Source organism: Bacillus sp. AC266, assembly GCF_979253805.1.
Window position 1 is genome coordinate 1,034,208 of the sequence record NZ_CEEDEC010000002.1, and the last position, 57,671, is coordinate 1,091,878.

A 57,671-nucleotide genomic window follows, 5' to 3' on the forward strand; every position below is an offset into this window, starting at 1 on the left:
GCTTGTACAATGGCGATCGGTGCAAACTACGCTGGTGTTCGTACATTAACAGCATCTGCTGGTCCTGGTCTTTCTTTAATGATGGAAGCAATTGGTTTAGCAGGTATTACTGAAACACCGCTAGTTATCATTGATACACAACGCGGTGGTCCAAGTACGGGCTTACCAACAAAACAAGAGCAGTCTGACTTAATGGCTATGATTTACGGAACACATGGTGAAATTCCAAAAATCGTAATGGCGCCAAGTACAGTTGAAGAAGCTTTCTATGATATTGTAGAAGCGTTTAACTTAGCAGAAGAATATCAAGTGCCTGTTATTTTCTTAACAGATTTACAGCTTTCTTTAGGAAAGCAAACAGTAGAACCACTTAAGTTAGATAAAGTGGAAATTCGTCGTGGTAAGCTTGATTTAGAAGTAGAATTACCAGAACGTGAAAATAAAGCATACTTCAAGCGTTATGAAGTAACAGAAGATGGAATTTCACCACGTGTTTTACCTGGTATGAAAAATGGTATTCACCATGTTACAGGTGTAGAACATGATGAAACGGGTAAACCATCTGAATCAGCGTTAAATCGTAAAGATCAAATGGACAAACGTTTCCGTAAAATGGCGAATTTACAGTTTAATACCCCTATTTACAAAAATGCTAAGCATGATGACGCAGACGTATTGTTAGTAGGCTTTAACTCAACTCGTGGTGCAATCGAAGAGGCAATGCAGCGTTTAGAACAAGAAGGAATGAAAGTAAACCATGCCCATGTACGTTTAATTCATCCGTTCCCAACAGCTGAAATCGATCCACTTGTGAAAAAAGCGAAGCGTGTTGTAGTAGTAGAAAACAATGCAACTGGTCAGCTTGCTAACATTATGAAAATGAATCTTGGCAATGGCGAGAAAATTTCTAGTCTTTTAAAATACGATGGAAATCCATTCTTGCCGAAAGAGATTTACAACGAATGTAAAAAAGGGGTTGTATTAAATGGCAACATTTAAGGACTTTCGTAACAGTGTAAAACCAAACTGGTGCCCAGGTTGCGGAGACTTCTCGGTGCAGGCTGCGATTCAGCGTGCGGCAGCTAACGTTGGTTTAAATCCAGATGAGCTAGCTGTTATTTCTGGTATCGGCTGTTCCGGTCGTATTTCAGGGTATATTAATTCATATGGTTTGCATAGTATTCATGGACGTGCTCTTCCAATTGCACAAGGTGTGAAAATGGCAAATCGTGATTTAACAGTTATTGCATCCGGTGGTGACGGTGATGGTTTTGCGATTGGTATGGGACATACAATCCATTCTATTCGTCGTAACATTGATATTACGTACATCGTAATGGATAACCAAATTTACGGATTAACAAAAGGGCAAACTTCACCACGTAGTGAAGCTGGATTTAAAACGAAAAGTACACCACAAGGTTCAATTGAACCATCACTAAATGTTATGGAAATGGCTTTAACAGCTGGTGCGACATTTGTGGCGCAAAGCTTTTCAAGTGATTTAAAAGAATTAACGCAAATTATTGAAGCTGGTATTAACCATAAAGGCTTTTCATTAATTAATGTATTTAGTCCATGTGTTACTTATAATAAAGTAAATACTTATGATTGGTTTAAAGAGAATTTAACGAAACTAAGTACAGTAGAAGGATATGATCCATCTAACCGCATGATGGCTATGCAAACATTAATGGAAAAGAACGGGTTAGTAACAGGTTTAATTTATCAAAACACAAAGCAGCCTTCTTACCAAGAGCTTGTAAAAGACTATAGTGAAAAACCTTTAGTGCAAGCTGATTTGAATATGGATCAGAAAATGTTTGATGAGCTTGTTGCTGAATTTATGTAATAATCGGAGAGAAGGTTGCCGCTTGGTAACCTTCTTTTTGAGTGAATAAAAATAATTAATAGATTTGTTTACTTAGAAAATTCAGAATGATAAAATAATATATAAATCGTTGTATAAAAATAGCATGTTCAATAACTGTGAAATGAAATATAGGATAAGAAGCCTTCTTCGTTAAAGTTGGCTAAAGGCTCTATACTATGATAATGTGTATAGGGATAAAGCAATATACTTTTGGGTAGGACAAGATGAAATAAAAAAAGGGAATGTCTATTTGTGTGGGGAAGACTTCATTCTTACGGATGATTAGATCGATTACTCAAGTTTCAAAGGGCAAGTTATCTCTCATGCTATCTAACATCATTGAGATGGGTCTAAGCGCATTAAAATGGACTACAGAGTGTGTGTATAGTTAAGGGTGAAAGGAGATTACCGATGAACGAGCAACAACGATTAGCAAGTCGACAAGCAAATTCCTCTACGAAAAAAGAAGAGAAAGATTATAGTAAATACTTTGAAAGTGTATACCAACCACCTTCCTTGAAATTGGCGAAAAAGCGTGGGAAAGAAGAAGTTAAAATTGAAAGAGATTTTGGCCTACCTAAAGAGTTTCGCGATTTTGGCGCAGGAAGAAAGTTTTACATTCGTACATATGGCTGTCAAATGAATGAGCATGATACAGAAGTAATGGCTGGGATTTTTACAACACTGGGATATGAGCCAACCTTTTCAACTGAAGAGGCAGATGTGATTTTATTAAATACTTGTGCAATTCGTGAAAATGCTGAAAATAAAGTGTTCGGTGAACTTGGTCATTTAAAATCATTAAAGCGAAGAAATCCGGATCTTATAATTGGTGTATGTGGTTGTATGTCTCAAGAGGAATCTGTTGTAAATAAAATTATGCAAAAAAATCAGCATGTAGATATGGTGTTTGGTACACACAATATTCATAGATTACCGTATATCTTAAAGGACGCAATGTTCTCAAAAGAGACGGTAGTTGAAGTTTGGTCAAAAGAAGGGGATGTAATTGAAAACCTTCCGAAAGTACGTCGTGGTGATATTAAAGCTTGGGTAAATATTATGTATGGCTGTGATAAGTTTTGTACATATTGTATTGTACCGTATACACGCGGAAAAGAGCGTAGCAGACGTCCAGAAGATATTATTAAAGAAATTCGCCATCTAGCTGCGAACGGTTATAGAGAAATTACGTTACTTGGACAAAACGTAAACGCATACGGTAAAGACTTTGAAGATATACAATATGGTCTTGGCGATTTAATGGATGAACTTCGTAAAATCGATATCGCGCGTATTCGTTTTACAACGAGTCATCCACGTGATTTTGATGATCATTTAATTGATGTTCTTGGAAAAGGTGGTAACCTAGTAGAACATATCCACTTACCGGTTCAATCTGGTAGTACAGATATGCTTAAAATTATGGCGCGTAAATATTCGCGAGAACACTATTTAGAGCTTGTACGAAAAATTAAAGAAACCATTCCGAATGCAGTGCTAACGACTGATATTATCGTTGGTTTCCCAAATGAAACGGATGAGCAGTTTGAAGAGACGATGTCGTTATATCGTGAAGTAGGATTTGATACGGCATTTACATTTATTTATTCTCCGCGTGAAGGTACACCAGCTGCAAAAATGCAAGATAATGTTCCGATGGAAGTGAAGAAAGAGCGATTGCAACGCTTAAATACACTAGTGAATGAATATGCAGTTAATAAGAATAAGCGTTATATAGGTCAAATTGTAGAAGTATTAGTTGAGGGAGAAAGTAAGAATAATCCTGAAGTACTTGCGGGATATACACGTACGAATAAACTTGTAAACTTTGTTGCTTCAAAATCTTTAATTGGTCAGCTTGTGAAAGTAAAAATAACGGAAGCAAAAACTTGGTCTCTTAACGGGGAATTGGTTAAGGAGCCGATTGAGGTGAAATAATAGATGAAAGTATATACGAAAGATGAAATTGTTGAGCAAGCGAAAGAATTAGCGAAAATGATCTCTGAAACAGAAGAAGTCGATTTCTTTAAGCGAGCAGAAGCACAAATTCATAAAAATGAAAATGTAAAGCGAGCAATTGATGAAATAAAAGCTTTGCAAAAGCAAGCAGTAAACTTGCAACATTATGGGAAATGGGAAGCTTTGAAAAAAGTAGAAGCTGAAATTGATGCACTTCAAGATAAGTTAGATAATATCCCAGTTGTACAGGAGTTTAAATCTTCACAAACGTATGTAAATGACTTACTACAGCTAGTTGCTAGTACCATTTCTAACAATGTAACAGATGAAATATTAGTTTCAACTGGCGGCGATGTGTTGAAGGGTGAAACTGGTGCAGCAGTAGAAAGTAAAAAAGGAAATTGTGGTTGTTAAAGAGATGTCTTATTGACATCTCTTTTTTTTAGTGGGTTATATCGGAAATTCTTCTCAAAAAAAAGAATGACACATTCCGCTATTGTCACGCATATGATTAAGTGAATAGTGATTGAGGAGGGTTACGAATGTCCGAATTTAGAGAGATTATTACAAAAGCAGTGGTTGGAAAAGGACGTAAGTATACAAAGTCAACGCATACATGTGAATCGAATAATGAGCCAACAAGTATTTTAGGGTGCTGGGTAATTAACCATTCGTACGAAGCGAGAAAGAATGGAAAACATGTGGAAATTGAAGGTTTCTATGATGTAAACACTTGGTATTCATTTGATGGAAACACAAAGACTGAAGTTGTAACAGAACGTGTTAACTACAATGATGAAGTAAGTATTGGGTATCGTGATAAAAACTTCTCTGGTGACGATTTAGAAATTATCGCTCGTGTAATTCAGCCGCCAAATTGTTTAGAAGCTCTTGTATCGCCAAATGGTAATAAAATTGTTGTGACGGTAGAACGTGAATTTGTAACAGAAGTAGTTGGGGAAACGAAAATTTGTGTAAGTGTAAATCCTGAAGGTTGCGTAGAATCAGACGAGGATTTCCAAGTCGATGATGATGAGTTTGAAGAATTAGATCCGAACTTTATCGTCGATGCAGAAGAAGAGTAAGAGAAAGCTAGGGAGAAGTTCTTCCTAGCTTTTTACAGTACATAAGTGGTTCTGCATGAACATGATTCCTTATGAAATGTGCTATAATGAGGAAAGACTCCTGGAATAGGAGATATGGATGTCCGTGAAGTGTGACATATATGAATATAGATTATTATGTAAGAATTATGGAGGAAAGACATGACGCAATATACGCCTATGATACAGCAATACTTAAAGGTTAAGGCAGACTATCAAGATGCCTTTTTATTTTTCCGATTAGGTGATTTTTATGAAATGTTCTTTGAAGATGCGGTTAAAGCAGCTCATGAACTTGAAATTACATTAACGAGCCGAGATGGTGGTAGTAGTGAACGTATACCGATGTGTGGTGTACCGCATCATGCAGCTAAAAATTATATTGAACAACTTGTTGAAAAAGGATATAAAGTAGCTGTTTGTGAGCAAGTGGAAGACCCAAAAACAGCTAAAGGTGTAGTACGTCGTGAAGTAGTACAACTAATTACGCCAGGAACGATGATGGAAGGGCGTACAATAGACGAGAAGGAGAATAACTTCTTAGCAGCATTAACACATTTCGAAGATGGATCTTATGCGCTAGCTTGTAATGACTTAACGACTGGACAAAATACAGTGACGTTATTAACTGGTTCAGTAGAAGATATTTTATTAGAAGTGTATGCGACTGGTTCAAAAGAAATTGTTGTAGATTCTACATTTTCAAAAGATGAATTAAATAAGTTAACTGAAACATTAAAAATGACGATTTCGTATGAAGATACAATAACTATTCCAGAAGGATTAGAACATCTTGTGAAAAGTGTTTCCCAAGCAAAATTAATTAAAGCAATTGGACGCTTATTTAACTATGTGATAAGAACACAAAAACGTTCGTTAGATCACTTGCAACCAGTAGAAATTTATTACACGAATCAATTTATGAAAATTGATGTGCATTCAAAGCGAAATTTAGAGCTGACAGAAACACTTCGAACGAAAGAAAAAACAGGATCATTATTATGGCTATTAGACAAAACAAAAACGGCTATGGGTGGTCGTATGTTAAAACAGTGGATGGAACGTCCGCTAATCCAAAAAGAAAAAGTAGAAGAGCGTTTAGAAATGGTTGAAACATTTGTAAATGATTACTTCTTACGTGAAGATTTAAAAGAAAAATTAAAAGAAGTATATGATTTAGAGCGTTTAGCAGGGAAAGTTGCATTTGGTAATGTAAATGCACGGGACTTATTACAATTAAGACGTTCTTTACTGCAAGTACCAGCTATTTTAGAAGCGATTAGTCTGTTAGATAATGCTTATGCTGCAAGGTTAATTCAAGGTGCGGATCCATGTGAGAGCTTAACTGAATTACTAGGAAGAAGTATTCAAGAAAACCCACCGCTTTCTATTAAAGATGGAGATATTATTAAAGACGGTTATAATGACAAGCTTGATCAATATCGTTACGTTAGTAAAAACGGGAAAACGTGGATCGCTGAGCTTGAAAAACGAGAGCGTGATATTACAGGAGTTAAATCGTTAAAAATCGGGTACAACCGTATTTTCGGTTACTACATTGAAGTAACGAAAGCGAATCTTGGAGCACTTCCAGAAGGGCGCTATGAGCGTAAACAAACGCTTGCTAATGCTGAACGTTTCATAACAGATGAATTAAAAGAAAAAGAAACATTAATCTTAGAAGCAGAAGAGAAAATTGTACAATTAGAATACGATTTATTTACAGCGCTTCGCGAAGAAGTCAAAGTATTCATTCCGAAATTACAGCATTTAGCGAAAGTAATTAGTGAACTAGACGTACTGCAAAGCTTTGCGACAGTTAGTGAAGAAGAGCAGTTTGTAAAACCTGTTTTAACAAATAAGCGCGAAATCTTTATTAAAGATGGTCGTCATCCTGTCGTTGAAAAAGTATTGAACGGGAAATTGTATGTACCGAATGATTGTATTATGCCGGAGAAGATGGATGTCTTTTTAATTACAGGACCGAACATGTCTGGTAAAAGTACGTATATGAGACAATTAGCACTTGTTACTGTTATGTCACAAATTGGTTGTTTTGTACCAGCGACAGAAGCAGTATTACCTGTCTTCGATCAAATCTTTACGAGAATTGGTGCAGCGGATGATTTAATCTCAGGTCAAAGTACATTTATGGTTGAAATGTTAGAAGCGAAAAATGCAATTGCAAATGCATCAGAGAGAAGTTTAATTTTATTCGATGAAATTGGACGCGGTACATCTACGTATGATGGTATGGCACTTGCGCAAGCAATCATTGAACATATTCATGACCAAATTGGTGCGAAAACATTATTCTCTACACATTATCATGAATTAACAGTGTTAGAAGAAAGTTTAGACCAACTAAAGAATGTACATGTTTCAGCAATTGAAGAGAATGGAAAAGTAGTTTTCCTTCATAAAATTCAAGATGGAGCGGCTGATAAAAGTTACGGAATTCACGTTGCTCAACTTGCCGAGCTTCCAGAGAGCTTAATCGCTCGCGCGAAAGAAGTGTTAGCACAACTAGAAGGACAGGAAGAAATTGTTATTCCGAAACGAGTAGAAGTGAAAGTGCCAGAAGTCGCTCCAGAACCAGTTGTTGTAAAAGAAGAACCAGCAGAAATACAAGAGACGAAAGTAGAGACTGAGGAAGAATCGCAATTATCATTCTTTGGTGGAGAACAGTCTTCGAAAAAACAAGACAAGTCAGTTCTAGATGCAAAAGAAACGGCAGTACTTGCACAAATTAAAAAGATTGATTTACTCGATATGACGCCTTTAGAAGCGATGAATGAACTGTATCGTTTACAGAAAAAGTTAAAGAAAGGATGAGTAAGTAGATGGGGAAAATTCGCAAACTCGATGATCAACTCTCTAACTTAATTGCGGCAGGGGAAGTAGTAGAGCGCCCTGCCTCAGTTGTAAAAGAACTCGTGGAAAATTCCATCGATGCGAATAGTACATCTATTGAAATCCACTTAGAAGAAGCTGGATTATCGAAGATTCGCATCATCGATAATGGAGATGGTATTGCTGAAGAAGATTGTATCGTTGCATTTGAACGACACGCAACGAGTAAAATTAAAGATGAAAATGATTTATTTCGTATAAGAACGCTCGGTTTCCGCGGAGAGGCCCTGCCGAGTATTGCCTCAGTGAGTGAATTAGAGTTAATTACGAGCACAGGTGATGCGCCTGGTACACACCTTAGTATTAAAGGTGGAGACATTATAAAACAAGAGAAAACGGCAAGCCGAAAAGGAACAGATATTACTGTACAAAACTTATTTTTTAATACACCAGCGCGCCTTAAATATATGAAAACGATTCATACAGAGCTTGGGAACATTACAGATATCGTGTATCGTATTGCAATGTCACATCCAGAAGTATCGTTAAAACTGTTTCATAATGAAAAGAAATTGCTTCATACATCAGGAAACGGTGATGTAAGACAAGTACTTGCATCGATTTACAGCATTCAAGTTGCGAAGAAGCTTATTCCGATTGAAGCTGAGTCTCTAGACTTTACAATTAAAGGTTATGTAACATTACCAGAAGTAACGAGAGCGTCGCGTAACTATATGTCAACGATTGTAAATGGCCGTTACGTTCGAAATTTTGTATTAATGAAAGCAATTCAGCAAGGATATCATACGTTATTGCCAATCGGAAGATACCCAATCGGCTTCTTATCAATTGAAATGGATCCAATGCTTGTTGATGTCAACGTACATCCAGCAAAATTAGAAGTACGCTTTAGTAAAGAACAAGAATTGCTAAAGCTTATCGAAGAAACATTGCAATCGGCATTCAAAAAAATACAACTCATTCCAGATGCTGGTGTAACAACGAAGAAAAAAGAAAAAGATGAAAGTGTGCAAGAACAGTTTAAGTTTGAGCATACAAAACCGAGAGAATCATCTATGCCTAACATCGTTTTACCAACAGGAATGGATGAGAAACAAGAAGAAACAACGACTGTAAAACAACCAGCACAACTGTGGCAACCGCCGAAGCAAGAATGGCAACCACCACAGTCACTCGTAAGAGAAGAGCAAAGCTGGCAGCCATCCTCTAAGCCGGAAACGGTTCGGGAGGAAAAGGAATGGACTAGCAACGATGACGATTTTGAATTAGAGGAATTGGAAGAAGAAGTCGGGGAGATAGAAGAGATTGAAATGAACGGTAATGACTTACCGCCGCTTTATCCAATTGGACAGATGCACGGAACATATATTTTCGCTCAAAATGATAATGGGTTATATATGATTGATCAGCACGCAGCGCAGGAACGTATCAATTATGAATATTTCCGTGATAAAGTAGGAAGAGTAGCGCAAGAAGTACAAGAACTACTTGTACCGTACCGTATTGACTTATCTCTTACTGAATTTTTACGTGTCGAAGAGCAGCTGGAAGAACTAAAAAAAGTCGGACTATTTTTAGAGCAATTCGGCCATCAATCCTTTATTGTCCGTTCGCATCCAACGTGGTTCCCAAAAGGACAAGAAACAGAAATCATTGATGAAATGATGGAGCAAGTCGTAAAACTGAAAAAAGTAGACATAAAAAAACTACGCGAAGAAGCAGCGATTATGATGAGCTGTAAAGCTTCAATTAAAGCAAATCAATATTTAACGAACGATCAAATATTCGCTTTACTCGAAGAACTACGTACAACAACAAATCCATACACATGTCCGCATGGAAGACCGATTCTGGTGCATCATTCTACTTATGAGTTGGAGAAGATGTTTAAGAGGGTTATGTAGGATTAATGTCCAAAGAGAAAAAGTTCGTTCCTAGTTATTTGAAACGGTTTGAAAGTGCCTAGTATTATTTATATGTGTTAAAATAAATATGTAATAGCAATGTTCTCTACAGTTATTTTAATAAAATATTGAGAGAAATAAAAAGGAGCGATAGTAACAAGTCGCTCCTTTTTAATATAATTCTTTTGCAACTATATTTTAAAAATTCATTTATAAACTAGAGATAACCTATTTGTAATTTATATGTGCTTCCTCATTTTTTTGTAAGGAAAGGGGTTTTAATTTACAGATTTATCAGAATTATGTAAAGTGTATATAAAACCATAAAATGGGGTGTTCTTTATGTGTACTAGTTTGACATTACAGACAAAAAACGGTCAGCACCTTTTTGCAAGAACGATGGATTTTACATTAGATTTGAATCAAGAAGTAATAATCATTCCTCGACATTACCAGTGGAATAATATAACTGGTGAAATCATTAATACGAAACATGCTACGGTCGGAATGGGGATTAATCATCAAGGAAGGGTCATTATGGCGGACGGAGTAAATGAAGCAGGTATGACATGTGCAACACTCTATTTTCCAGGATTCGCTACTTATAGTAAAAGTATAGATAATAACAAAACGAATTTGGCTCCATTTGATTTTGTGACTTGGAGTCTCACACAATTCAATTCTGTCAAAGAGTTAAAGAAATCTGTAGATAGCATTACCTTTTTGGATATACCATTACCGGATTTAGGACTTACGCCGCCACTCCATTGGATTTTAGCGGATAAATGGGGAGATTGCATTGTACTGGAGCCAACAAATGAAGGATTAAAAATGTATGACAACCCACTAGGAGTGATGACGAATAGTCCGGAGTTTAGTTGGCATTTACAAAATTTAAGACAATATATTGGCCTTAAATCGCAGCCATTCGCGCCAACAGAGTGGAGTAATGTACCATTAAGTGCTTTTGGTCAGGGCTCAGGTTCAATGGGACTTCCAGGGGATTTCACCCCGCCATCAAGGTTTGTGCGAGCAGCATATGGCAAACAAAACATTCAAGGTATAGATAGTGAAGAAGAGGGAGTATCGGCCCTTTTTCATATCTTATCAAATTGCGAGGTTCCTAAAGGCGGAGTAATAACAGAAGAAGGTGCATTAGATAATACCATTTATACAAGCGTAATGTGTATGGAGTCCGGAACATATTATTATCATACTTACGATTGTAGACAAATTATAGCCATTCATTTATTTCATGAAAATTTAGATACAGATGAGATTAAAGCCTATCCGTTCCAACGGAAACAAAAAATATTTTATGAAAACTAAGTAGCTTTGAAACAACGCTTAGTAAATTTTCAAATATATATAATAGAGCAATAATGACCTATAAAAAGTAGGAATCGGAAGGAATATAATTGATAATCTAATAAGTAACCCGAATAAATACCCCTTAAGAAAAAATAGACGCAAAATATTCAAGGTATTATATAAATTCAATCCAATGACTCCTACCAGTAAAATTCTGCTGGTAGGGGCAGGGGCATTGGCTAAGAAACTTATTTTTTCATTAAACTAGCTTTTATTTCTTCTAGAAGGCCCATTAAAGTGCTATTAGGTAAAATAAACATGGACGTACTACTCCATTTATAAATAGCAAAGCACAAAAAAGGTGTGGAAAATATCCATACCTTTTTTGTGCTTCTATTATCTATGTATAAAAAAGCGCCGTATATCAGCACTTTTTAAAGGTACGTAAATTGTATAATAAGGATTTCTACATTATTAAACACATAACTATGCATGGCCAAATATAGATTCTTATTTATTTTTATTATTATTAATTTTTTCAGTATATAAAACCTGCTCTTTATAATGCTTTTTAATTGGGAAGTTATGTGTACCAGAGCCGTTTTTGAAAGTTTTATTGATGGGGTTTTTTAGAGGGACTGTTGTAGTTTCAGTAAATTCATATGGGTAATTTATTTTAGATTTATCTTCAAACATGAAAATGCCTCCTTTTTAGGATTTCCTGAATTCTTTACTATAACATGATATGCATATAGATTTTTTTTGGACTAGTTATTTATATAGGTTAATGGAATTTAATTACGTAACTACTGAAATATTTCAAAGGAAAACAATGTGAGAAATATATTATAATGATTTCTTTTATTTATTAGCGAAGGGAATCTTGCATATATATTCGTTATAGATTGTTTTTATAATGTAATATATATATAGTTTTCCTGATAATATAATGTGGAATATTATAGTGTTATTAGGTTATTAGGAACATTTAATGTTGTTTCACAACTGAAAGGGAATTGAAAAAAAACTGAAACTTTTCTCATAAAAATTCAATCTTACTTGAAAAATGAAAGGAAAATGAAATTTTTCAAAAGGAATTCTTTGTTAAGATAAAAAGCATACATACAAAAAAGTATTGACATATCTCAAAAATGTATTTTCGAGATATAGTGGGGGAAAAGATGAGATTAGAAAAACAATTAATAAAAAAGATGTATTATGAAACATTCCTAATGGAGAATGAAACACACCCACCTCTTCAAGTACTTGGAGAAGCTTATGTAAACGAAGAAAAAAATGAGATTTCTGATGGATCTTATATTCGTTTTGCACAAGGTGAATTTTATTATCACCATCAAGATTTTGAAGCAGCTATTTTTAAATGGGAGAAAGTTAGTAATGAATTAGCGCCATGGGCACAAAAAAATATTGCGGATGCTTACTTCGAACTTAACCAATTATCAGTTGCTGAAAACGTGTATACTTCCATTACTACTGATAATAAAATACTTATGACTGAAATTGTACTGCAATTACTGTCTCTTTACATCGAGCAAAATAATTTTGATTCAGCTTTCGCTGTTATAAAAGAAGCGGTTTCTTTAAATCCCGATTATCCAAACGTCACAACAATTGCCCGTTCCTTTTATGAAGAACAGCAAGATTTTGATAGTGCAGTAGAGCTTGCTGTGAACGAGTTAATTCGAACAGAATCTTATCCGTGGTTTGAGGTTCTAAAAGAATATATCGATAAAGGATTTACTAAAAATATTTCACCAGACTATTTTTATAAAGTATTAGTTACATTAAATAATGTAGATCAAGTACAATTTACGCAAATTGTTTCATCACTTTGGCACAGCTATAAAGATGAACAAAATTACTTATTATGGCTCAACACAATAAATGAATTTTTCATACATATCGAAATACATTCGTCCGATATATGGGACGAAATTTCTTCTCTTTACGAAGAAACATACTTTGAATTAATTCAAGGTCAATATATGCTTAGACAATTACACGATATCATTCCAAACCTGTTAACAAATTGGTTAAAGGTAGTCAATCCATCTCATGCTGTATTTCCATCTGCAGCAGTATTGGCATGGGATGAGATTTTTCCTTCTAAAATAGATTCAGCGGATATAAAAGATGCAGAAGACCTACTGTCATATTCTATTAATCATGTGAATGGCTTAGAGTATAGTTTACATCTTTTTGAATCTATTACACACTGGGCACAAGAACATGATTTAGAAATGGGTAACCGATTTAGCTGGTTAGTTGGTGAGCTTGCAGATTTAAGAACAAATCGCCTATTAGTAACTGGAACTTCAGGGAACGGAAAAGCTTCATTTATTAACTCTATTTTAGGAGAAAATATATTAGAAAACTCAATCTCAAATGTAGTTGTTTTTAAAAATGACGCTTATACAGAAATTAACGCTATAACAGATTCGGAAATTACAACAACTGAGAATTTCTCTGATTTCCATAACATGATGGCAGTGCATCGTCAAACATATAGAGATAGAGCGTGTGTTGAATTTAAATTACCATGCAGGTTTTTAAGTAAAAATAAACTTACATTCGTTGTTACACCTAGCTTTAATAGGAACAATGACGCGAGAGATGAGGTGTTTGAATATTTAAACTCTGTAGATGAATTATTATTCGTATTGAATACGGATTCACCTTTTACTGACAAAGAACGTGACATTCTATTAAGTATCCAAGAACATACACCAAATCTACAAGTTCATTTCTTATTAAATAAAATCGATAACATTTACAATGAAGCAGAAGCAAAAAGAGTTATACAAGATACGCAAGTGAGAATAAATACATATTTCCCTAATGCAAGAGTTTTCCCTTATTCTTCGTTATATACAAATAGTAAACAACTAAACGATTTAACTGAGTTTATTCATTTTAACTTTAACCATAAAAATATCGATGCAGAACGTACTGAAAAGCTATTGTTTTTCATTCGAAAAACAATTACATATCTTTTGGATAAACGCGTCGAGAGGGAAAATAATCTAGTGGATTCTATTAATTGGAATGAAGATATGTTAGTTAAACTAAATGCTTGTATTAATAACCTTACTGCTTTTGAGAAGGAAAAAATTCATTTAATTACAGAAACATATCGTACAATGAAAAACGAAATTACTAATGATCTTACAGAACATATTCCGAAATTATTGCAGAGTTGTTCCGATTTAATTAGTGAAGAAAGTGATTTTGGGCACATTGATATTGAACTAAATACAGCGATGAATGAAAGGGTGCAACAATATCTAGAACAAACTGTATTACCTAATCTTGCTCGCTCGATGCAAAATTGGATTGCGACTTCTAATAACGAGCTCCTTCAAAGTCAATTGTACTTAGCAGAAACCAGTGAAGGACTTAATTCTTTATTTGGAGAAAATCGAATACAGTTAGAATGTGACTTTAAAGTAATTGATGACTGGCGAAGAGATACTGATAGAATGACAACTAGAATACAAATGGAAGAAGTAAATATTTTACGCCGATTTACGCCAGCACAATTTTTACTGAAAAGTGCCGGTAAATTATTTGGAGTTCTTCCTAAAAATAAAGCTATGCTATATAACAAATACAAACAGTATTTAGAAAATGAAGATTATACCGATGTAACGGCTTCTATTATGAAGAAATTTTTCTTGCAGTTTGAGCTATTTGAAAACACACAAGAGCGGGATATTAATATGTTCTTTAGAAATCCATTTGGCTCGTTGGAACAAGCTGTAAAAAACACTCATTTAGAAATAAAAGAAAAACAAGATAAACTGCATAAAATGAAATCAAACCCTGAAGTTTATCATGATCCTATAACGCTCTTTGAATTGAGATTACGTCAATGTGAAGTAATCTTAAATATAGGTGAGGATAATGCCTATACAGATTTAACTTTAGAAACAAGCGTAGAATAAAAGTAAAACATATCAAGTTTTTTATATGAAATTGCATCATGTGTTATAAGAGGGGAAAAGGGAGCAACCGTAATGAGTTGCTCCCTTTCTTTATATAGATTACTTTTCAGTTTCTTTAATTTTAGTTTTTACTTCTCCAGTTTTAATTTTATTACTTTCTGAGAAACGTAATAAATCGCCTTCAATAATTTTGTCAGACATTCGTAATTCATTTTGTGCACGGTTAATCATTTCTTGAGCTTCTTTTTTTGGTAAATCTACAACCTCACCTGTTTCTCGATTATAAAAAGTATGATTTGTATATGCATACTTGTCTGTAATAAAGCTACCATCACGTAAAACAACAAAACCGGTATATTCATCTGAAAACATATCATGGCCAAAACGGATATCGTTAGTAGTATCAATCCCTAATAAATTTAGAATAGTAGGTTTCATATCGATTTGTCCCGTAGGCTTTGAGATAGTTTGACCTTCTGTTTGGCCAGGGATATGAATATATAAAGGTGTGCGTTGTAAATTTAAAGTATCAAATTCTGTTATTTGATCTTTTTCTAAAAACTGTGCCATTGCGCGATTATGTTTTTCAGAAATGCCGTAATGATCACCGTATAACACAATAATAGAATCATCATACATTCCCTCGGCTTTTAAACGCTCAATAAATTTTTTAATTGATTCGTCTAAGTAACGTGCTGTTACGATGTAACGATCAAATACGCCATTACCAGAGTTGTATGGTTCAATGAATTTTGTATCTTCATCATACGTAAATGGATAATGGTTTGTTAAAGTAAGGAAACGAGCGTAAAATGGTTGATCAACAGTTTTTAATATATCTACTGATTGATCAAAGTATTCGATATCTTTTAATCCCCAATTTAAATTTGTTTCTGGCGTAATTTTGTAATCAAGTTCATTATAGTAACGATCATAACCAAGAGCGGAGTACATAATATTACGATTCCAAAATGTTGCGTTATTCGCATGGAATACAGAAGTGAAATAGCCTTGCTGACGTAAAATTTCTGGAGTCGCAGTATAATCGTTGTTACCGTGCGTGAAAAATACAGCTCCTCGATTTAATGGATACAACGATGTATCTATTAGAAATTCAGAATCTGATGTTTTTCCTTGACCAGTTTGGTGGAAAAAGTTATCAAAGTAATAGCTTTCATTTATGAATTCATTCAAGAATGGCGTAACTTCTTGACCATTGACGGATGCACCTATTAAAAAGGTTTGCAAGGATTCAAGAGTAACGACAATTACGTTTTTTCCTTTAGCTGCACCAAACATGTTAGGATTCGGCTCGCTATGGTTTGCCTTTACGTAGTTTTCAGTTTCTTGTAATTTACTACTATCTGCGAGTGCCTTTTGGGATCCAGCTTTTACTTGTAGTGTTAAATCATATACTTGATGAGTATATAGTCCTAAATTTTTAACAAGCATTACTCGGTCGAAGGATCTCGTTAATAATTCAGGGCGCTCTTTTTCTGCAAGATGTAGATTCGCAAAAAATACAGCAATCGTTAAGAGAAAATATAACAAGCGTGCAGAATGAGTTACACGTCCTGTTTTAAAGACTATCGATTTCTTCTTTAACAAAATAAAGAAGAAAATAATGTCTACGAATGCGAGTATAATTTTGTAGTTTAATATTTCTTTAATACTGCCGCCTAACTGTGTAAAGTTAGATGTTTGTCCAAGTACTGGTAACGTAACAAAATCGCTATAAAAATCATAGAACATTACATTTCCAACGAGAACTATAGTTAATAAGAAATTAATACATAGCGCTATATAATTTCTCTTTTCACCGGTTGCAAATAATGCTAATCCAACAAATGCTAATGATGCAGCTAGAGGGCTAATAAACAAAATAAGTTCTTGTGTGGAAGACTCAATTTTCAAATCAAAACTGAATCGCGTAATAAGATATGTTTTTAACCATACTGCTAAAGCAATTATTAAAACAAAGCTTATATTTTGCATTTGTAAATTTATTTTATTCTTCATTTTTACACCTTCTTTATAGAGTTTATTTAACTAAGGTTATATATTATGTTTTTATAACTATTAGAGTGTGGTGAACCATTTAGATTATATTTTTCTAAAGGTAATAATTTGAAGTATTCATATACATACAATGGAGAATTTTAAAGCGAAGTAACATACATCTAATTTTTTTTGAAACAGAGCAGAAAAAATCATAGTCGTAGTAAAAAATACTTATAGACATCCTAACATATTAAACACTACGGCGATGTTACAAAATATCGAACAAATGAAAGTGAAAATGAATAGATGATTTTTAAACTATTGACATTCAATCAGTTTAAATTTTCAGAAAAGTCAACTTGAAGAAAACGGTTATATTAATTAGTAGAAAACTACATTCTATATAGAATGTAGTTTTTCATGTGTTTTCAATATATCCCGTAAAATCCTGATTCTTTGTGGCTTAATCATCAGCGGGGGAGGGATAATAATTTCGTTAAAGCTATTATTAGATAAATAAAGTGTTGGTGAAACTTAAAACATTTGACTGGCATCTTAATTAAAAAGTTTAAATACCTGATAAATATTTTCCAACATACAGACCACTTGCAGCTGCTTGAGATAATGAGTGAGTGACGCCTGAACAATCTCCAATTAAAAATAGCCCATTCATACTTGTTTCAAAGTGGTTATTGATTTTTATTGTAGGAGCATAGAACTTTCCATCAATTCCATATAATAAAGTATCTTTATCGATAGGTTCTTGGATAAATTGTTCTAAACGTAATAAAAATTTTTTGAGTCCTTCAATATATAATTGAGGAATTTCTTCATTCAAATCTCCATAATCTCCGTGTAGTGTAGGCTGTATACGATTATGTTTCATGTTGTTCTCCGCTGTAGGTTGTTTCTTTATTAAGTCCTCTAAACGCTGTATAACAATCCGATCTCGTCCCTGGTTAATGCTTTTAATAATTGAACTTGCGTATACATTGGCTTCTTTGAGAGTTGGAAAATAGAGTGGGATAAATAAAGTGAAATTTAAGTTAGAAGTGCCAGTTCCTTGCTCTCGAAAATTTTGACCGTCAGGCATAACTAAACCTTCTTCGTACTTTCGAATAATGCGTCCTTTTGGATTCATACAGTAAGTAGTAGCCGTGAAATGTTCATGCTGATAAGAAAGTTTCGTCTCAAATGTATCTTTTAATATAGAACGTAATTGATGTTCTTTCATCTCTACCCTAATACCTAAATCTATACGGGTTTGTTCCTGTGCAATTTCAAGGGAAGAGCACATTTCTTTTAACCAATCAGCCCCGGAACGTCCTGTTGCAAATACGAGTTGCTTAGATTGAACTATCCCTTGATTTGTAGCTATTCTAAAATGATCTTTCTGCCTTATGATATGCTCTACATCTATATGAAATCGGATATTTATTTTCGTAAGTAAAAATTCGTAGAGCTGCTGAAAAATGTTACTTGAAAGTGTAGTGCCAAGATGCCTTACTTCTGTTGTGAGCATTTGTAAACCACACGCTTCAGCTCTCTTAGTGAGATTTAGATTTTCTGTAGAATATTTTGAAACGGAACTTCCACCAAACTGACATAGAATTTCATCTACTTCGGCCATGAGTTGTATAAAAGCTTTTTTACCTACTTTTTGCTCAAGTTCCCCACCAAATCCATTTGTATAATTAAATTTCCCTTCGGATTTTCCTAAACCACCAAATCCGAAATATTTATCACATGTAGTACAATTACACACTTTTCCTTGGTCTAAAGGACAATGGCGATCTTTTAGCGCTTTACCTTTATCAAGAATTAAAATCTTTTTGTTACTTTGGGCTAATGAATAAGCCATAAAGATGCTACTTACTCCAGCTCCGATAATTGTAACATCATACATATTCTTTCACCTGCTAACGAATAGTTTGTTTTTTATTTTCTTAGTGTATAACACTTTTATGAAGTTAAGAAATAGCTTTTATTAATAAAGAGGGAGTTTTTGAACTTGATGCTTTTTTAATTTCTCCGAGTGGTGGAGTAAATACAAATGTTTTTATTTGAAAGAAGAAATAGTTTTAAATGATCACTATGTCATATGATTAATAAAATCTTACATATAAAAAACAGACCTTTTAAGTGAAGAGGTCTGCTAATCATTTGAAATAGTTGTTAAGTGCATAAATTTGAAGAGAATTATAGTTTTATTTAGCGAAGACGTGGTTACCGATTACCGCTACTGTTTGACGTGTCGTAATCCATTTGTTTGTTGAAGTTTTTGGATTGTAAAAATAAAGCCAATCAGAATGTATTCCATTTGTAGAGATAGCCTCTTCTACTGCCATTTTTGCTTCTGCGCTTGCAGGCTGATTAATTCTACCATCGGTAACAGGAGTAAATGCATATCCGCGTTTAATAGGTTCATAAATAACACCTGTTATTGTATTTGGAAAACCATTTGCATTTACACGATTCAAGATAACTTTCGCCACCGCTACTTTTCCTTTATATGATTCGCCACCTGCCTCAGCAGTAACTAAGCGTGCCATTAAGTCTTTTTCTTTTTCTGAAATACTTGAATTGATTTTTAAATGTTGTCCTGTATAAAGCTTGTTTCCGACTGTATTGTTAATTTGTTTTATAGATTGAACGGTAACATTGTAACGCTTTGCTATAATTTCTAATGAATCTCCCGGCTGTACTTGATAAATAATTTGTCCAGAGATGTTCTTAGGTTTGTCGTTTTGATGAACAGTGACCTCATTTGATTTCATGGATCCTGGAATATGTAACTGTTCACCAATAAAAGTTTGATCTTTTCCTTTATTATTTGCTTGTTTAATAGATTGTATTGAAACTCCATATTGTTTACTGATACCCCAAAGTGTATCATTCTTTTTTACTGTATGAATGGTGGAAGCCTCAGCTACACCTTGATTACATACGAATGTAATTGCTGCCGCAGATAAAGGAATTATATGTTTTATTTTTAATAATTTCATTGTAAATCCTCCCAATAAAAAATTAAGTTTTAACTGTTGAGTAATGTAGTTCAGAGTATATAAGGTATGTATTTACATTTTAATATAATTATATTAGCACGTATGGAATAAATAATCATTATAAGTTTTTTATTTATATCATGTAGGACCCAAATATGAAATATTGCATATGAAAGCCCATTGAAGTCCGAGTTGTTGATTACTATAATTTATCTAGTGAAAAGGGATATTAAATTTTTTTAATGCATTGAGATGAGAATATGTGGATGTTTTTAAATTTTACTTATATGCAATATTCCATATTTATGAAATGTTATTTATTAAGTAGCTTATGTTATATTCAATAAGTGTGATATAAAACGGAAAGAGAGAGGAATAAAAATGAGCAATAAGAAGTTTATTTTGAAATTATTCATATGTAGTACTATACTTAGCACATTTGTATTTGCTTTCAATGATAAGCAAGCAGTTGCTGCTAGCGCTGGTAATGGGCTTGAAAACTGGTCAAAATGGATGCAACCTATACCCGATAACGTACCGTTAGCACGAATTTCAATTCCAGGAACACATGATAGTGGAACGTTCAAGTTGCAAAATCCGATAAAGCAAGTATGGGGAATGACGCAAGAATATAATTTTCGTTACCAAATGGATCACGGAGCTAGAATTTTTGATATTAGAGGGCGTTTAACAGATGATAATACGATAGTTCTTCATCATGGGCCATTATATCTTTATGTAACATTGCATGAATTTATAAATGAAGCGAAACAATTTTTAAAAGATAATCCAAGTGAAACGATTATTATGTCTTTAAAAAAAGAGTATGAGGATATGAAAGGGGCAGAAGATTCATTTAGTAGTACGTTTGAAAAAAATTATTTTCTTGATCCTATCTTTTTAAAAACAGAAGGGAATATAAGACTTGGAGATGCTCGAGGGAAAATTGTGCTACTCAAAAGATACAGTGGTAGTAATGAATCTGGAGGATATAATAATTTTTATTGGGCAGATAATGACACGTTTACGACAACTGTAAATCAAAATGTAAATGTAACAGTACAAGATAAATATAAAGTGAGTTATGATGAGAAAGTAACATCTATTAAAGATACTATAAATGAAACGATTAACAACAGTGAAGAGTGTAATCATCTATATATTAATTTTACAAGCTTGTCTTCTGGTGGTACAGCATGGAATAGTCCATATTATTATGCGTCCTACATAAATCCTGAAATTGCAAGCTATATGAAGCAAAAGAATCCTACGAGAGTGGGCTGGGTAATTCAAGATTATATAAATGAAAAATGGTCCCCAATACTTTATCAAGAAGTTATAAGAGCGAATAAGTCACTTGTAAAAGAGTAAAGATTGTCATAGTAAGAAGCGATGAAATACGTCGCTTCTTTTTTGTTTTCTAAAAATTAACATCAAATATAGTTTTACATATCGTATGTTCATGATAGAAAAAAATCGAAACTTAAGCTATAATTACTACATATAAAATTTGTACCTATAAATTTTATATGTAGTAATGAATTTGATTTGTTGTAATGAAACGGAGGTATATATTATGAAGTTTCCACATGATTTTTTATTCGGAGCTGCTTCAGCTTCTTATCAAGTAGAAGGTGCATGGAATGAGGATGGAAAAGGTGTTACGAATTGGGATGAGTTTTCAAAAATTCCTGGCAAAACATACGATGGAACAAATGGTGATGTAGCGGTTGATCATTATCATCGATATAAGGAAGATGTTCGTTTAATGGCTGAGATGGGATTGGAATCGTATCGTTTTTCGATTTCTTGGGCGAGAATATTGCCGACTGGAGATGGAGAGGTAAATGAAAAAGGAATTGAATTTTATAATAATTTAATTGATGAATGTTTAAAGTACGGGATTGTACCGTTTGCCACTTTATATCATTGGGATCTACCATTACCGTTAGAAAAAGATGGTGGGTGGACGAATAAACGAACAGCAGAGGCTTTTGTAAAGTATGCAGAAATTTGCTTTAAGGCATTTGGTGATAGAGTGAAACATTGGATTACTTTTAATGAAACAGTGATGTTTTGTGGATTAGGCTATTTAAAAGGTGCACATCCACCAGGAATACAAAATGATGTTCCAAAGTATTTTCAAGCGACTCATTATGTATTTTATGCGCATGCGAAAACAGTTGCGGTGTACAAGCAGCTGAAACAGTATGGGGAGATAGGGATTACACATGTTTTCTTACCTGCTTATAGTGTGGATGATCAAAAAGAAAATATACTAGCAGCAAATCATGCGAATGAATATGAAACGTATTGGTACTACGATCCAGTTTTAAAAGGTGAGTATCCGTCTTATGTTGTACAACAATTAAAGGAAAATGGGTGGACTCCTAATTGGACGGTTGAAGAATTAGAAATCATTAAACAAAATGCCGAAAAAAATGATTTTATCGGCTTGAATTATTATCAGCCAATACGAGTAGAAAGATATGATATGGATATAAAGAGCGAGGAGCATTCTCGAGAAAACTCAACACTTGCTCCAGGTAATCCTTCTTTTGATGGTTTTTATCGAACAGTAAAAATGGATGATAAAACATATACCAAATGGGGTTGGGAAATATCTCCCGAAGGTTTCTTAGATGGATTGCATATGTTGAAAGCGCGTTACGGTGACATAAAGATGTATGTAACGGAAAATGGACTTGGTGATGAAGATCCAATCATTGACGGAGAAATTGTAGATGTTCCGCGAATTAAATTTATTGAAGAGCATTTAAAAGTAATGAAGTGTGCAATTCAAGAGGGAATTAATTTAAAAGGTTATTATGCATGGTCAGTTATTGATTTGTTAAGTTGGTTAAATGGATATAAAAAGCAATATGGCTTTATTTTTGTCGATCATAATGATAACTTAAAACGTAAGAAGAAACTTTCGTTTCATTGGTATAAACATGTGATCGAAACGAGAGGAGAAGAGTTATAACAGATAAAAGAGTATTTTAGGAGAAAGTGTATGAGTGCAAAGTATAAACAAATTGCAGATGTGTTAGAGCAAAACATTCGAGATGGGCTTTTTAATGAAACGAAAAAATTACCTACAGAAGAAGCGTTGATGAATCGATTTGAAGTAAGCCGTAATACGATACGTAAAGTAATTAGTCAACTTGTGAATAGAGGTTATATTTTTCAAGTGCAAGGTAGTGGTATGTTTTTACGTGAAACTTCTGTAACAGATTACATTAATTTAGGAAGTTTACGTGGATTAACGAAAAATCTCGTTTCACAAAATATTGAAACGAAAGTGCTAGAGATTGAAGTAATAGAGGCAAATGAAGAGATAGTAGAACGGATGCAATGTGAGATTGGAACTAGACTATATTTTTTGAAGCGTTTAAGAATTGTAGACGGTAAACCATTCTCTATTGAAGTAAGTTATTTCAAAAAAGATATCATTCCTTATTTGAATGAAGAAATAGCATTAAGTTCTGTATACAGTTATTTCATTGAGGATTTACGATTAAATATTGGCTTTGCCGATAAAGTTATTAGTTGTGAAAAAATAAATAAAGAAAATGCAAAGCTTTTAGAACTAAATGTAGGTGATCCAGCGCTTCTTATTGAAAATACAGTTTATCTTGTAAATGGAACAATTTTCGAGCTATCTCAATCAATGTTTCATTATGAAAAGACCAAACTTTTAAATCGAATTAATTTTAATTGAAAATGAATATAAGTAGCCTTGTAAAAAAGCAACTGGTCCTAAGTGAGCAGTTGCTTTTTATTTTTAAAGTGGATGAGCAAAAAAACACAAAAGTGGTTGGTCCGTTTTTTACAAACTTCTATTATGATAAGAGAAGAAAGGTAGTATTTTATTCATGCTTTAAAATAGACTGGCCTTAGAGAGGTGGAAGACAATGAGTTTTGCGATTTCACTAGTTGTTATTATTGTAGTTGTATCACTGTTTGGGACCGTACTAGTCGCACGAAATGTAGAGGAGAATTACGGTAAGTCTACAAAGAGGAATGTGAAAAACTTATCCGCTATCTATGTCATTCTTCTTTTAGTGCTTCTTGTAGGAGTTACTTGGTATGCGGTCGTTATTTTATAAAGTTTGTATATGATGAAGGAGTTAATATATTGATGAAAAATGAGCGCCACGTTTTAGTTGTTTTCCCGCATCCGGATGATGAGTCGTATTGCGTGGCTGGAACAATTTTGGCTTATACTGAGCAGAAAGTCCCTCTTACTTATGTTTGCTTAACACTTGGTGAAATGGGGAGAGCGATGGGGAATCCACCTTTTGCAACTCGTGAATCTTTATATACAATTAGAGAGAAAGAGTTAAAGCGAGCTACAAATATTTTAGGGATTGAAGATTTACGTATGATGGGATATCGTGATAAAACTCTTGAATTTGAAGAGCCTGGAAAATTAAGAAGCTTGATTCAAAACTGTATTGAAGAATTGGATCCTTCTGTAGTTATTTCTTTCTATCCTGGGTATGCAGTTCATCCGGATCACGATGCAACTGGGGAAGCAGTAGTAGAGGCCTTAGCTAATATTTCGGAAAGTAAACGACCAGCCTTTTATGCTGTAGCTTTTTCGAAAAATCATGAAGACGAAATAGGACCTCCAGATTTTAAAAATGAAGTGAAAAAATATGTTCCGAAAAAATTGGAAGCATTACGAGCACATGCATCACAATTTACAACTAAAGTGGATGAGCTGGAAAGGGAGTATGAAGACGGTATTTCAGGCACAGTTGAGTGGTTAGAAAGAGAACCGTTTTGGATATATTCATTCAAAGATAAAAATATGTGATGCTACATCTGAAGGTGATGAATATGTATTTTGAATATAAGAATCGAAAGATTTTTTACAATATAGAAGGATCGGGTCCTGTCATATTGTTTTTACACGGTCTTGGAGGAAATTCGAATAATTGGTTATATCAAAGAAAATACTTCAAGAAGACATGGACCGTAATCTCACTCGATTTACCTGGGCATGGGAAATCCGAAGGGATGGAAATTAGTTTTAAAGAATATTCAAATGTTTTATATGAGTTATGTAATCATTTAAAGCTAAAATCAGTAACAATTTGTGGTCTTTCAAAAGGAGCTAGAGTGGGTATCGATTTTGCTATTCAATATCCACGTTTTGTTTCTAGCTTAATTGTTGTAAATGCATTTCCCTATTTAGAACCGGCAGATCGTAAAGAACGACTTGAAGTATATGATTTACTTAGCTTGCAGGATAAAGGGAAAACTTGGGCTGATACGTTATTGAGAGCAATGGGAGTAGAAGATAATGATGCAATTGTCCGAGGATTTCATCAATCCCTACAAACGATTCATCCGACGCATATTCAAAGGCTATTCGCTGAATTAGTTGATTACGATCAAAGACCATACCTCTCTAACATTGCATGTCCTGCATTAATAATACGAGGAGAGAATGATTATTTTGTTCCGGAAAAGTATGTGAGAGAATTTGAAAAACACCTGAGAAACGTGACTTTCGTTGAGTTGAAAAATAGTGGGCACTTGCCTTATTTAGAACAGCCTACTAGCTTTAATGTGACGGTAGAGGCATTTTTAAATCATGCGCTTGATTAATACCATTTTTGCAGTGAATACTGTTATTAATGAGTTCAGGACACCAGCTTGGAGAGGAGGGAACTAAATGGAATGGCAACCGAATCGTGAAGATAAGATACCAGTTTATAAACAAATTGCTGATTACATTGAAAGAGGCATTTCTACCGGTGAATTCCCTTCTGATAGAAAATTACCTTCCGAGCGTATGTTAGCACAGAATTTACAAGTGAACCGGAGTACGGTCGTAGCTGCTTATGAGGAATTGAAATCACTTGGGGTAGTAGAACGGAAAAAAGGAAGCGGCACTCGGGTGAATACAGATATATGGGGTGTGTCACATAAACGAATACCGAACTGGGGTAGGTACGTTGAGGATGGATCGTTCTTACCTAATGTACCACTTGTTCAACAAATTCGAACGGAAACACAAAAAGATGATTTAATCAATTTAGCGAGTGGTGAATTGTCATCAGATTTAATTCCGAGTGATAGATTTCGAACAATTTTGTCGGAGAAAACATTTATGGGAAATCTCGGTTATGACCATCCGCTTGGAAATGAAATGTTGCGAAAAACCATTGCGGCACATGTCGAGCAATATAAACAAATAGAAGCAGATTCAAGCTCTATTCTTATTACATCTGGAGCTCAGCAAGCACTTAATCTTATCGTTCAATGTTTGTTAAAGCCTGGAGATGCGATTGCAATTGAGGATCCCTCCTATTGTTATTCACTTCCGATGTTTAAATCAGCAGGTTTAAAAATATTCCGTTTACCAGTTGATCAGCATGGTATGAATCCAGATGACTTAATCGATTTGCACAAAAAGCATCGCATTCGTATGGTGTTTTTAAATCCGGATTATCAAAATCCAACTGGAACGGTACTTTCATTGGCAAGACGTAAAAAGGTTTTAGAACTATCTTCTGAATTTGGTATACCGATTGTAGAAGATGATCCGTATAGTTTGACTTCTTTTACTGGAGAAGTGAATCCAACATTGAAATCGATGGATCAAAATGGGAATGTTCTTTATGTGAGCTCATTATCAAAAATTGTTGCATCAGGATTACGTATTGGTTGGGTAATTGGCCCCACGCGCGTAATTGAGAGATTGGCAGATGCGAAGCAGCAAGTTGATTTCGGTCATAGTGTATTTACACAGTGGGTAGCGAACCAATTTTTAGAATCTGAGGATTTTCATGCGCATATTACGATGCTCCGTGGACAACTGAAACAAAGAAGAGATGAGTTAATTAGAAAGCTTGAAGAAATATTAGGGGATCAGATTGAATTTTTTGTTCCTGAGGGCGGAATACATTTATGGTGCAAAGTGCAAGGAACGTTTGATGAATATCATTTACTAGGTGAATCTATACAAAATGGTGTAGCATTTGTCCCAGGAAGCGTCCTAGGTTCGAAAAGTGAATATATCCGATTTACTTTTGGCAGAGCGAATGTAGAACAAATTCAGCTTGGAGTTACAAGGTTTGCGGAAACATTAAATGAGATTTCATAATAGCGAAGCGTAATATGGAAATGAGGGAAAGAAATGAAGTACGTGACGCTTTTACTTCAAGTAGGCGTGCTATATGTGTTTAGCTTAGCTGGTACGTGGATTCAAGGAGTATTCCATCTGTCGATGCCAGGAAGTTTAATAGGGATGTTAATATTGTTTCTACTCCTTTCTACTCGTATTTTTCCATTAAAGTGGTTTGAGGTAGGGGCAGAAAAGTTAATAGTATTTTTACCGTTATTTCTAATTCCTTCGACAACAGGATTAATGGAATATGGATCTTTTCTTTTAAGTAAGGGGAGTGTTATATTCCTTTTAGTAATTGCAAGTACGGTAGTAACATTGATTGTTTCAGGGTATGTAAGTCAATTATTAGTAACATCAAAAAAATAAAATCGACAAGGTGCACGATTCAAATGGTCTTAATTATTATTACTGTAGTAATTTATTTATTGGCGACAAAGTTATATAAAAAATTTACGTTTCCATTTACGTTACCGGTATTAACAGTTACAGCAATTATGATTTGCTTATTTTTGATATTTGGTATTTCTCATCATGAGTATAAGGAAAATGGGGGAGACATTCTTTCAGGTTTTTTGAGTCCTGCAATTGTAGCGTTAGCCATACCTCTATTTAAAGAGCGAAAGATACTTATGAAAAACTTTTTAGCGATACTAATCGGCGTAGTGATAGGTATAGTGGCTTTAACGAGTATGAATATAGTGATTGGTGGAATTTTAAATATAGATAAGGAACTTATATTAACAACTTTACCACAATTAGCGACAATGCCTATTGCCATTTCATTAGCGGATCAAATTGGTGGCATTCCATCTATGACTTCTAGTTTTGTAGTTGTTGCAGGAATAACAGGTGCTATTATCGGACCGACAGTACTTAAGTTTTTCCGAATAACAAGTACGATTGGAAAAGGAGTGGGGATGGGCTGTGCATCACATATTATTGGTGTGAGCCGTCTAGTGAAAGAAGGAGAGAAAGAGGCAACTATCGGTTCGGTAACGATGATTGTAACAGGGATACTTATTAGTATATTAGTACCTTATGGAGTGAAATTTTTATTTTGAAAATTAATGAATCGTAATAAGGAGCATAACACTACTCATTTTAGAGCGTAATGGAGATGATTAAAATGACAACATGGTTTATAGTTACATTATTTATTTTTGGTGCTCTTAAAGTACTAGTTTCTAGTATGCCAACTTCTGTTGTAGAATCAATTATTAGTAGATTTGAGTTACACCAAAAACTTGATGAGGAAAATACTACTGTAACGGTAGATGGGGAAAGTATAGAAGGAGAAATGAAACTGCAAGTTATTCATGAATTTAACGAGGCTTTATTTTTAGATAAACATTATTTTCCGCCGCAAGGGAATGGTACACCGATAGTCATGGAGACGAAGAAAGGAAAAAGAGAGATTAGATTTTCTATATATAGCTACGAGGAACACGTTGATGTAGTAAAGCAATATAAGAAGAAAGTAGTTGCATATCGTTTGCGATCAAAAAGCCTTCAAAGTCGTTCAGTAGCAGTGACTGAAGATTATGCTTAAGGAGAGACCGTTATTATAACGGTCTCTTTATTTTTGCATCCAAGTATATAATTTCCAAATAAGAGAAAAGAAAATGATATATCCAAATAAAGAATAAGCATGATGCCAATTCCCGTTATGTACAAATAAACCTAACCTCTCAGCAACTTGTTCAAAAATACTAGCACAAAGCCCTATTAAAATAATAAATAGAGTTCTAGAAACTGCAGATAATGTTTTTGAAATTTGTATGAAAATGATTGTTAAAATTGGTAGCACAAACAACGTAAAGCCTATGTTAACTGAAAATATAGATGAGAAAGGTCTAACTGGAAAGGAATATATTTGTGTATGCACAAAGAAAGCATCTAAGCAAGTTCCAATAATAGAAGAAAGTAAGACTGTAACTAATAATGCTAAAAAATCATTCTTCTTCTCGAAGGAGGACATTTTTCTTTGCGAGAATTGCGAGTTCAATTTTTTCGAGTGTTTTGCAGTAGTCTTCTGTAATTTGTCCATTTATATTTTCCTCCTTATCAACTAAATAATTTACAACTTGCCAATCGTTAAACCAATCTTCATTTTCAACTTCTTCATGTTTCATATCCCGCCATGCATAGATGAGTGCAGGGCTGTATATACGATACGCGTCACTACGTAGCTGGCATTTCTTTATTCGGCGTTTATAAAACTCACGCGAAAAAGATTCATTTACACTAGAAAATAAATGAGGCCAGTAATCTTTTCTTGAGCCTGTATGTGGATGGTGATGGACCCAGTTTATTATTTGAGATAAAATATGTGTATCCCGAAATAACAATGAATACAACCGTTTTCCAAGTGAAATTCGTTCATGCAAAGAAGTGAAATGTTTCATTGTATCACCAAATAGTAATACTTTTTGCTTTTTATCATTTTCGTAAAATGGGAAAAGGATATGATTAAACTGAAAAAAATCAAAGAGTTTAAATCCAATACTATTTAATACAGTCTTTTTAAAGTGTGCATTTTGAATAACTCTTTTTTCTAAGTAGTTTTGTTCATTAACAATAGTTGCGATCGCTAATGTTTTTTTGTTACCTGTTTTCCAAAAATCGTTCCACATTGTTTCCATAAATGTAGAAACATTTAAGTGAGTGAGAAGGTGAAATAGCTTTTTTGATTTTTTTACACTTTGCTCATATAGTAAAAATTGAGGATATACATCTTGAAAAATGAGCCAATTTCCTCTTTCTAAAAAAGAGAAAAATGTAATTTGATCTTTCTCGGATAAAAGCCTCGTATATAAATCTCCCTTTAAATCTGTCATATTCCAGCCACCGTTACGTGATACGATATGCCCAAGTAGTGCCCAATGTATTTCTGGATATTGAATGTAAAATTGGTAGTATGCACGTGTTCTTGTGACGTTATTTTTATTTAGTTCTTTTGTCTGAGCTTTAATTTTATCGATGATAAGTTGCTCTTCTTTCGTTAATTTATATATGGTAACAGAAGAGATGAGATCGCTTTTTTGTTGTAACTCGTTTTTCACGTCGAATAGGGAGAGAGGGAGTGCTTTTGAGAATTCTTTAGATGTATTGTTTGAATTGCTTTGGTACATTCCATTACCTCCCTTTTCTATGAGTTTAAATGTGGTATTGGTTATGAATCATTCCATTTATCTCGCTATTAACGAGCAGTAAGACTCCCATCTCAAAAGTCGGCTAAAGCAAAGAAGTTAGGTGAGGGTGGGGCTGCTCGTAAAAGCCCGATTGATTCAACTAATAATCAGTGGGGGATGGACAAAATCCCCACTAATTAAAGTTTCACTTTATTTTATTACGAGTATAAGAAATAAATGAGCGGTGTTTTTTAAACCAGTAATATAGTTATCATTCAAACAGTATAAAGAAAATCTAATTGCTAAGAAGTGAAATGAAAAACAGAAACTATTAAAAAATAGTTTCTGTTTTTTTATTTTGTCAATTAAATGTAACAAACGACGATTATGATTTGAATCAATTGAAAATAATTCAATAACCTTAATAAATACAATTTGAATTGAAATGTATGGTAGGAGGAAAAGGAATGCTTAATAAAATAATTTTAATTACTGGTGGTACAGGTTCGTGGGGACACGAACTTATAAAACAACTATTAGAAAAATCACCGAAAGAAATTAGAGTTTTTTCAAGGAATGAAACGGTTCAGTTTGAAATGCAGCAACAGTTTATAAATGAAGAGAGATTGAAATTTATTATTGGAGATATTCGTGATAAAGAGCAACTAGTATATGCTTGCCAAGGTGTACATTATGTATTTCATCTTGCAGCTTTAAAGCATGTTCCAGTATGTGAATATTATCCTTATGAAGCTATAAAAACAAATATACATGGTACGCAAAATGTAATTGAAGCATCTATCCAGAATCAAGTTGAGAAAGTTATATATGTTTCAACTGATAAAGCGGCGGATCCATCAAATACGTATGGGATGACAAAAGCAATTGGTGAAAAATTAATGGTTCATGCGAATGTGCAAACGAAGAAAACAAAATTCATTTGTGTTCGTGGCGGAAATGTTCTAGGAACGAGTGGAAGTGTGGTACCGCTTTTTAAAAAGCAAATTAAGCAATCTTCAAAAGTAGGGATTACCGATGCAAATATGACTAGATTTTTCTTAACCATTGAAGATGCTGTTGGATTGTTATTTAAAGCAGCATCTGAAGGAAGAGGAGGAGAAATCTTTGTTATGAAAATGCCAGCATGTAAAATAACGGATTTAGCAAGAATATTGATTGAAGATTCGAAAAAAGAAAGCGTGAAGATAAAAGAGGTAGGGATAAGACCTGGTGAAAAATTAAGTGAAATGCTTTTATCTGAGGTAGAGAGTAAAACAAGTATTAGTTTTGATCAAAATTATTTTGTGGTACTACCGACTATTCCTATAGAAGGACTTCAAGAATATTATGCTAGTTATCCGCTTGTGGATGTGAAGAGTTTTAGTTCTCAACAAGACTTACTTACAAAACATGAGGTGAAACAAATGTTAGAAAAAGGAGGGTTTTTACGATGAAAAGAAATGCGAGCCTTTTAATAACTGGTGCAAATGGCTTCACAGGACGTCATGCTTGCCAATATTTTTTAGAGCAGGGCTTTCATGTAATTCCTATGTTTCAAAATCGTTCACATAGAGAAAAAATCGAAAATGGTATTACTTGTGATTTAACAAATAAGAGTGAAGTAATGAAGGTAATTAAACAAATAAAACCAGACTATGTATTGCATTTAGCAGGAAGAAACTCAGTTAATGAGTCTTGGACAGCTTCTCTGGAATATATAGAGATTAACGTAATAGGGACTTTATATTTATTAGAAGCCATTAAGCAGGAAGCCTCGCATTGTAAAACATTAGTTATAGGATCTGCATTGCAAGCAGATAGTATGAAAAACATAAAAGTTTCAAATCCATATAGTTTAAGTAAAACTATGCAAGTCATTATTGCGGAGGCTTGGGGCGGATTAATGGATTCAAATATTATCATTGCAAAGCCCTCAAATTTAATTGGTCCAGGAGTATCGAATGGTGTTTGTTCAATTCTCGCAAAAAAAATGATAGATATAGAATCGGGTAGAAGTAAAGCGATTATTGAAGTAAACAGTTTGAAAGATAGTAGAGACTTTCTAGATGTACGTGATGCAGTTAAAGCGTATCATGTGTTATTACGTGATGGTATAAATGGAAAACAATATAATATTGGATCAGGAGTAAAACACTCTTTATTAGATGTATTGGAACAATATAAAGGATTAACACAGTTGAATTTTACTATAAAAGAAACAGAGAATAGTGAGAGCGGCTCAAATGAAAGTTTAGTATTAGAGGATATAAAAAAGTTAGGTTGGGTTCCAGAAATCCCATTTCAGCAATCATTAAAAGATGTACTTGAGTATGCGAAGTGTAGTGACATCTGCATTTAATGAAAAATATAAAAGGATGTAAGAAATATATGAATTGTTATGAGACTATAAATAATCAAAATATGCTATCGCTTTCGATTGTTGATACGCTGGATTGGAAAGATGAAGAAGAACATGTTTTGAGCATCTATGAGGCGATAAATACATGTCGAGCATATGTGGAAAAGGTTAATCGAAAACCCAAAACAATATATACAGGAACTAGTCCTGTAATCCAAGTCTTTACTCAGTATGAATGTAGTGAGTATGGAAATGATTTTTATGAACTTATCAAAGATCTTTTGCAAGACATAGGTCTGGAGTTAAAGATTTATATAAATCATAGTAAGTTAATGTACATTTGAAAGATTACTATAAAGCTAGACTTTTAATGATAAAGGTGGGATATAAGCTATGAATAAAACGATTCTCTTTACTGGGGGCGGTACAGCCGGACACGTAATGATTAATATGGTATTGATTCCTAAATTTATGGAAAAAGGATGGGGAGTTGAGTATATTGGATCTCAAAATGGAATTGAAAAATTATTAGTTCAAAATGTTAAGTACAATAGTATTTCAACGGGGAAGCTCCGGAGATATTGGGATTGGGAGAACTTTAAAGATCCTTTTAAAATTATAAAAGGCTGCTTACAAAGTTATAAATTAATTAAGAAAATAAAGCCTGACGTTATCTTTTCGGCAGGAGGATTTGTTTCAGTTCCTGTAGTAATAGGGGCATGGTTAAATAGTGTACCTATCGTAATACGTGAACCAGATAGCACCTTAGGACTTGCAAATAAAATAGCATTACCTTTTGCTACAAAACTATGCACAACATTCCCTCATACAGGGAAGAATGTAAGTAATGAGAAAAAGGTTTATGTAGGACCAATTGTAAGGGAAGAAATTGAGAGAGGTAACGTATTACGAGGAAGAAGGTATTGTGAATTTCAGCAAGATAAACCGGTATTGTTAATAATGGGTGGGAGTCAAGGTGCTAAGTGGATAAATGATATGGTAAGGAAAAGTTTAGATACATTATTATTAAGTTTTAATATTGTTCATATGTGTGGTAAAGGGAAGGTGGATCCTTCTATCGGAATGGAAGGTTATATGCAATTTGAATATATAGGGGAAGAGTTGCCACATATACTGAATATGGCAAGTGTTGTAGTTTCCAGGGCTGGTTCTACTGCTATTTCTGAATTGTTATTTTTGAAGAAACCGATGTTGCTTATTCCGTTAACTAATGGTTCCAGTAGAGGGGATCAAGTTTTAAATGCTGACTATTTTTCTAGGCAAGGATATGCGGAAGTATTACTTCAAGATAGAATAAGCACCAGTACATTTACAGATGTGGTAAATAAGTTGTATGTAAATAAGGAGAGATATATTCAAAACATGAATGGATTTAAGAAAACAAATGAGGAGGGAATTCATCAATTAATAGATTTAATAAATGAAGTAGTTAAATAATAAAAAAAGGAAAGAAATTATTTTCTTTCCTTTTTACTATAGTTGTTCAAATTCATTATTACCTATAACGATTACATTCCGTATAGAGTTATATGCATTTTGATTTACTATGGACGAATACCGTTTTCTAACAGCTTAGTAAATGCATTGGCATAAATAGGTTTACTGTAATAGTAACCTTGAATAAACTGACATTTATTTTTTTGAAGGAAATTTACGTGTTCTTTCGTTTCTACGCCTTCAGCAATGACAGACATTCCTAATGTATTTGCTAATGTGATGATTGTTTTAATGATTTCCATTCCATCTTCACACGTTTCAGACATTGTAATAAATTCTCTTGGGATTTTTAACGTATCGATTGGATATAAAGGTAAGTAGGCTAGGGAAGAATAGCCTGTACCAAAGTCGTCGATTGAAATGTGAATCTCTAAACTTTTTAGTGTACGCAGTTTTATCAATGTTTCTCTCTCATCCATCATTGCAATTCGTTCTGTTAATTCTAGATCAAGGGAACTTGCTGGTAAGCCTGTAGTTGCTAAAGTAGAAGAAATAGATTTTACAAAGCCTTCTTGTTCAAATTCTTTAGCAGATAAATTTACCCCTATTTTCAAATGCGAATATCCGAGTGCGTGCCAACGTTTCATTTGCTCACAAGCCTGCTGTAATGTCCATTTTCCTATTGGAATAATTTGTAGTGTTTCTTCTGCAATCGGAATAAACTCGTATGGAGAAATAACACCTAATTCAGGATGATTCCACCTGATTAAAGCTTCTGCACCGATAATTTTATTAGATTCACTATCAACTTGAGGTTGATACAAAAGGAACAATTCTTCATTTTGTATTGCGTTTGGTAAATCTTTTTCTAATCGTAATCGTCTTTCGATTTTTTTAGCGATTACATCGTCATAAATAGAGACAGAGTTAAGCTCTTTTGCCTTTGCATCATACATTGCAACATTAGCGTTTTTCAGAAGTGTAGCGGTATCGATTCCGGAATGTGGATAAATGGAGATACCGATACTCAGTGATAAAGTTAATTTATGCTCATGTATGACAAACGGCTTTTCCATGCTTTCAAATAATTGGTTACATAACTCGAATAAGGAATCTTCGTCAGTATAGTTTTCAATTAAGATTGTAAACTCATCACCACCGATTCTTGACAGATGAGTATGTGATGGAAGACATGATTGGAAACGTTTTGCTACTTCTTCTAATATGTAATCACCTGACGAATGTCCAAGTGTATCGTTAATTACTTTAAAGCGATCTAAATCTAAATATAATAATGCAAACTCACTTTGTGTTGTTTGAGCATTTTTTATAAATTTTCTTAACTTCCTATGGAAAAAGGATCGGTTCCCAATTTTCGTTACAGTATCGTGGAATGCTAAATATTTTATTTCTTCTTGTTGTTTTTTTAGTGCGGTAATATCCTTTACCATAATATAGCTTCCTGAAATTTGTCCATCTATCATAATAGGAACGATGGTAACGTATAAAAAATAAGTAAAGCCATCTTTATATTGAGAACTAAGTTGTAAGGATGCTGATTCTTGTTGTTTAACTTTTTCTAATGCAGATATCAGTTTATGTTTATCTGCATCTAAAATAATAGAAAAACATGTCTCACCAAGTAACTCGTTCGTTGGTGCTCCAAGTAGTATGCTTCCTGCTTTATTTACATTTAAGAATATTCCATTTAAATCAATCGTAAAAATGGGATCAGGATGATATTCATATAATGATTTGAATTTTTGTTGTTTCTGAGATAGGGCCTCTGATTTATGGACTAAATCAGAAGTTCTTAAAGTAACTTTTTCTTCTAGTTGAGCATTAAATACTTGTAAACGTTTTGTTAGGGTGTCGTTTTGCATACGCACAATAGAATGGCGAATAAGTACGAAAACAAAAGCGATACAATTTCCTGTAATGAGAGTTGAAGACGATGTTTGTTCTTTTAATGTAAACCCGATTAGTATTGCAACAGCAAGATAGGGAAATACGACTAATACTTTTTTTCCTAGTATAGGGTTTACAATGAAATAATTTTTATGGCTATTATCATCTTCTGAAATAGACCCAGCTATTGCGATAAGCAATATAGGTATTCTATATAAAAGACGTAAAAATGTTATAGTGTCAGTTGATAAATGGGTATTTAAGTGAAAATAAATATAGTTAAAAGTTGCAGAACTAATCAATACAAAAATAAAGATATAAATTTTCCGCTTGGACTTAAAAATTGTTGGGCGGAAAAAGAGACTAACACCTAGTAGAAGAAATAATAGATCTGCAATTGGATATAGAAATGAAAGGAAAATATCTCCGAGTGAAAGTGAGAATATATTTAAATTTGGCTGATTAAATAAATACCATTCTAATGTGAATATGGAAGTAAGTACTATACATATATCACAAATAAAGAAAGCTCTTTCCCATTTATTGCATTCTTTTAAGATCTTATAGCAAAAAGCGATAAGGCAGAAGAATAGAAAAAACATGTAAAATACATCAGAAATAGTAAAATGATGTATTGGAAGTTCGAAAAAGGTATCTTGATACGTATATACTACTTTTCCTAATAAAAAACTACCAATTGCAATTGTAATACATATCCAAAAAGGATTTGAACTAACTTTTTTAGAGTATATAGAGTAAATTAGCGATATAAATGTAATGACTTCAACGATGAGTGAAGCGAAGCGTACATTGAAATTTGAAAAATTAGTAGGGAACAGAAAGAAAAACATAAAATAGATTGAATAGCATATTAATGTTGTGATTAATATACATAGCTGTAAATTTTTATTTAATTTCAAAAAAATCACCTTCTTTAAGTATGTACTATATTCGTAATATCTATACGTAATAATATTACTTAAGGATTGTATCAGATTTCCTTATAAAAAGCATGCTTATAAGGAAAAAAACAAGAGTGCAATAATTCTTGAAAATGAAAAAACACTACATTTAATGATTTTTAGTGTATCAAGATTTTAGATGGGAATTGTATATTTAGTCATCCAGTATATTTTAAAGGTTTTTTAGTGCTTTGCAAGTGGAGATGCAAATTTGCATATAAAATGATGGGATTTTCTTTCTAGGTGAGTTTTTGATTGTTATAGGCTAGTAAGTAACACCTTTGTATGTATCTATTTTCATACTAATGAGGGATTTCAAAAATGTTTTAAGAATATACTATAAAATATAGTCATTCATTACGTTTTTAGTATGGTAGGAAAAGCATGAAAAATTTGGTGAAGTTTCGAATAGCACGTCCAACAGATAAGTTTGAAGAGGTTATAGCATTCTATGAAAAAGGATTAGGTTTAAAGCGTATAGGTGAATTTTACGGTCATGAAGGTTACGATGGCGTCATGTTTGGACTACCAGATGAAGAATATCATTTAGAATTTACAAGATATATAGATGGGAGCCCATGTCCAGCTCCAACAAAAGATAACTTACTTGTATTTTACATGCGAGAAGATAGTGAAATGAAAAAAGTGAGTAAAAGGCTGCATACAATGGGGTATGGTGAAGTAGAACCAGAAAATCCGTATTGGAAAGAAAAGGGGATAACGATAGAAGATCCGGATGGTTGGAGAATTGTATTGATGAAAATAGAAGAATGAGGTGTGGCGAAACTAGAGGAGAAAGACGTTTCGAGTTTTGATAGTGTAAAAGAAAATATATATAAGCTTCCTTGAATGGGATAAAATCAAGGGGAAGCTTTTTTGTGAATTTATCTGAAGATTAACATTTGATAATTTGTTCTGGAAAGATATGAAATAAGAACGTATATTCTTATGGGTTGATAGTCATGTCTTTAAAGAGGGATATAGAAAAGGGAGGAATTATGAATACATATATCTATATGGTTAGGCATGGTGAATCGCCAAAATTAGAAGGAAATGAAAGAACACGTGGATTAACTGAGAAGGGAATTTTAGATGCTCAAAGAATAACTGAGATATTAGAAACAGAGGGAATTAATACTTTCATTTCAAGTCCGTATAAGAGGGCTATGTTAACGATAGAAGAGTCAGCGAATCTCCATGAAAAAGAAATGTTAGTATATGAAGATCTTAAAGAGTGTAAGTTTTCAAATGAAAATAAAATTATATCGGATAAGGAAGTGTACCCACTTGTAAAGGAGATGTTTTTTAATCCAGAATATGCACTGACAGATGGAGAGTCATATGCGGATTGTCAGCGAAGAGTAGTGAGAGTGTTAAAAGAAATATTAATGAATTTTCAAGGACATAAAATTGTAATTGGTACACATGGGCTTGTAATGACACTAATGATGAACTATTTTGATAATCAATATGGACTTGAATTTTTAATGAATACATCCAAACCGGATATATATAAGCTAGAATTTAAAGAAGAGCAATTAATGAATGTAGAGAGATTATGGAGAGAAGAATGAAATGGGGTATATGGAGTGTGTTTTAAAAATTACTTTTAAAACACACTCTTTTGCATTAAGTTGAGTTTTAAATATTTTCACTAATACGTTCTTTGTTTTTGTTATTTAAAGTATGTAAGAGTTTTTGAAATACCTTAAATGAATGCTGGAATATTGGACTTTGAATAAAAGTGTATAGAAAAGTTACGATAAAAACAGGACCTCCTAGCATGAATCCAATGACTAGTACAAAGCATTCTACAATAATTCGAGCACGGCTAATAGATAACCCAGTTTTGTCAGAAATGGTAAGCATGAATCCATCGCGTGGTCCAGCACCAATGCCAGCCGCGACGTACATGCCGCCCCCAATTCCTGTAATTGCAATACCAAAAAATAAAATGAGTAAGTTTATCCATAAATAATCACTAGCGTTTGGAAGGATTTTTGATTGTAAGAAAAAGTCCATAATAGGACCGATAAGTAGTGCATTTAAAAATGTGCCCACGTTTATATATTTTCGATCTACTAGTAAAGAGATAAGAACGAGACATAATCCACATATGACACTCCAAGTACCAATTGTCCACCCAAACCGTTGGTAGAGAGCCATATTTAAAACTTCCCAAGGATGTAAACCGAGGAATTTAACTTTGACTGCGAGAGCATTTCCAAGTCCAAAAAAAATTAATCCTAGGAAAAAAAGAAAATAGCGAAAGAGAGTTAGCCTCATCTTTAAAACCTCCCAATATATAATGATGTATATTACATGTTTGAATTTAAATGTACAAATGTTATGTCTTTTTATGATTTATTAAAAATGTAAATGGATATATATTTTCACAGTCAAAAAAGTTAAAATATTTCGTTATAAGGATTATAATAGAGAGAGAACTATAAAAGGAGTGAACGAATTTGAAACAAGAACTTATTGAAAGATTTACGAGATATGTAAAGATTGATACACAATCAAATGAAGAAAGTCATACAGTGCCTACAACACCAGGGCAAATTGAGTTTGGTAAGTTATTAGTGGAAGAGTTGAAAGAGATTGGGTTATCAGAAGTGACGATGGATGAAAAAGGTTACGTAATGGCAACACTGCCTGCTAATACAGATAAGGATGTTCCTGTAATCGGCTTTTTAGCTCATTTAGACACAGCAACAGATTTTACAGGGAAAAACGTAAAACCACAAATTCATGAAAATTTTGATGGTAATGCGATTACGTTAAATGAAGAATTAAATGTTGTGTTAACACCTGAACAGTTCCCGGAATTACCATCATATAAAGGACATACAATTATTACAACTGATGGTACAACACTTCTTGGAGCAGATGATAAAGCTGGTCTTACAGAAATCATGGTCGCAATGAATTATTTAATACATAATCCGCAAATTAAGCATGGAAAAATAAGAGTAGCATTTACACCGGATGAAGAAATTGGCCGTGGACCATCGCATTTTGATGTAGAAGCGTTTGGTGCATCGTTTGCTTATACAATGGACGGAGGTCCATTAGGTGGTTTAGAATATGAGAGTTTTAACGCTGCAAGTGCCAAATTAACTTTTAGAGGGACAAATACACATCCTGGAACAGCGAAAAACAAAATGCGTAACGCAAGTAAACTCGCTATGGAATTCGATAGACAGTTGCCAGTAGAAGAGGCGCCAGAATATACAGAGGGATATGAAGGGTTTTATCATTTACTCTCTTTAAATGGTGATGTCGAGCAAAGTAAAGCTTACTATATTATTCGAGATTTTGATCGTAATCATTTTGAAGCGCGTAAAAATAACATTAAAGATATTGTGAAAAACATGCAAGAGAAGTACGGCGAAGATGCAATCGTTTTAGAGATGAATGATCAGTATTATAATATGCTTGAAAAAATTGAACCGGTGAGAGAAATTGTTGATATTGCGTATGAGGCAATGAAAAGTTTAAATATTGAACCGAATATTCATCCAATTCGCGGTGGAACAGATGGATCGCAATTATCATATATGGGATTACCAACGCCAAATATTTTCACTGGTGGTGAAAACTATCACGGTAAATTTGAGTATGTTTCGGTAGATACTATGGAAAAAGCTGTTCAAGTAATTGTAGAAATCGCAAGACGATTTGAAGAACAAGCTTAAAAAGAGAACCAAGTAGTAATGAAGTGCTACTTGGTTCTTTTCTATAGTAAAAAATACAAAGTGAAACTTGTTACAAGACGTTTGTAAAAGGGGGAAATGTTATGAGTGAAAATCAGTTTCATGGTTATATAGGGACATATACCAAAGCAGAGAGTAAGGGGATTTATAAATTTATACTTGATACGAACATCGGAGAACTTAAAGGGATTGAATTAGCAACTCATATAGGAAGTCCGACATATGTAACGATTAGTCATAACAACGAGTACCTTTATTCTGTTGCGAAAGATAATGGGTTAGGTGGAATTGCTAGTTTTTCTATTCATAATAAATCCGGTAATCTAAATTCGATTAGCATGCAAGTTTTAGAAGGGGCATCGCCGTGCTATGTAAGTGTGAATAGGGAGAATAGTATAGTAGTAGCAGCTAATTATCATAAAGGAACAGTAGAGTCCTATTTAGTGAAAAAGGATAATGGAAGTTTAAATGCTGCTACGGTAATTGTAGAACATAAAGGGTCAGGACCAAATAAGGAAAGGCAAGAAAAGGCACATGCTCATTATATAGATTTTACTCCTGATGAAAAATATGTAGTAGCAGTTGATTTAGGAATAGACAAGGTGATTACATATAAAGAAAGTGATGGAGAACTAATAGAAGTTACACGGTTATCTGTAAAACATGGTAGTGGTCCAAGGCATCTTATATTTCATCCAAGTGCGCAGTATGCATATGTTATGACAGAATTAAGTTCAGAGATTATTGTACTTCAATATGATGCAAAGAGTGGCAGTTTTAAAGAAAAACAATACATTTCTACATTACCTGAAGATTTTAGAAAAGATAGTTACGGAAGTGCAATTCACATTTCTTCTGATGGCAAGTTTGTTTACGCAGCAAATAGGGGACATAATAGTATCGCGGTTTTCCGAGTGAATGAGCACAATGGAGAGCTCGCTTTTATTGAAACAGTATCGACAGAAGGTGATTGGCCACGTGATTTTTCTTTAGATCCTGATGAAAAATTTTTAATTGCAGCGAATGAAAGATCTAATACTTTGACTTTATTTGCTAGGGATGAAATGACAGGGGAGCTAACGCTTGTACAGACGGACGTAAATGTTCCAGAGCCAGTATGTGTGAAGTTTTTACATGTGAAAAAATAGATAGGTTTCCCTATCTATTTTTTATTAGGAAATTTTAATATAGCACCCGCCACAAATAAAAAGTCGCGTAAGACTCCCAATTTGTCCAATTTGATGCAAATTCTTTTATTTCATTTTTAGTCGGTTTCTTTTCGGCACCTGTTATAAATTTAATTGCATTATGCAAACCAACATCATCAATTGGAAAAGCTGAAGGGAATCGTAAACAACGCATCAAAACATAGTGAGCTGTCCATGGCCCTATACCGCGAATGCTAGTTAATTGTTTTTCAGCTTGCTTCACATCTTGTATTTGTAATAGAGATTCTTTTGATAATTTACCTTCTGTAATGAGCTGCGCGACGTCAATTAAGTATTCGCACTTTCTTGTAGTCATTTTTAATGTTGCGAGATCTTCTACATCTAAATTTGCTATTACTTCAGGTGATGGGAATATCCAATGTTTTCTACCGTTCCAATCTACATAATCGCCAAAATTTTCGACTAATCTTCTTTTTAGAGTATAGGCATATGTGAGGTTGATTTGTTGACCTAGAATCCCCCAGCATAGTGCTTCAAATAAATCCGGAATTCCCAAAGTACGAAGACCGTAAAATTCTTTAATGGGTTTTTGAAGGAGTGGGTCGTGTTTAGCTAATTTATAGAAGGGAGCTAAATCAGTAGTTAAATCAAACCACTCTTTTACATAGTTAGATACGGCATCGTGTGCCCATTTTTCAGAGACATATGATGCTCCTAAAAAACGTATTTGAATATTACTATTGGCATTCAAACCAATTTCAACTAATGGATTTATGTTTTGAACAGGAATGACTTTATAGATTTTATTGTTTTCAATATGAAACATACATTCATTTTTAGAACGCGATAGATAGCGTAAGTTTTCTTGAAAACTAAATTCTTTTGGAACGACTAAAGACAATATTTCATTACAATCCTCTGTCATATTTACTCCTCCCGAAGCGCTTCTAATTTGAGCAATTCTTTTTTCATTTCTAAACCACCTCTAAAACCGGTAAGTTTACCATTTTTCCCAATAACGCGGTGACAAGGAATAGTGATAAGCAGAGGATTTGCCCCAACGGCAGTCCCAACTGCACGTACAGCGTTAGGTTTTTGAATTCTTTCCGCAATCTCTGAATAAGAATGTGTATCCCCATAAGGAATTTCACGTACCGTATTCCAAACAGCTAATTGAAATGCAGTTCCGTAAACATCGATAGGAATTGTAAAGGTTTCTAGTTTGGTTTCCAAATACTCGATAAGTTCTTTTGTATATGTTTGCAGATAATCTGGATTTTGGATGAATGTATGTTGTGGCAGTTTTTTGCTAGCCCACGTATTTAGTTCTTCAAAAGTTTCATTTTGCGATCCGATGAAGCATAATCCATTTGAAGTAGCTGCAGTATGCATACGCCAATGTTTATGAATAAGCAATGTCCAATATATAGTTTTATTTTCATGTGGTTTCATTATTTCATACCTCTTTTATTCCGTTCTTTTTTCGATATTCAGTAGGGGTAAATCCTGTCTTCTTTTTAAATAAAGTCGCGAAATACTCCGGATTTTCTATCCCGACATCAGTACTAATTTCCATAATGGATTGATTTGTATGTGAAAGGTATTCTGCCGCTTTTTTAATTCTGAATTGCTGTATATATTCTATTGGACTAATCCCTACAATTTTCTTGAAAGTGCGTTGTAGATGATAAGGGCTACCATGGCATATTTCTGCGAGTAAGTCGAGGGTTAGCACGTCACAATAATGTTTTTGGATATATTCTTTAATTTGCTCTACCCATTCTTCATTAGGTAAAGTTAGCCCGTTTGGTTTACAACGTTTACACGGACGAAAATTTTCATGTAATGCTTGCTCTGCCTTAAGAAAAATACGTACATTGTTTTTATTCGGTATTCTCGATTTACATGATGGTCGGCAAAAAATACCGGTTGATTTTACAGCGTAAAAGAATTTGTCATCATATGTGGAGTCATTATGAATAATTGCTTGCCAATACTCATTTGTTACTGTGAACTCTTCATTATGCACAGAACATCACCTCTGGCATTAGTATAACCTGAATAAAGTACGTATGTACGTATTTACGAATGTAAGAGCAAGATTACAAAGATGAAACTATGATAGGGTATCTATTTTGTGTTAGCATGAAAATTGAAAATGCACATCAAGAGGAGGAACATAGATGAAGTTGATTTCATGGAATGTAAATGGTTTGCGAGCAGTTATTGCAAAAGGTGGATTTCTAGAATATCTAGAAGAATCTAATGCAGATATATTTTGTTTACAGGAAATTAAATTACAAAGTGGACAAATTGATTTAAATCCCGAGGGATATTATACATATTGGAATTATGCTGTGAAAAAAGGCTACTCAGGAACGGCTATTTTCACGAAAAAAGAACCGATTTCTGTTACATATGGTTTAGGGATTGAAGAGCATGATCAAGAAGGACGAGTTATTACGTTAGAATTTGATGATTTTTATATGATAACGCTGTATACACCAAATTCTAAACGAGGATTAGAACGTTTAGATTACAGAATGGAATGGGAAGATGATTTCAGGGCCTATATTAAGCGATTAGATGAAAAGAAACCAGTTGTTTTTTGCGGAGATTTAAACGTCGCACATAAAGAAATAGATTTAAAAAATCCAAAAAGTAACCGTAAAAACCCTGGATTCTCTGATGAGGAGAGGGAGAAGTTTACACGTACTTTAGAAGAAGGATTTGTTGATACGTATCGCTACCTTTATCCTGATCAGGAAGGAGCATATTCGTGGTGGTCGTATCGTATGGGAGCGAGAGCAAAAAATATTGGATGGCGTTTAGATTATTTTGTTGTCTCGGAAAGAATGAAAGACAAAATAACAGAGGCGAAAATTAACAGTGAAATAATGGGATCAGACCATTGTCCAGTTGAATTACATATAAATTTCTAAAAAAGGAAGTATCTCGCTAATAATAGGCGGATACTTCTTTTTAATTCAGTTTGTTAAAATTTTTCAAATCATTCTTGAAATAATTGCATATTAAATATATACTTAGTAACGATAATCATTATCACTGAAAAAGGTTATCGATGGATGAAGTGTAAAAGAATTATAGTTTAGGGGAAGTGAATGAGAATGAGTTCCGGATAAAATTATTAATCTAATGAAATATATGTTTGGGACAAGTTTCATGTAGTTAAGTTTTCATATAAAAATAATCTATTTACAAGTTTTGAGAGGAGATATATAAAGATGAACAAGAAGTTATTTACATTAGGGATGGTTACAGTTTTAAGTGTAGGTTTAGCAGCATGTAATAGTACGGATAAAACTTCAGGGGAACAAAAGCAACAGACAAAAGCTACGGAAACAAAAAAAGATGAAAAACGAAAAATTACATATTTAGGTAAAGAATACACAGTACCAGCAAAAGTAGATAAAATTGCAACAGCTAGTTTAGAGTCAATGGAAGATGCAGCAGTACTTGGAATTAAACCAGTCGGTGCAATTACTGTAGGTGGTAAATTACCAAAGTATCTTGAAAAAGAATTAGAGGGTGCAAAATCTGTGGGTGAAAAAATGCAACCTAATTTTGAAACATTACTTCAATTAAAACCGGATGTTATTACATCTAGTACGAAATTCCCAGCAGAAACAGCTGAAAAGTTTACGAAAGTAGCTCCGACGTTCCCGGTATCACACGTTTCAACAGATTGGGAAGATAACTTAAAGTTAATGGGAGAATTAACTGGTAAAAAAGATAAAGCAGAAAAAATTATTAAAGATTACAATGCGGACGCTGAAAAAGCAAAAGCAAAATTAGGAGATAAGTTAAAAGACAAAAAAGTACTTGTAATTAGACTAAGAGCAAATGAATTATTCCTATATCCAGAAGGAGTATACTTCAACCCTGTAATTTATAAAGATCTTGGACTAACTGCTCCAGAACAACTTAAAACTGTAAAAGCACAAGAGAAAATTTCATTTGAAAAACTTGCTGAACTTAACCCAGATTATGTTTTCTTACAATATGAGGCAAGTGAAAATAAAAACCCGAAAGTGCTAGAAGAAATTGAAAGCAATCCAATTTGGCAAAGTATGAATGCTGCGAAAGAAAAGAAAGTATTTGTAAACGTTGTAGATCCAATGGCCCAAGGTGGCACAGCTTGGAGTAAAACAGCATTCTTAAAAGAAGCAGTGAAAAATTTATCTAAATAATACAATAAGTAAGGTGCGTTGAATGATATGCAGAAAACGAATGCGGTACCAGTAACCATTTTATGTATAGCACCCATATTGATTTTATTTACAGTTATACTTTCTGTTTTATATGGGGCGAAAAACATTGATGCTGAAACAGTGTGGAATGCTTTATTTCATTTTGATTCAAGCGATGTAAATCATAATATTATTATTACTTCACGTTTACCAAGGGTAGTTGCAGCTCTTTTAGTCGGAGCATTTCTAGCCATATCAGGAGCACTTATGCAGGGGATGACAAGAAACTATCTTGCATCCCCTTCTATTATGGGTGTGACGGATGGTGCAGCCTTTGTTATTACACTTTGTATGATTTTTCTTCCAGGAATGTCATCGATTGGTATGGTTTTATGTTCAATGATTGGCTCTGCACTAGGAGCCGGTATAGTGTTTGGTTTTGGCTCACTCCTTCAAAATGGCTTATCCCCAGTTAGATTAGCAATTATAGGGACAGTTATTGGAACATTTTTAAGTAGTGTATCGGCTGCAATGGCTTCATATTTCCAAATTTCTCAAAATGTTAGTTTTTGGTTTAATGCAAAGTTAGATCAAGTGGACCCTAATATCATTAAAATCACGATACCATTTGGGATAATTGGTATAATTTTAGCACTGTTAATATCAAAATCTATTACCATTCTTTCTTTAGGAGAAGAAGTTTCTATTAATCTAGGGCAGCGTACAAAACTAGTTAAGGCGATGGCAATTTTATCAGTTATTTTTTTAACAGGAACAGCAGTTGCTTTAGTGGGGAAAGTTGGTTTTGTAGGTTTAATTATTCCACACATTACGCGCTTTATAATTGGAGTAGATTATAAGTGGATTTTGCCTTGCGCAGGCGTTATTGGTGGAGTTTTCTTAGCATTATGTGACATTTTAAGTAGATTTGTAAACTATCCATTTGAAACGCCAATTGGAGTCGTTACTTCCTTAATTGGAATTCCTTTCTTCCTTTATTTAATCCGTACAAGAGGAGGAGAGAGACATGCTTAACAGTTCAAGTCAACGTTTTGGAATGACAATGGGGATTAGTATATTTTTAATATTATGTGCTATTTATATTAGTTTAACGAATGGTACGTTTGATATTACGATTACAGATGTATTTAAAACACTCTTTAGAATAGATCCAGTACCAGACCATGATTTAGTTATTTTTGAGTTTCGCCTTCCGCGCATTGTAATTGCTGGATTAGTAGGATTAGGCCTCGGTGTTGCGGGTGCTGTAATTCAGGGGATTACGAGAAATGGATTGGCGGACCCAGGTATTTTAGGAGTGAATGCCGGAGCAGGTACAGCCATCGTAATTTTCATGTTCTTCTTTCAAGGGCAATTAAAGAGCACAGACTGGGTTTCTATTATGATGATGCCGATGTTTGGTTTAGTCGGTGGGCTAGGAGCCGCTATAATAATTTATCTGTTTTCTTGGAAAAACGGTAAGTTAGACTCGCAACGTCTTTTATTAACAGGGATTGCAATTGGATCTGGATTTGGAGCGTTTTCTATGTATTTATCGCTCAAAATGAAGTCAACTGATTTCGAGATGGCTGCAGTTTGGGTGTCTGGAAGCATATATAGTGCAAACTGGAAGTATATTGTTGCTATGTTGCCGTGGCTTATCATATTAATTCCGCTTATACAAAAGAAAGCTTATTTATTAGATTTATTTCAATTGGAAGAAACGAGTATTACAAGTCTAGGTGTTTCAGTAGAAAGAGAGAAATCTATTTTACTATTAAGTAGTATCGGACTTGTGAGCGCATGTGTTGCTGTTTCAGGAAGTATTGGTTTCATTGGACTAATGGCACCGCATATAGCGAAAAGACTTGTCGGTATTCAGCATAAGCATATAATTCCTACGTGCGGAGTAATCGGAATGTTCCTTGTAATTGCTTCAGACTTTATTGCAAAAACAGTTTTCACACCTGTAGAGTTACCAGTTGGAATCGTTATTTCTATTGTCGGTGTACCGTATTTCTTATATTTACTTTATAAGGCGAAAGCGTAAGAGGAGGAATAAAAGTGAGTATTTTAAGTGCAAAAAATTTAGAGACGAGTTATGAAAAGCTTACAGTGTTTCGCGATTTAAATGTGGAAATACAAGAAGGAAAAGTAACGACAATTATAGGGCCAAACGGGTGCGGTAAATCGACATTGTTAAAAACAATGGGAAGAATCTTAAAGCAAAAGAGCGGTAAAGTATATTTGCAAGGACAGGATTTAAATACAATTCCAACGAAAGAAATTGCGAAGCAGTTAGCTTTACTTCCGCAAACTCCAATTGCACCAGGAGAGCTTAAAGTAGAAGAGTTAATTTCTTATGGACGCTATCCACATCGAAATAACGTAAATAAGTTAACTTCAAAAGATAAAGAAATGATTGATTGGGCATTAGAAATAACGAAAACTTCTGAATTTAGAACGAGACAAATTGCAAATTTATCAGGTGGTCAACGACAGAAGGTATGGCTAGCGATGGCTTTAGTACAAGAGACAGAAGTGTTGCTATTAGATGAGCCAACTACATATCTTGATATGTCTCATCAATTAGATGTATTACAAATTGTGGAGAAGTTAAATAAAGAACATAATTGTACGGTCGTTATGGTATTACATGATATTAACCATGCAGCAAGGTTTTCAGATGAAATTATTGCAATGAAGGAAGGGGAAATCGTTACAACTGGTAGCCCAGAAGAAATAATTACAAATGAAGTGTTAAAAGAAGTATTTCATATTGATGCACGTGTCATGATTGATCCGTATAATGGGTCTCCTGTTTGTTTCGGTTACGATAGCGTTGTATCTCAAAAAGAGAAAGTAGAAATATATGTAACGAGTTAAGAAGGGGGGATATAAGATGAATACTACTATTGAAAAACAGCAGATTATTACATTTAATACAGAACAGTGGAAAATGTATTCAAAATTAGAAGGTAAAGAATATCAAATTCATATTTCAAAGCCGAGGCAGCCAGCACCAGAGTCAGGATATCCTGTTATATACGTATTAGATGGCAATGCCTTTTTTCAAACATTCCATGAAGCGGTTAAAATACAATCGGTAAGAGCAGAGAAAACAGGTGTTTCACCAGCTATTATAGTAGGTATTGGTTATCCAATTGAAGGGGCATTTTCAGGAGAAGAAAGATGCTATGATCTTACACCTGTCGTAATTTCAAAAGATGCCCCGTTAAAACCGGACGGTAAACCGTGGCCTAAAACAGGGGGAGCGCATAATTTCTTTACTTTTATTGAAGAAGAATTGAAACCACAAATTGAAAAGGAATTTGAGATTGATAAAGGAAAGCAAACGTTATTTGGACATTCTTTAGGTGGTCTATTTGCTTTACATATACTATTCACAAACGTAAATGCCTTTCAAAATTATTTTATAAGTAGTCCATCTATTTGGTGGAATAACCAATCCGTGCTTGAAAAAGAAAGGAATCTTATAAATGAATTAAACAATGCTAAAGTTGAAACGGGAGTATTCCTTACAGTTGGGGCATTGGAACGAGAGCATATGGTTGTAGGTGCAAACGAATTATCAGAGCGCCTTCTCCAAGTAAAACACGATCAGTTTAGATTTATGTTTTATGAAGCTGAAGGGGAGAATCATGCATCTGTTGTGCCGACTTCTTTAAGTAAAGGATTGAGATTTATTAGTCAAGTGTAGAAGACGTATATGAAAAAAGGTAAGCAATTGCTTACCTTTTTTCATTATTGTTTTATTGCTACGTATCCATCAATTAAAAAGCTTGTGAAAAAGCGATTGATTTGAGTAAATCCACATTCCTCCATGATAGCTAGTAGATTCGTTTCGGAAATAGGAAATATTTCTGTTTCAAAAGAATTTTCAAATCGGTTCCAATCTTCTAATGGAATTTGATTTTGCATCATGTGGTTGCGCCAAGCATTCAATTGTGCAGAAAACATACTTGTATGGGGTACACCATTTATTGTAGAGAGAAAGAATGGAGCACCAGGTTTTAAGCGACTACTAATTTCATTAAGAAGCTCTTTTTTCTCCTTAATAGTTGGGATGAAGTGAAGAACAAGCATACAAGTAGCAGCGTCAAATAATGGATTGGTTAATAATGAATGGACAGTTCCATGTACAAAGTGAATTTGATTTTGTATGCCTTCGCTTTCAATTCTTTTTTTAGCTAGCTGTAGCATGCTTTCAGATGGATCAACACCTGTAAAAGATAAGTTGCAATTTTGTTTGCCTATTGAGAGAATTTCTTGTCCACCACCAGCACCTATAACTAGAAAATTTGGATTCATATTTTCTTTAGGGAGTGTAGTAAACAAGAAATGATTCATCATTTCATATAGGTTGTAGTAGCCTGGGATTTTACATGGAATTCTTTGTTCATATGAATTTACGGTAGTATCATTCCAATTCATTTTTAACCTCCTAAGTATGTGTGTTATAGGTTTATTATGGAATGAAATTATGAAGGGAAACAATCCCGTAAATCTGGGGGGAAGAGGATGTATGAAAAAATAACGAAAGAAATTACAATGGTAGCGAATCGTATAAGTTCTATAAGGACATTTCAAGAGTCATTTCTCCACTTAATACGTAAAGTCATTGATTTTGACGCCGCTTGTTTTACAGCTATAGACCTAATTTCTTTTTTATCTACTGGGGCATTTACGGATGAAAGTGTTGAAAAGATTCATCCACAATTGTTTATGAATGAATTTCTAGAAGATGATTTTAATAAATTTAAATATTTATCAGAACACTATCCTCATGTTGCTTCTCTTAGTATGGTGACAAATGGTGAACAAAAGAAAAGCTCTAGATACCGAAATATTTTAAAACCAGCAAGTTTTGGAGATGAATTAAGGGGCGTTTGTATGAGTAAGGGGAACTGTTTTGGGCATCTTAGTTTATTTCGAGGGAGTACAAGTCCCGCTTTTCATATAGATAATTGTAACTATTTGGCAATGGTAGTCCCGATTGCTGGAGAGGGTTTAAAAAAGGCATTTCCTAAACCTTTTTCAGAAGAGAAGGTAATAGGGACAGGTACGATTATATTAAGTGAGGATTTTAATTTATTATATTGGAATCAAGATGGCAGCGATTGGCTCTCAAATCTTAGAAAGTATGAACAGTTAAATATAAAAGAAATACCAAGGCCAATACGTGCGGTTTGTTCGAAAGTAAAGGCTAACGAATATAATGTAGGTTGTATGAATAGAGAAGAAAAAGTTTGTATACCTTTAGCCTATGGACATTTTTTAATCATTCGGGCCAGTAAGTTAGAACGTACAAGTAGTTTTCAGGGTGGTTATGTTGTTCTATTCGAAAGAGCAAGACCGGAAGAAATCTTTCCGCTTATTACGGAAGTGTATAGTTTTACAACACGTGAGAAGCAAGTAATACGTAAAATTCTTACAGGTATGTCGACAAAGGAATTGGCCCATGAACTTTGTATATCTATATACACGGTACAAGATCATTTAAAATCCATTTTTGAAAAGACTGGGGTAAGTAGTAGAAATGAACTCGTGTGGGAAGTTTTTTCAAGATTTTGTTTTGATGGCGATGAATAAAAATAAAATAACTCTACAAAAATCACATGAAGTACGGTGGATGAGTTGTAGAATAGGGCTGAAAAAAGGTTATGGATGAAACATTCCATAACCTTTTTTATAAGTAGAATTGTCCTTTTTGAAAGTTTTGTTTCAACTTTTCGTCTAAATAGACAAAAAGTTGTCACAATTCGGTCACAATTAGCATAAACATAAAATAGACGAAATGAACTTATTTCCAAAAAGGCTTGATTCATTCCATTCATGATTAGTAGAGCTGAAAAAGCATGGATTAAAAGTTCACTATATTCTCAAGGAGGTAGATCGTATGAAAACTATTCTTGCTATCGCTGGGTTTATTTGGGTTTTATCACATGGCATTCCAATTTATGAAGGAGAACAAATTCGCAGTGCTCTGAATAAAAATTTTAATGAATACCATATCATTGATCGGCAAGATAATGTTGTGACAGTTCGTGTAAATGACTGTTTTCATACGGTAACCGTTGAAGGAACTTCAGTAGTGAATGATACAAAAGTATGTGATCAGCAATAATTATATATAGGAAGAAAAAAGTCTCAATTTACACGTGTGAAAATTGAGACTTTTATATTTGTGGATGAATAATAAGCGGGGATGGACAATCCCTGCTTATTATTGTTTTTTTGAAAAAAAGAAAGGGTATCATATTAATTGAGACTGAGAAGCTAATGATGTGTTAAGAATAATCATAAAGCGAAAATATACTCATATGGGGTATCCTACATAGATATTTGATGATATAATTGGTATACTCATAAAAGCAATTGTTTTATTGGATGAAGAGAAACTTTAAGAAGGTGATAATATGGATCATAAGGACCATGAATCAGTAACACATAGATCAGAAAAAGAAAAAGAACAAATTATAAATAGATTAAAGAGAATTGAAGGCCAAGTCCGTGGTATTCAAAATATGATTGAAAATGATCGTTATTGCGTGGATATTTTAGTTCAAATTTCTGCGATTAATGCAGCGATGAAAAAAGTAGGAATGGGTGTCTTAAAAAATCATACGAGTCATTGTGTTTCAGGAGCTATTAAAAATGGTAATGGTGACGAAGCAATTGAAGAATTAATGACAGTATTTGAACGTTTTTCAAAAGCATAAAAGCCAAGCTAGTATTTGACTAGCTTGGCTTTTGTTTATATAGGAGAAGATATATAAATTCATAATTGGAGCAAAAAAATAAAGATTTTAGAAAAAAATAAAAATCATGATATAAAACCATTGATTACCTTAGGGGGGTATGGTAAGATGTAGTTGTGATTAATAAACAATGAATAAACAAGAGGAGGATTTTAAATGGAACAGTTAACATTAAAAGTTGAGGGTATGTCTTGTGGGCATTGTGTAAATTCTATTGAAAGTAATGTGAAAGAACTAAACGGCGTTGAACAAGTAAAAGTTCAATTAGCAGAAGGAACTGTTGAAGTTACTATCGACTCATCAGTTGTAACGTTAAAAGATATCGTTGCTGTAATTGAAGATCAAGGCTATGAAATTCAATAATAATTTTTAATATAGAAATAAATCGTACTTTATATGGAGTACGATTTATTTTGCTAAAAATTATACCTTATAAGGGTATATAGAGGTGAGAGACATGAATGAGCAAAAAGAGGCCAATCTCCAAATATCAGGCATGACATGTGCAGCCTGTGCAAATAGAATTGAAAAAGGCCTGAAAAAAGTAGAAGGTGTTCATGATGCAAATGTAAATTTTGCACTTGAAAAAACAAAAATAATGTATGATCCCCATAAAACAAATCCACAACAATTTAAGGAAAAAGTTGAGTCGCTAGGATATGGAATTGTAAGTGATAAAGCTGAGTTTACTGTTTCAGGGATGACATGCGCAGCATGTGCGAATAGAGTAGAAAAGCGTTTAAATAAGTTAGAAGGTGTGAACGGAGCGACAGTAAATTTCGCTTTGGAATCAGCTACAGTAGATTTTAATCCTGATGAAATTAATGTAAATGAAATGAAGAGTGCAATCACGAAATTAGGATATAAATTGGAAGTGAAATCAGATGAGCAAGATGGATCAACAGATCATCGCTTACAAGAAATTGAACGACAAAAGAAGAAATTTATTATTTCGTTTATTTTATCATTCCCGTTATTGTGGGCAATGGTAAGTCATTTCTCATTTACATCGTTTATTTATTTACCTGATATGCTAATGAACCCTTGGGTGCAGCTAGCTCTTGCAACTCCTGTTCAATTTATCATTGGTGGACAGTTTTATATTGGAGCGTATAAAGCGCTACGCAATAAAAGTGCAAACATGGATGTTCTTGTGGCACTTGGAACGTCCGCAGCTTATTTCTATAGTGTGTATTTAAGTATTAGGTCGATTGGTTCTTCAGAACATATGACAGATTTATATTTTGAAACGAGTGCGGTACTTATTACTTTAATTATTTTAGGTAAATTATTTGAGGCGAGAGCAAAAGGGCGTTCATCAGAAGCTATTAAAAAGTTGATGGGACTACAAGCGAAAACTGCCACAGTTGTGCGAGATGGAACAGAGATGAAAATTTTAATCGAAGAAGTGGTAGCTGGTGATGTTGTCTATGTTAAACCTGGTGAAAAAATCCCAGTAGATGGAGAAATTGTAGAAGGAAAATCAGCGATAGATGAATCGATGTTAACAGGCGAGAGTATTCCAGTTGATAAAACAATTGGGGATGTAGTAATTGGCTCTACAATGAATAAAAATGGATTTTTAAAAGTTAAAGCAACTAAGGTAGGAAGAGATACTGCATTAGCTCAAATTATTAAAGTAGTAGAAGAGGCTCAAGGTTCAAAAGCTCCTATTCAAAGGGTAGCAGATCAAATTTCAGGTATTTTCGTACCTGTTGTAGTTGTAATTGCTATTATTACATTTGCGGTGTGGATGATATTTGTTACACCTGGTGATTTTGGCGGAGCACTTGAGAAAATGATAGCAGTACTTGTTATCGCTTGTCCGTGTGCATTAGGCCTTGCAACACCTACATCTATTATGGCGGGATCAGGAAGATCAGCTGAGTATGGTATTTTATTTAAAGGTGGAGAGCATTTAGAAGCAACGCACCGATTAGATACAGTTATTCTAGATAAAACAGGTACTGTGACAAACGGGAAGCCTGTTTTAACAGATGTAATTGTAGCAGATGGATTCCATGAAGAAGAAATACTACGTTTAGTAGGTGCGGCAGAAAAAAATTCTGAACATCCACTTGCAGAAGCGATTGTAGAAGGAATTAAAGAAAAGAAAATTGATATCCCAAGTTCAGAAACGTTTGAAGCGATTCCAGGATTCGGTATCGAATCAGTCGTAGAAGGGAAACAATTATTAATTGGTACACGTCGATTAATGAAGAAATTTGATATTGATATTGAAGAAGTTTCTAAATCGATGGAAGAGCTAGAACGAGAAGGAAAAACAGCAATGCTTATTGCGATCAATAAAGAATATGCTGGTATAGTGGCCGTTGCAGATACTGTAAAAGATACTTCAAAAGCAGCTATCGCAAGACTTAAGAAAATGGGTCTAGACGTTGTTATGATTACAGGAGATAATACACAAACTGCTCAGGCAATCGCTAAGCAAGTTGGTATTGATCACGTAATTGCAGAAGTATTACCTGAAGGAAAAGCAGAAGAAGTGAAAAAACTTCAAGCGCAAGGTAAGAAAGTAGCAATGGTTGGAGATGGAATAAATGATGCTCCTGCACTTGCTACGGCGGATATCGGTATGGCAATTGGAACAGGTACGGATGTAGCGATGGAAGCGGCAGACATTACGTTAATCCGTGGTGATTTAAATAGTATTGCTGATGCAATTTTTATGAGTAAAATGACGATTAGAAATATTAAGCAAAATCTATTCTGGGCGTTAGCTTATAACGGCCTAGGAATTCCAATTGCGGCGCTCGGTTTCTTAGCTCCTTGGGTTGCAGGTGCAGCAATGGCATTTAGCTCTGTATCAGTCGTATTAAATGCATTAAGATTACAAAGAGTTAAATTGAAATCTTAAACACTTTCAGCTATAAAGCGAATTTAATATGCTTTTTTACAATAAACAATACTTTGTATGAGTATTGTTTATTGTTCGTTTAGAAGGAAAAGTCGATATAATATAGAAAGAGCAGAAGTAGAATCATATATAGTGGAAGAAACTGTTTCGAAAATAAACACGAAATAATTATCCGGATAACCGAAATAAAAGAGTTAGTTTGATAAGGAGTTTTACATATGTTTAAAGATATTAAAATTAGAACATTCCAGAAGGAGGATTTAGAGCAAGTATTACAATTGTTCTATGAAACGGTTCATACGGTGAATGCAAAAGATTATAACGAGTTACAGCTACAGGCGTGGGCCCCGGAGCGACTAGATAGAGAGAGATGGCTACAGTCTTTAGAAAAGAATATTTGTTACGTTGCTGATTATAAAGGTGTGATAGTGGGATTTGGGGATTATAATGATGATCATTACGTAGATCGCTTATTTACGCATAAAGATTATCAAGGAAAAAGGATAGCATCATACATACTACAGAAGTTAGAAAAAGAAGCAGTGAACTTGCAGCATAGGGATATGTATACAGAGGCGAGTATTACAGCAAAACCTTTCTTTGAAAGCAAAGGTTTTATTTGCATAAAGGAACAAAATAAGCAGCATAATGGTCAGATTTTTATTAATTATGTCATGAAAAAAATAGCCTTCTCATAAATGAGAAGGCTATTTTTCATTATTTTACAGCTTCTTTTAGTTCTTTACCAGCTTTAAAAGCAGGTACTTTAGAAGCTGCGATTTGCATTTCTTCACCCGTTTGTGGGTTACGGCCTGTACGAGCAGCTCTTTCACGAACTTCGAATGTACCGAATCCGATAAGTTGTACTTTTTCGCCAGCAGCTAAAGAGTTAGTGATTGATTCTACTACAGTTTGTAAAACTACAGTAGCTTCTTTTTGAGAAATCTCAGCGTTTTGTGCTACGTTTTTAATTAATTCTGTCTTATTCATGTTTTTCACCTCATATGTAAATAATGCTATTTAAGTTGTTATTATAACGTATAAAACATTCGAGAACAAGTGTACGTACATATATTCGCAAAAAAAATGAAATTTGTAATATTTTTAGGACCAATTTATAGACATTCAATTTAAGCGGATACAGATTTTTTCTTTAATGCAGTTTGCTCTTTATTGGAAGGTAGTTTTTTATTATAAGATATGAAATAAGGTAATGCTACAAATAACATACCCCCTACTAAATTTCCGAAGAAAACAAAAATGAAGTTTGGAAAATATTCAACCCAAGTTAAATGACCAGAAAAAATTGCAGCTGGGATGACAAACATATTGGCTACAACGTGTTGAAATCCAATCGCAACAAAAGTCATAACAGGGAACCAAATACCGACAATCTTTCCGATAAATTCTTTACTTCCCATACTGAGCCAAACAGCTAAACAAACGAGCCAATTACACCCGATTGCAGAAATGAAGGCTTGCAGTGGTGTATCTTGTAGTTTAGCTTGTGCAATAGAAACTGTTTTTGCTAAAAAAGCTCCCTCCGTTAAGCCGACGATATGACCAAAAAAATAAGCGACGAATATAGCACCTATGAAGTTGCTAAACGTAACAATAACTAAATTTCGTATGAAGTGAAATAAGTCGATTTTTTTGTGAAGCCATGCCATTGAAACGGTCATCATGTTGCCAGTTACTAATTCACCGCCTGCAAGGATAACGAGTATAAGACCGATAGGGAATACGGCAGCACCTAAAAAGCTAGTAAATGATCCCCAAGATTTTGGCATTGTTCCGATAACATGGATATCAAGTAAATATCCTAATGCTATGAAAGCACCACCAAAAAAACCGAGAATTAGCATAGGGAGCAATGATAAATGAGCTTTTTTTCTTCCAGAATTAGCAGCAAGTTCCGTAATTTCTTCTGGTGTAAATACAGACATGAA

At 33.9% G+C, this 57,671-nt stretch carries 53 protein-coding genes (1 of these 53 only partly in view); 39 read left to right on the forward strand and 14 right to left on the reverse strand.

Annotated elements, in window-relative coordinates; genetic code table 11:
* The 8 genes from AC0IXC_RS12985 to AC0IXC_RS13020 form a co-directional block, all read left to right on the forward strand.
* On the forward strand, nucleotides 1-999 hold the 3' portion of the coding sequence (locus AC0IXC_RS12985) for a 2-oxoacid:acceptor oxidoreductase subunit alpha (protein ID WP_002014603.1). Its footprint begins 759 nt before the window's first position; the window shows 999 of its 1,758 coding nt (coding positions 760-1,758); the start codon falls outside the window, past its left edge; its stop codon occupies nucleotides 997-999.
* Nucleotides 986-1,852 carry a 2-oxoacid:ferredoxin oxidoreductase subunit beta gene (locus AC0IXC_RS12990; protein ID WP_002088040.1) on the forward strand — a complete coding sequence of 289 codons (867 nt, stop codon included), beginning with the start codon at nucleotides 986-988 and terminating at the stop codon, nucleotides 1,850-1,852. The genes AC0IXC_RS12985 and AC0IXC_RS12990 overlap by 14 nt, the downstream gene beginning before the upstream one ends.
* A gap of 432 nt (nucleotides 1,853-2,284) precedes the next feature.
* The gene (gene miaB / locus AC0IXC_RS12995; protein WP_002014605.1) at nucleotides 2,285-3,814 is read left to right on the forward strand and encodes a tRNA (N6-isopentenyl adenosine(37)-C2)-methylthiotransferase MiaB; all 1,530 of its coding nucleotides are present in this window, start codon (nucleotides 2,285-2,287) and stop codon (nucleotides 3,812-3,814) included.
* A gap of 3 nt (nucleotides 3,815-3,817) precedes the next feature.
* Nucleotides 3,818-4,249 carry a YlbF/YmcA family competence regulator gene (locus AC0IXC_RS13000; protein ID WP_002033698.1) on the forward strand — a complete coding sequence of 144 codons (432 nt, stop codon included), beginning with the start codon at nucleotides 3,818-3,820 and terminating at the stop codon, nucleotides 4,247-4,249.
* Nucleotides 4,250-4,377: 128 nt separating this feature from the next.
* Nucleotides 4,378-4,920: an outer spore coat protein CotE gene (cotE, locus tag AC0IXC_RS13005; RefSeq protein WP_002014610.1), complete on the forward strand. Its 543-nt coding sequence runs from the start codon at nucleotides 4,378-4,380 to the stop codon at nucleotides 4,918-4,920.
* A 180-nt stretch (nucleotides 4,921-5,100) separates the two neighbouring features.
* A complete protein-coding gene (gene mutS, locus AC0IXC_RS13010) occupies nucleotides 5,101-7,773 on the forward strand; it encodes a DNA mismatch repair protein MutS (protein ID WP_016100771.1) in 2,673 nt (890 codons plus the stop codon).
* An 8-nt stretch (nucleotides 7,774-7,781) separates the two neighbouring features.
* On the forward strand, nucleotides 7,782-9,716 hold the full coding sequence (gene mutL / locus AC0IXC_RS13015) for a DNA mismatch repair endonuclease MutL (RefSeq protein WP_340777249.1): 1,935 nt from the start codon (nucleotides 7,782-7,784) through the stop codon (nucleotides 9,714-9,716).
* A 342-nt stretch (nucleotides 9,717-10,058) separates the two neighbouring features.
* Nucleotides 10,059-11,045 carry a choloylglycine hydrolase family protein gene (locus tag AC0IXC_RS13020; RefSeq protein WP_002185086.1) on the forward strand — a complete coding sequence of 329 codons (987 nt, stop codon included), beginning with the start codon at nucleotides 10,059-10,061 and terminating at the stop codon, nucleotides 11,043-11,045.
* Nucleotides 11,046-11,537: 492 nt separating this feature from the next.
* Here the strand turns inward: AC0IXC_RS13020 and AC0IXC_RS13025 are convergent, their stop codons facing one another.
* Nucleotides 11,538-11,723 (reverse strand): hypothetical protein, encoded by a 186-nt coding sequence (locus AC0IXC_RS13025; protein WP_000461142.1) that lies wholly within the window; start codon nucleotides 11,721-11,723, stop codon nucleotides 11,538-11,540.
* Nucleotides 11,724-12,208: 485 nt separating this feature from the next.
* Here AC0IXC_RS13025 and AC0IXC_RS13030 point away from each other — a divergent pair, with 485 nt between their 5' ends.
* Complete coding sequence (locus tag AC0IXC_RS13030; RefSeq protein WP_002142837.1) at nucleotides 12,209-14,992, forward strand: dynamin family protein; 2,784 nt, start codon at nucleotides 12,209-12,211, stop codon at nucleotides 14,990-14,992.
* 99 nt (nucleotides 14,993-15,091) lie between these two features.
* Here AC0IXC_RS13030 and AC0IXC_RS13035 read toward each other — a convergent pair whose 3' ends face one another.
* From AC0IXC_RS13035 to AC0IXC_RS13045, 3 genes are all read right to left on the reverse strand, one after another.
* Nucleotides 15,092-17,011, reverse strand: coding sequence for an LTA synthase family protein (locus AC0IXC_RS13035; protein WP_113710417.1), 1,920 nt, complete (start codon nucleotides 17,009-17,011; stop codon nucleotides 15,092-15,094).
* A gap of 550 nt (nucleotides 17,012-17,561) precedes the next feature.
* On the reverse strand, nucleotides 17,562-18,899 hold the full coding sequence (locus AC0IXC_RS13040; RefSeq protein ID WP_215590104.1) for an NAD(P)/FAD-dependent oxidoreductase: 1,338 nt from the start codon (nucleotides 18,897-18,899) through the stop codon (nucleotides 17,562-17,564).
* Between the two features lie 301 nt (nucleotides 18,900-19,200).
* Nucleotides 19,201-19,998: a cell wall hydrolase gene (locus tag AC0IXC_RS13045; protein WP_002088026.1), complete on the reverse strand. Its 798-nt coding sequence runs from the start codon at nucleotides 19,996-19,998 to the stop codon at nucleotides 19,201-19,203.
* A 381-nt stretch (nucleotides 19,999-20,379) separates the two neighbouring features.
* On the opposite strand from AC0IXC_RS13045, the gene AC0IXC_RS13050 reads away from it, so the two are divergent.
* The 10 genes from AC0IXC_RS13050 to AC0IXC_RS13095 all read left to right on the forward strand — a co-directional run bounded on the left by AC0IXC_RS13050 (nucleotide 20,380) and on the right by AC0IXC_RS13095 (nucleotide 28,694).
* Nucleotides 20,380-21,369, forward strand: coding sequence for a phosphatidylinositol-specific phospholipase C (locus AC0IXC_RS13050; protein WP_113769738.1), 990 nt, complete (start codon nucleotides 20,380-20,382; stop codon nucleotides 21,367-21,369).
* 205 nt (nucleotides 21,370-21,574) lie between these two features.
* A complete protein-coding gene (locus tag AC0IXC_RS13055) occupies nucleotides 21,575-22,984 on the forward strand; it encodes a glycoside hydrolase family 1 protein (protein ID WP_002142831.1) in 1,410 nt (469 codons plus the stop codon).
* A 30-nt stretch (nucleotides 22,985-23,014) separates the two neighbouring features.
* Nucleotides 23,015-23,722, forward strand: coding sequence for a GntR family transcriptional regulator (locus tag AC0IXC_RS13060; RefSeq protein ID WP_113769736.1), 708 nt, complete (start codon nucleotides 23,015-23,017; stop codon nucleotides 23,720-23,722).
* A 193-nt stretch (nucleotides 23,723-23,915) separates the two neighbouring features.
* The gene (locus AC0IXC_RS13065) at nucleotides 23,916-24,110 is read left to right on the forward strand and encodes a hypothetical protein (protein WP_002033711.1); all 195 of its coding nucleotides are present in this window, start codon (nucleotides 23,916-23,918) and stop codon (nucleotides 24,108-24,110) included.
* 32 nt (nucleotides 24,111-24,142) lie between these two features.
* Nucleotides 24,143-24,823: a bacillithiol biosynthesis deacetylase BshB2 gene (bshB2, locus tag AC0IXC_RS13070; protein ID WP_002033712.1), complete on the forward strand. Its 681-nt coding sequence runs from the start codon at nucleotides 24,143-24,145 to the stop codon at nucleotides 24,821-24,823.
* A complete protein-coding gene (locus AC0IXC_RS13075) occupies nucleotides 24,823-25,620 on the forward strand; it encodes an alpha/beta fold hydrolase (protein ID WP_002142829.1) in 798 nt (265 codons plus the stop codon). Before bshB2 ends, AC0IXC_RS13075 begins: the two co-directional genes overlap by 1 nt.
* Before the next feature lie 67 nt (nucleotides 25,621-25,687).
* A complete protein-coding gene (gene pdxR / locus AC0IXC_RS13080; RefSeq protein WP_471652930.1) occupies nucleotides 25,688-27,121 on the forward strand; it encodes a MocR-like pyridoxine biosynthesis transcription factor PdxR in 1,434 nt (477 codons plus the stop codon).
* A gap of 33 nt (nucleotides 27,122-27,154) precedes the next feature.
* Entirely contained in the window at nucleotides 27,155-27,511 is a 357-nt protein-coding gene (locus AC0IXC_RS13085) for a CidA/LrgA family holin-like protein (RefSeq protein WP_002190466.1), read from the forward strand.
* 23 nt (nucleotides 27,512-27,534) lie between these two features.
* Complete coding sequence (locus tag AC0IXC_RS13090; RefSeq protein ID WP_016100781.1) at nucleotides 27,535-28,206, forward strand: LrgB family protein; 672 nt, start codon at nucleotides 27,535-27,537, stop codon at nucleotides 28,204-28,206.
* A gap of 65 nt (nucleotides 28,207-28,271) precedes the next feature.
* Nucleotides 28,272-28,694, forward strand: a complete 423-nt coding sequence (locus tag AC0IXC_RS13095; RefSeq protein WP_002088014.1) for a YfmQ family protein — start codon at nucleotides 28,272-28,274, stop codon at nucleotides 28,692-28,694.
* 27 nt (nucleotides 28,695-28,721) lie between these two features.
* Here AC0IXC_RS13095 and AC0IXC_RS13100 read toward each other — a convergent pair whose 3' ends face one another.
* Together AC0IXC_RS13100 and AC0IXC_RS13105 are read right to left on the reverse strand one after the other, a co-directional pair.
* Nucleotides 28,722-29,123 (reverse strand): CBO0543 family protein, encoded by a 402-nt coding sequence (locus tag AC0IXC_RS13100; RefSeq protein ID WP_044442960.1) that lies wholly within the window; start codon nucleotides 29,121-29,123, stop codon nucleotides 28,722-28,724.
* Complete coding sequence (locus AC0IXC_RS13105; RefSeq protein ID WP_215590101.1) at nucleotides 29,098-30,276, reverse strand: DUF2515 domain-containing protein; 1,179 nt, start codon at nucleotides 30,274-30,276, stop codon at nucleotides 29,098-29,100. The genes AC0IXC_RS13100 and AC0IXC_RS13105 overlap by 26 nt, the downstream gene beginning before the upstream one ends.
* Nucleotides 30,277-30,743: 467 nt before the next feature.
* On the opposite strand from AC0IXC_RS13105, the gene AC0IXC_RS13110 reads away from it, so the two are divergent.
* Genes AC0IXC_RS13110 through AC0IXC_RS13125 form a run of 4 tightly spaced genes read left to right on the forward strand, consistent with a single transcriptional unit; the run spans nucleotide 30,744 to nucleotide 34,093 of the window.
* Nucleotides 30,744-31,730: a UDP-N-acetylglucosamine 4,6-dehydratase family protein gene (locus AC0IXC_RS13110; RefSeq protein ID WP_088039991.1), complete on the forward strand. Its 987-nt coding sequence runs from the start codon at nucleotides 30,744-30,746 to the stop codon at nucleotides 31,728-31,730.
* Nucleotides 31,727-32,635: an NAD-dependent epimerase/dehydratase family protein gene (locus tag AC0IXC_RS13115; RefSeq protein WP_471652931.1), complete on the forward strand. Its 909-nt coding sequence runs from the start codon at nucleotides 31,727-31,729 to the stop codon at nucleotides 32,633-32,635. The genes AC0IXC_RS13110 and AC0IXC_RS13115 overlap by 4 nt, the downstream gene beginning before the upstream one ends.
* Entirely contained in the window at nucleotides 32,635-32,979 is a 345-nt protein-coding gene (locus AC0IXC_RS13120) for a DUF6572 domain-containing protein (protein ID WP_207553931.1), read from the forward strand. The genes AC0IXC_RS13115 and AC0IXC_RS13120 overlap by 1 nt, the downstream gene beginning before the upstream one ends.
* 49 nt (nucleotides 32,980-33,028) lie before the next feature.
* A complete protein-coding gene (locus AC0IXC_RS13125) occupies nucleotides 33,029-34,093 on the forward strand; it encodes an undecaprenyldiphospho-muramoylpentapeptide beta-N-acetylglucosaminyltransferase (protein WP_201064703.1) in 1,065 nt (354 codons plus the stop codon).
* 107 nt (nucleotides 34,094-34,200) lie between these two features.
* On the opposite strand, the gene AC0IXC_RS13130 is transcribed toward AC0IXC_RS13125, so the two are convergent.
* Nucleotides 34,201-36,921 (reverse strand): putative bifunctional diguanylate cyclase/phosphodiesterase, encoded by a 2,721-nt coding sequence (locus AC0IXC_RS13130; RefSeq protein ID WP_471652932.1) that lies wholly within the window; start codon nucleotides 36,919-36,921, stop codon nucleotides 34,201-34,203.
* A gap of 426 nt (nucleotides 36,922-37,347) precedes the next feature.
* On the opposite strand from AC0IXC_RS13130, the gene AC0IXC_RS13135 reads away from it, so the two are divergent.
* Together AC0IXC_RS13135 and AC0IXC_RS13140 are read left to right on the forward strand one after the other, a co-directional pair.
* Nucleotides 37,348-37,737: a VOC family protein gene (locus AC0IXC_RS13135; RefSeq protein WP_215590099.1), complete on the forward strand. Its 390-nt coding sequence runs from the start codon at nucleotides 37,348-37,350 to the stop codon at nucleotides 37,735-37,737.
* A 224-nt stretch (nucleotides 37,738-37,961) separates the two neighbouring features.
* Nucleotides 37,962-38,537 carry a histidine phosphatase family protein gene (locus AC0IXC_RS13140; protein ID WP_002142816.1) on the forward strand — a complete coding sequence of 192 codons (576 nt, stop codon included), beginning with the start codon at nucleotides 37,962-37,964 and terminating at the stop codon, nucleotides 38,535-38,537.
* Nucleotides 38,538-38,604: 67 nt separating this feature from the next.
* Here AC0IXC_RS13140 and AC0IXC_RS13145 read toward each other — a convergent pair whose 3' ends face one another.
* The gene (locus tag AC0IXC_RS13145) at nucleotides 38,605-39,249 is read right to left on the reverse strand and encodes a YczE/YyaS/YitT family protein (RefSeq protein ID WP_002190457.1); all 645 of its coding nucleotides are present in this window, start codon (nucleotides 39,247-39,249) and stop codon (nucleotides 38,605-38,607) included.
* A gap of 182 nt (nucleotides 39,250-39,431) precedes the next feature.
* Here AC0IXC_RS13145 and pepT point away from each other — a divergent pair, with 182 nt between their 5' ends.
* Together pepT and AC0IXC_RS13155 are read left to right on the forward strand one after the other, a co-directional pair.
* Nucleotides 39,432-40,664, forward strand: a complete 1,233-nt coding sequence (pepT, locus tag AC0IXC_RS13150; protein WP_012261523.1) for a peptidase T — start codon at nucleotides 39,432-39,434, stop codon at nucleotides 40,662-40,664.
* A gap of 101 nt (nucleotides 40,665-40,765) precedes the next feature.
* Nucleotides 40,766-41,830, forward strand: coding sequence for a lactonase family protein (locus tag AC0IXC_RS13155; RefSeq protein ID WP_215590097.1), 1,065 nt, complete (start codon nucleotides 40,766-40,768; stop codon nucleotides 41,828-41,830).
* Nucleotides 41,831-41,864: 34 nt separating this feature from the next.
* Here the strand turns inward: AC0IXC_RS13155 and AC0IXC_RS13160 are convergent, their stop codons facing one another.
* Genes AC0IXC_RS13160 through AC0IXC_RS13170 form a run of 3 tightly spaced genes read right to left on the reverse strand, consistent with a single transcriptional unit; the run spans nucleotide 41,865 to nucleotide 43,880 of the window.
* On the reverse strand, nucleotides 41,865-42,776 hold the full coding sequence (locus tag AC0IXC_RS13160; protein ID WP_215590096.1) for a DNA-3-methyladenine glycosylase 2: 912 nt from the start codon (nucleotides 42,774-42,776) through the stop codon (nucleotides 41,865-41,867).
* Nucleotides 42,777-42,778: 2 nt separating this feature from the next.
* Nucleotides 42,779-43,303, reverse strand: a complete 525-nt coding sequence (locus AC0IXC_RS13165; RefSeq protein ID WP_471652933.1) for a methylated-DNA--[protein]-cysteine S-methyltransferase — start codon at nucleotides 43,301-43,303, stop codon at nucleotides 42,779-42,781.
* A 4-nt stretch (nucleotides 43,304-43,307) separates the two neighbouring features.
* Entirely contained in the window at nucleotides 43,308-43,880 is a 573-nt protein-coding gene (locus AC0IXC_RS13170; RefSeq protein ID WP_215590094.1) for a bifunctional transcriptional activator/DNA repair enzyme AdaA, read from the reverse strand.
* A gap of 154 nt (nucleotides 43,881-44,034) precedes the next feature.
* Between AC0IXC_RS13170 and AC0IXC_RS13175 the strand changes: the two genes are divergently transcribed.
* The 6 genes from AC0IXC_RS13175 to AC0IXC_RS13200 all read left to right on the forward strand — a co-directional run bounded on the left by AC0IXC_RS13175 (nucleotide 44,035) and on the right by AC0IXC_RS13200 (nucleotide 49,783).
* The gene (locus AC0IXC_RS13175; RefSeq protein WP_215590093.1) at nucleotides 44,035-44,793 is read left to right on the forward strand and encodes an exodeoxyribonuclease III; all 759 of its coding nucleotides are present in this window, start codon (nucleotides 44,035-44,037) and stop codon (nucleotides 44,791-44,793) included.
* A gap of 303 nt (nucleotides 44,794-45,096) precedes the next feature.
* Nucleotides 45,097-46,062 carry an iron-hydroxamate ABC transporter substrate-binding protein gene (locus AC0IXC_RS13180; protein ID WP_002014659.1) on the forward strand — a complete coding sequence of 322 codons (966 nt, stop codon included), beginning with the start codon at nucleotides 45,097-45,099 and terminating at the stop codon, nucleotides 46,060-46,062.
* Between the two features lie 27 nt (nucleotides 46,063-46,089).
* Complete coding sequence (locus tag AC0IXC_RS13185) at nucleotides 46,090-47,097, forward strand: FecCD family ABC transporter permease (protein WP_002014660.1); 1,008 nt, start codon at nucleotides 46,090-46,092, stop codon at nucleotides 47,095-47,097.
* A complete protein-coding gene (locus AC0IXC_RS13190; RefSeq protein ID WP_471652934.1) occupies nucleotides 47,090-48,112 on the forward strand; it encodes a FecCD family ABC transporter permease in 1,023 nt (340 codons plus the stop codon). Before AC0IXC_RS13185 ends, AC0IXC_RS13190 begins: the two co-directional genes overlap by 8 nt.
* A gap of 14 nt (nucleotides 48,113-48,126) precedes the next feature.
* A complete protein-coding gene (locus tag AC0IXC_RS13195) occupies nucleotides 48,127-48,948 on the forward strand; it encodes an ABC transporter ATP-binding protein (protein WP_471652935.1) in 822 nt (273 codons plus the stop codon).
* 16 nt (nucleotides 48,949-48,964) lie between these two features.
* Nucleotides 48,965-49,783 (forward strand): alpha/beta hydrolase, encoded by an 819-nt coding sequence (locus AC0IXC_RS13200; RefSeq protein WP_471652936.1) that lies wholly within the window; start codon nucleotides 48,965-48,967, stop codon nucleotides 49,781-49,783.
* A gap of 44 nt (nucleotides 49,784-49,827) precedes the next feature.
* Here AC0IXC_RS13200 and AC0IXC_RS13205 read toward each other — a convergent pair whose 3' ends face one another.
* Entirely contained in the window at nucleotides 49,828-50,517 is a 690-nt protein-coding gene (locus tag AC0IXC_RS13205; protein WP_471652937.1) for a class I SAM-dependent methyltransferase, read from the reverse strand.
* 87 nt (nucleotides 50,518-50,604) lie between these two features.
* Between AC0IXC_RS13205 and AC0IXC_RS13210 the strand changes: the two genes are divergently transcribed.
* The 6 genes from AC0IXC_RS13210 (at nucleotide 50,605) to AC0IXC_RS13235 (ending at nucleotide 56,420) form a co-directional block, all read left to right on the forward strand.
* Nucleotides 50,605-51,675: a helix-turn-helix transcriptional regulator gene (locus AC0IXC_RS13210; protein ID WP_471652938.1), complete on the forward strand. Its 1,071-nt coding sequence runs from the start codon at nucleotides 50,605-50,607 to the stop codon at nucleotides 51,673-51,675.
* 307 nt (nucleotides 51,676-51,982) lie between these two features.
* Entirely contained in the window at nucleotides 51,983-52,210 is a 228-nt protein-coding gene (locus tag AC0IXC_RS13215) for a hypothetical protein (protein WP_002014667.1), read from the forward strand.
* 292 nt (nucleotides 52,211-52,502) lie between these two features.
* Nucleotides 52,503-52,805: a metal-sensing transcriptional repressor gene (locus tag AC0IXC_RS13220; RefSeq protein WP_002014668.1), complete on the forward strand. Its 303-nt coding sequence runs from the start codon at nucleotides 52,503-52,505 to the stop codon at nucleotides 52,803-52,805.
* A gap of 195 nt (nucleotides 52,806-53,000) precedes the next feature.
* Nucleotides 53,001-53,207 (forward strand): copper chaperone CopZ, encoded by a 207-nt coding sequence (gene copZ / locus AC0IXC_RS13225; RefSeq protein ID WP_002033654.1) that lies wholly within the window; start codon nucleotides 53,001-53,003, stop codon nucleotides 53,205-53,207.
* Between the two features lie 94 nt (nucleotides 53,208-53,301).
* Nucleotides 53,302-55,722, forward strand: coding sequence for a heavy metal translocating P-type ATPase (locus AC0IXC_RS13230; RefSeq protein ID WP_340777157.1), 2,421 nt, complete (start codon nucleotides 53,302-53,304; stop codon nucleotides 55,720-55,722).
* Nucleotides 55,723-55,940: 218 nt separating this feature from the next.
* On the forward strand, nucleotides 55,941-56,420 hold the full coding sequence (locus AC0IXC_RS13235) for a GNAT family N-acetyltransferase (RefSeq protein ID WP_002142798.1): 480 nt from the start codon (nucleotides 55,941-55,943) through the stop codon (nucleotides 56,418-56,420).
* 19 nt (nucleotides 56,421-56,439) lie between these two features.
* Here AC0IXC_RS13235 and AC0IXC_RS13240 read toward each other — a convergent pair whose 3' ends face one another.
* Both AC0IXC_RS13240 and AC0IXC_RS13245 read right to left on the reverse strand, forming a co-directional pair.
* Nucleotides 56,440-56,712 carry an HU family DNA-binding protein gene (locus AC0IXC_RS13240; protein ID WP_002033657.1) on the reverse strand — a complete coding sequence of 91 codons (273 nt, stop codon included), beginning with the start codon at nucleotides 56,710-56,712 and terminating at the stop codon, nucleotides 56,440-56,442.
* Between the two features lie 140 nt (nucleotides 56,713-56,852).
* On the reverse strand, nucleotides 56,853-57,668 hold the full coding sequence (locus tag AC0IXC_RS13245) for a formate/nitrite transporter family protein (protein ID WP_002014675.1): 816 nt from the start codon (nucleotides 57,666-57,668) through the stop codon (nucleotides 56,853-56,855).
* Between the last annotated feature and the right edge of the window lie 3 nt (nucleotides 57,669-57,671).

Bases quoted from the DNA above. Each gene is read 5' to 3' on its own strand.
- AC0IXC_RS12990 (WP_002088040.1), top strand. From the start codon at position 986: ATGGCAACATTTAAGGACTTTCGTAACAGTGTAAAACCAAACTGGTGC.
- miaB (WP_002014605.1), top strand. From the start codon at position 2,285: ATGAACGAGCAACAACGATTAGCAAGTCGACAAGCAAATTCCTCTACG.
- AC0IXC_RS13000 (WP_002033698.1), top strand. From the start codon at position 3,818: ATGAAAGTATATACGAAAGATGAAATTGTTGAGCAAGCGAAAGAATTA.
- cotE (WP_002014610.1), top strand. From the start codon at position 4,378: ATGTCCGAATTTAGAGAGATTATTACAAAAGCAGTGGTTGGAAAAGGA.
- mutS (WP_016100771.1), top strand. From the start codon at position 5,101: ATGACGCAATATACGCCTATGATACAGCAATACTTAAAGGTTAAGGCA.
- mutL (WP_340777249.1), top strand. From the start codon at position 7,782: ATGGGGAAAATTCGCAAACTCGATGATCAACTCTCTAACTTAATTGCG.
- AC0IXC_RS13020 (WP_002185086.1), top strand. From the start codon at position 10,059: ATGTGTACTAGTTTGACATTACAGACAAAAAACGGTCAGCACCTTTTT.
- AC0IXC_RS13025 (WP_000461142.1), bottom strand. From the start codon at position 11,723: ATGTTTGAAGATAAATCTAAAATAAATTACCCATATGAATTTACTGAA.
- AC0IXC_RS13030 (WP_002142837.1), top strand. From the start codon at position 12,209: ATGAGATTAGAAAAACAATTAATAAAAAAGATGTATTATGAAACATTC.
- AC0IXC_RS13035 (WP_113710417.1), bottom strand. From the start codon at position 17,011: ATGAAGAATAAAATAAATTTACAAATGCAAAATATAAGCTTTGTTTTA.
- AC0IXC_RS13040 (WP_215590104.1), bottom strand. From the start codon at position 18,899: ATGTATGATGTTACAATTATCGGAGCTGGAGTAAGTAGCATCTTTATG.
- AC0IXC_RS13045 (WP_002088026.1), bottom strand. From the start codon at position 19,998: ATGAAATTATTAAAAATAAAACATATAATTCCTTTATCTGCGGCAGCA.
- AC0IXC_RS13050 (WP_113769738.1), top strand. From the start codon at position 20,380: ATGAGCAATAAGAAGTTTATTTTGAAATTATTCATATGTAGTACTATA.
- AC0IXC_RS13055 (WP_002142831.1), top strand. From the start codon at position 21,575: ATGAAGTTTCCACATGATTTTTTATTCGGAGCTGCTTCAGCTTCTTAT.
- AC0IXC_RS13060 (WP_113769736.1), top strand. From the start codon at position 23,015: ATGAGTGCAAAGTATAAACAAATTGCAGATGTGTTAGAGCAAAACATT.
- AC0IXC_RS13065 (WP_002033711.1), top strand. From the start codon at position 23,916: ATGAGTTTTGCGATTTCACTAGTTGTTATTATTGTAGTTGTATCACTG.
- bshB2 (WP_002033712.1), top strand. From the start codon at position 24,143: ATGAAAAATGAGCGCCACGTTTTAGTTGTTTTCCCGCATCCGGATGAT.
- AC0IXC_RS13075 (WP_002142829.1), top strand. From the start codon at position 24,823: ATGCTACATCTGAAGGTGATGAATATGTATTTTGAATATAAGAATCGA.
- pdxR (WP_471652930.1), top strand. From the start codon at position 25,688: ATGGAATGGCAACCGAATCGTGAAGATAAGATACCAGTTTATAAACAA.
- AC0IXC_RS13085 (WP_002190466.1), top strand. From the start codon at position 27,155: ATGAAGTACGTGACGCTTTTACTTCAAGTAGGCGTGCTATATGTGTTT.
- AC0IXC_RS13090 (WP_016100781.1), top strand. From the start codon at position 27,535: ATGGTCTTAATTATTATTACTGTAGTAATTTATTTATTGGCGACAAAG.
- AC0IXC_RS13095 (WP_002088014.1), top strand. From the start codon at position 28,272: ATGACAACATGGTTTATAGTTACATTATTTATTTTTGGTGCTCTTAAA.
- AC0IXC_RS13100 (WP_044442960.1), bottom strand. From the start codon at position 29,123: ATGTCCTCCTTCGAGAAGAAGAATGATTTTTTAGCATTATTAGTTACA.
- AC0IXC_RS13105 (WP_215590101.1), bottom strand. From the start codon at position 30,276: ATGTACCAAAGCAATTCAAACAATACATCTAAAGAATTCTCAAAAGCA.
- AC0IXC_RS13110 (WP_088039991.1), top strand. From the start codon at position 30,744: ATGCTTAATAAAATAATTTTAATTACTGGTGGTACAGGTTCGTGGGGA.
- AC0IXC_RS13115 (WP_471652931.1), top strand. From the start codon at position 31,727: ATGAAAAGAAATGCGAGCCTTTTAATAACTGGTGCAAATGGCTTCACA.
- AC0IXC_RS13120 (WP_207553931.1), top strand. From the start codon at position 32,635: ATGAAAAATATAAAAGGATGTAAGAAATATATGAATTGTTATGAGACT.
- AC0IXC_RS13125 (WP_201064703.1), top strand. From the start codon at position 33,029: ATGAATAAAACGATTCTCTTTACTGGGGGCGGTACAGCCGGACACGTA.
- AC0IXC_RS13135 (WP_215590099.1), top strand. From the start codon at position 37,348: ATGAAAAATTTGGTGAAGTTTCGAATAGCACGTCCAACAGATAAGTTT.
- AC0IXC_RS13140 (WP_002142816.1), top strand. From the start codon at position 37,962: ATGAATACATATATCTATATGGTTAGGCATGGTGAATCGCCAAAATTA.
- AC0IXC_RS13145 (WP_002190457.1), bottom strand. From the start codon at position 39,249: ATGAGGCTAACTCTCTTTCGCTATTTTCTTTTTTTCCTAGGATTAATT.
- AC0IXC_RS13155 (WP_215590097.1), top strand. From the start codon at position 40,766: ATGAGTGAAAATCAGTTTCATGGTTATATAGGGACATATACCAAAGCA.
- AC0IXC_RS13160 (WP_215590096.1), bottom strand. From the start codon at position 42,776: ATGACAGAGGATTGTAATGAAATATTGTCTTTAGTCGTTCCAAAAGAA.
- AC0IXC_RS13165 (WP_471652933.1), bottom strand. From the start codon at position 43,303: ATGAAACCACATGAAAATAAAACTATATATTGGACATTGCTTATTCAT.
- AC0IXC_RS13175 (WP_215590093.1), top strand. From the start codon at position 44,035: ATGAAGTTGATTTCATGGAATGTAAATGGTTTGCGAGCAGTTATTGCA.
- AC0IXC_RS13180 (WP_002014659.1), top strand. From the start codon at position 45,097: ATGAACAAGAAGTTATTTACATTAGGGATGGTTACAGTTTTAAGTGTA.
- AC0IXC_RS13185 (WP_002014660.1), top strand. From the start codon at position 46,090: ATGCAGAAAACGAATGCGGTACCAGTAACCATTTTATGTATAGCACCC.
- AC0IXC_RS13190 (WP_471652934.1), top strand. From the start codon at position 47,090: ATGCTTAACAGTTCAAGTCAACGTTTTGGAATGACAATGGGGATTAGT.
- AC0IXC_RS13200 (WP_471652936.1), top strand. From the start codon at position 48,965: ATGAATACTACTATTGAAAAACAGCAGATTATTACATTTAATACAGAA.
- AC0IXC_RS13205 (WP_471652937.1), bottom strand. From the start codon at position 50,517: ATGAATTGGAATGATACTACCGTAAATTCATATGAACAAAGAATTCCA.
- AC0IXC_RS13210 (WP_471652938.1), top strand. From the start codon at position 50,605: ATGTATGAAAAAATAACGAAAGAAATTACAATGGTAGCGAATCGTATA.
- AC0IXC_RS13215 (WP_002014667.1), top strand. From the start codon at position 51,983: ATGAAAACTATTCTTGCTATCGCTGGGTTTATTTGGGTTTTATCACAT.
- AC0IXC_RS13220 (WP_002014668.1), top strand. From the start codon at position 52,503: ATGGATCATAAGGACCATGAATCAGTAACACATAGATCAGAAAAAGAA.
- copZ (WP_002033654.1), top strand. From the start codon at position 53,001: ATGGAACAGTTAACATTAAAAGTTGAGGGTATGTCTTGTGGGCATTGT.
- AC0IXC_RS13230 (WP_340777157.1), top strand. From the start codon at position 53,302: ATGAATGAGCAAAAAGAGGCCAATCTCCAAATATCAGGCATGACATGT.
- AC0IXC_RS13235 (WP_002142798.1), top strand. From the start codon at position 55,941: ATGTTTAAAGATATTAAAATTAGAACATTCCAGAAGGAGGATTTAGAG.
- AC0IXC_RS13240 (WP_002033657.1), bottom strand. From the start codon at position 56,712: ATGAATAAGACAGAATTAATTAAAAACGTAGCACAAAACGCTGAGATT.
- AC0IXC_RS13245 (WP_002014675.1), bottom strand. From the start codon at position 57,668: ATGTCTGTATTTACACCAGAAGAAATTACGGAACTTGCTGCTAATTCT.